Genomic DNA, 57,671 nt, shown 5'->3' with positions numbered 1-57,671 from the left:
TACGATTTTAGGATTTACATTTTGTGAAAGTAAAAATGTCGCATGGGTATGTCTTAGATCATGGAATCTTATTAAAGGTATGTCTAACATTTCATATAAGCTTAGTTTTGCTATTTTACCATTTATCTTAACCTTATGTTTAGTGTCTTTTAAAATACGCCTGTAATTGCGGGATATGTATGTTGGATGGTATGGCAAACCGTTGTTTTGGCACACCACAAAGTCTTTATCGTGGTAATTATCACCTAAGTAATTTTTATTTGCATCCTGTTGTAATTTAAGTTTCTCTAATTCTTTTATGGTATAGTCTAACAGAACAATTTTTCTTTGACTACTAAGTGTTTTAAGTGGTACTAATTTAAGGCTTTTATCTTCTTCCTGTAATTGATGCTTTAGTTCTATAAATCCACTATCAAGATTAACGTTTTGCCATTTAAGGCCGCAGATCTCACCAAGTCTCATTCCAGTTGTAGCTGCTAACATTACAGGTACAAAAATAGTCTTATCTTTAATAGCGTCTAAAAGCTTATTAAGTTGATCGTTATTATATACGTGCATTTCTTTTTTTATTCTTTTAGGTTTTTGGACTAAATTACAGGGGTTTTGAATCACATAACCTCTAGTTATAGCCCAGTTATAGGCAATGTTTAAAACGGTGTAATAATCACTAGCAGTTGTGGAACTTATGTTATCTAGTAAAGTATTTATTTTAAGCTCTATATTTTCGGGCTTCAAACTTTTAGCTTTAATACTGCCTAAATCTTTTTTTATCTTAGATACAAAACATTCATAAAATTTATAAGTTGAATATGTTACAGTAGATTTTTTAGCATTTAACCACAGATCCATTAATTCATGAACTGTAATTTTATTTTTATCTTTATTTATTACATCTTCAATGTTATATCCCTGTTTTGTTTTTTTCTTTAATTTTAACTCTACAGTTTTTCCAGCTTCCCGGGCTTCTGTCTTAGTTAAAAATCCTCTTTTAGATTTGAATATACGTTTATGCTGCAATGTAATATCTACTTCATATCCAAAGATTTTCTTTTTTAACCTTTTAGAGTAGTATTCTCTTACAGTTACGGACATTTAACCACCTTCCTTTTTTGGATGAATATAATATATTTTAACTACCTAAAAATAATAAACTCTGTATTAAGAATTTTTATTATTTGAAATATCCTTCTTTGAACTATAGTGCTCAAATGTTTTGTAAGAAAATACACCTGTTGGGGAAATTTCACGTATTTCTTTGTTAGTATTATGGTAAATAGATGAATAATTTTGTGTTATATAGTCGATTTGAGAGATAAAAGATTCTTTTATCTGTTGAATTATCTTATTTGTATTTTCATCAGTATAATTTACGAAATCATCTTTGCTTGAAGTATCTTTTTCAGAATATTTTAAATTCATGTCTAATGTATAAAATAGAGTTTCTATTAAGTCATACAAAATGTAAATACTCTTTAACATATCATACTTATCATTTCTAATACTATCGCATAAAGTCATATATATAGTTTCAGATAAATATGAAACTATGCCTGTTTGTGATATATTTTTACTTTTACATGAATCATATAAAAGGTTTTTTAATTCTGAGAGTTCCATTTCCTCGAAATTTTTAAAATTAGTTTTACCAAGCATATAATCGGTATCTACGCCAAATAACATACTTAACTCTAGGATAATACAAGAATCAGGTGTTCTTTCCCCTCGTTCATATTTAGTTATTGCAAATCTTGATAGACCTATTTTTTGGGCTAATTGAGATTGAGTTAATTTATTAATTTCTCTTAATTCTTTAATTCTTTTACCTATAATATTCTTTTCCATTTTAGGTTCACCTCAAAACATATTATACATTAAAAGGTGGCAGAATGGGTAATTTTTTTGAAGAAAATATTGACATGTGACGTAATGGGTAATATAATAAAGGTGACAAAACGGGTAAATTGGAGGTGAGGTAGATGTTTAAAATTAATAAAAATAATTTAAAGCTTACCAGAATTAAATTAGGGTTAACTAAAGCAGAAGTTTCAAGGTTAGCAAATATAAGCCATAATACATTAAGTAGAATTGAAAAAGGAGAGCATTCGCCTAATCCTGCGACTATAGGAAAAATTGCAAAAGCTTTAAATATTGAAATAGAAAAACTAATTGATATCCAAGATTAATAAAAACTTATCATATCTTAAATTTCAAAATGACAGCCATGTACAAGCATAAAAAAGCGTCGGTGCTTAAAAAATAATTATAGGAAGAAAAAGGAAGTGATATAGTTGGCAATTGTAAAGGTATATACAGTAGATGAAGTTCATGATTACTTTGAGGGCAAAATTTCCAAAACAGCTATCTATAGGGCAATAGAATTGAAAAGGCTTAAGAGTGTTAGGGTTGGGAAAAGGTACCTTATAAGTGAAAATGCAATAAATGATTTTTTAAGTGGTAATGGAGAAAATGAGGATTAAAGTGTGGTGGTAAATATGCAGCAAGCAAATAATAACTTTAATAATATTCCACAAGAAATAAGAGTATGTCCAAACTGGGTATTATGGAAAAAAAACAAAATTCCATATCAATTGAATGGTAAGGCAGCAAGTAGTACTAATCCTGATACATGGACAACCTTTGAAAAAGCGTTAAAGGTATATAGGAACAGTAGTATTTATTCAGGCATTGGATTTGTTTTCTCTGGTAACGGAATTACAGGTGTTGACATTGATAACTGCATAGAAAATGGAGAAATAAAAGAAGAAGCTCAATATATAATTGATTTGCTCGGTAGCTATACAGAAAAGAGCCAAAGTGGCAAAGGTATTCACATTTTAGTTAAAGGGACTATTCCTAAAACTATTAAAAGGAAAGAAATAGAGATATACAGTGAGAAAAGATATTTTGCTCTAACAGGGGATAAAATTTGTGGAGATACTATAGAACCTAAGCAAAATACTTTGGACCAATTTTATAAGAAGTACCACAAGGGGGAGGATAGTTCAACTAAAAGTAAAGTTCAAGCTAATAGCAATATTATATATAACAAAGATATTGATGATTTACTTAATAAAGCTTTCATGAGTAAAAATGGATTTAAAATTCAGGAGCTTTATAAAGGGAACTGGCAGAATATTTTTAATAGTCAGTCTGAAGCAGATCAGGCACTATGCAATTATTTAGCATTTTGGCTCGACAAAGATTATGACAATATTGATATTGCTTTTAAAAATAGTGTGCTTTATAGGAAAAAGTGGGACAGGTTAGATTATAAAGACAGAACTATAAATAAGGCTATTAGAGATTGTGGAGAAACATATCAAGAATATTTAGCAAGGAAACAAAAAGAAATTAATGATTTTATAAGAAATTATGATTTTACTGATTTAGGTATATCCAAAGATTTTAAAAATCAGTATAAAGACATTTTGAAATATGCAGTAGATACTAAGTATTATTATCATTGGAGTGGCAAAAAATGGGTTAAATATGATGATGAATTACCTATAAAGACTCTTACTATTGAATTTATTGAAAATATAGTAGTTAAAATTAATGAATACATTTCACGTTTGAATGATGAAAAAGAAATTGCAACTATGAGAAAAACACGAAATAAGTTAAAAAGTGCTAGAACGTCAGACGTAATATGTAAACAGTATAAAGCCTTTGCTGATACTCATATCAATTCAAAAATAATGGACAAGGATATTAGGTATATAAATTGCAATAACGGGGTTGTGGACACTATTACAGGGAAGTTATTACCCCACGATAAGGATTTACATATATCTAAAATAGCAGAGGTTAATTATGTACCGGGTAAAGTAAATTCATTGTTTAAGGGTTCTATTGATAGGCTTTTTGGCGGGGATAATGAGGAAATAGAAGCTTTTGAAATACTTTTAGGATATATGTTAAGTGGCAGAGCTAATCAAAAAGTATTTCCTATTATACATGGTGCTAAAAATACAGGTAAAACCCAGATCTTTGAACTTATATTAAATACTTTTGGCAGCGATTACGTTAAATCAATAGATAAAAGTTTATTGATGAAAGTATGGAATAAAAGTTCAGGAGCTAATCCAGAACTTGCAGAGCTTCAAGGTGTAAGGTTAATAATATGTTCTGAAACAAACGATAGCGATTATTTTGATACTGATTTTATAAAGAAAATAGTTGGTGGAGATACAATCAAGGCAAGGCCATTGTACAAGCCCCCAATTGAGTATACACCTATTTTTGTGCCTGTAATATTTACAAATAAGAAACCAAGTTTTGACGGAAATGATGATGCCCTAGTTATAAGAATTATAGTTATAGAATTATTGTATTCTTTAGATAAAAATGAGGTTGATCCTGATTTCAAAGAAAAGGCTTTAAATGATAAGGAAGGTATATTTAGTTATATAGTAAGTTGCATTATGAAATTTACTCAAACAGGCAGACTAAAAGTTCCACAGAGGTGGGAGGATTCAAAAGAAGAGTATACAAAGGAAAATAATCCTTATGGAAAATTTAGAGATATATATTTTAGTGACCTCCCGGGGCATAATTTACCTGCAAAAGAAGTATATCCAATATTTGAGGATTGGTATATTGATGAATATTCAAAAAATGTGCCATCAAGAAGAAAGATTACTCAAGGGTTTAAAACGTTAGGAATTAAAACAGGTATGACTCATGGATGTACGACTTATAAAGATTTAGTTTTAAATGTTGAGGATGGAGATGTTAATTCAGAGATATTTAGATGTTTTAAGGGTGGACATAAGTAGTATTAGGTGTAGTTGGGTAGTAATAACTTTTTAGAAGTACACCCCAAGCAAATTAAGTAGTATCAATAGGCTTAGTCCTATGGGGTGTATAGGGTGTACTTTATTTATAAATTTTAAAATATAAAAAATATATTATATATATAAAAAAATAAAATTTTTAAAAAACTTTTTTCAGAAAGAACTACACCCCTATATAAAAATTAATTGTAAGTATAGGTATATCAATGGTTTAGGTATGGTAGTAGATAAAAATAGAACTACACCCGGGGTGTTTATCTCCCCCCCTGTGGTTATTTAAAAGGAGTTGGTTAAATGTTTGAAATATATGAAGTAATGGGAAGTATGGTAGTAAATACAGATAAGTCAATAATAGATTTGAAGAGGGATTGGGTTAAGTCATTACATGAAGAATTTGAGATAGGGAAACCTCTTAATGAAGAGCAGCAGTTTCAAATGATGATTGTATTTGGTGAGTTTGTAGCAGAAGAGATATATCAGTTAGGAGAAAATTCATTAATAAATAAAAAATTAAAAGGAGAATACTTTAAGGTCTCAAATAGTTTTGGTCATTATATAGATAGGTTTATGTTCTATGCTATCCAGTGCCATGAGAATGGTGAGAAAGTAGAAGTCCCTGAAAATGCAATATCATTGATTGGTGATGCATGTTCAAGAGCAATGGACTTTGTTCCTGATCCTGATAAGGTAATAGATAAGTTCTGTAAAATGCATGGTGTTGAATTTATATAAAGTGTATAGGTGTATACATATTGTAATGGACATATAAGTAGATGTTGATAGTTAGTGTAACACTTGTCATTGTGGTTGCTGTTGGTAGTTGTGTTGGTGCTTTAATGATGAAGGCTGCGGCGAACAGGCACGAACACATCACAGAACACCACAAACAAACTAACTATTATACATAACGTTTGTCTTAAATGCATTAATATACAAGCAAACTACATTAATATACATTACAAATAAATAACAATTTAAACTATATTTAATGTAATAAAAGGTATTAAAAGGTAAAGTAATTTCCAATTTATCGTTATTCTCAATAAAAAGTTAGATAAACAAAAAAACGAAGTTAGAAAGAATATAGGTATATCAAGGGATTGCTAACAGTTTCCTAAATATGTTTATGTATACTAAATGTTCATTTAGCGAAGTTGTAATATTAATTGAAACTGTCTATCATTTAGACAAAATAATAAAAATGTATAAATATTTATATGATAATGTGTAAAATATTAGAGTTCCTGCCCCCGGGTACATTCTAATTTGAGGGAACGAAAATGCCCCGGTGAGCGATACCATATTTTCTGTAATATTTCAGAAAGTCAAAGGTAAATAGAAAGGAGTGTTTAGGTGAAAGCACTTGGTAATGAAACTATAAAAATCGCAGTTGACCAGATGTTTCAAGATAAAATATTAGGTTTTAATGAAATTGACATATATAGAACCACAGCAGGAATTCCGAAGGAAGGATTGAAGCTTTTAAGTTTTACGGATCACCTGATATTGGAATGGATACGCCAGATTATAGACAAGCAGGATGGGCTTGTTACGCCGGAAAGTAAAATCAAAATTATTAAAGAGATATTTAATTCTATGGATAAGTATATGGGAGGGGTTATTGATGAATAAAACATTAAAAACTGTTATTGATGGAGCTATAAGAAATGAATTTAATTATACTCAAGAAGGAAATTTGGAAGGAATGAAAGATATAAATAAATATGACCAATTGAGTGAAAGGTGTAACGAAATACAGCATATTTTAAATGAGCATCTTTCCAAAGAATTTAAAGGTTTATTAGAGGAATTTGATTGTAAGTCTACGGATCTACTGTGTTTAGAAATAAGATATTATTTTAGAAAAGGTGTGATAGCAGGGCTTACTAATTTGAATTTTCTAAAAGAGGTAAAGGACATATATTATATAGATGGTATTGGAGAGTGTGAATATGAAAAATAAAAATATAGCAAAAGTAGTTTTAGGTATTCCAGAAGGAAAAGACATATCTCAAGTTATAAACAAGATACAGAATATTTTTGAAATAAAGAAAATATCTAAAGAATATAAGAATGGCCTATGCAAAAGGCTTTACATAGACCTCAAATAAAATATTGCTTACCAAAGGAAGTAAGCCTAGCACACAACTAAAGTTTACTTCCTAAGTAAGTGATATGTCAATAGGGAGGAATTTAAATGTCAATTCCAATATTTATTGCGTATATGGACTATTGCTTGGAGCACCATAAAGAACCTAATGTTTATGAGTTGCAGCAGTGGAAGAAAAAATATAATCATAGGTAGTTATTAAAATAGAAAAATGGTTATAATTTTGAATAAGTAAAATTAAGGAAGGTGGAAACATGGCTAACGATTTAAAATATGCAAATAATAATATTAAATTACTTCTAAGGTATAAAGATTGGACACAAGGGGATTTATGTAAAAAAACAGGAATAACACATGTAACTATGCAGAGAAAATTAAATAGTAAAATTCCTAAATGGACAATGTTAGAAGGTGTAAGTATAGCGAGAGCTTTTGACATGTCTGTGAATGATATCTTTTTTACACAGATGAAATTAACAAGTTAAAATATCCAATGTAGTAATATTACATAAGGTATTGATATTGCTAGCTTTTCAGACTATTTTGTGGTATAATATAACTAAAGTTAAATATTGAAAGTACCCTACACTTTTAAGTGTGGAAGCCGATATATTCAGGCACGGGAAATTTAGTAAATCCATTATTGGATTAGCTGATTTCTCGTGCTTTTTATTTTTTAGTAAGGGGGGGATGGCCTGTGTTGAGTGTGGTTTTAAATGAGAAACAGGAAAAAATGATTTCAATGCTTATACAGGGTGAAACAATAGCAGGAATAGCAAGGAAAGTAAATGTTACTAGATCCACAATATATTCATGGCTCAGTAAAGACAACATTAAAGCTGAATTAAACAGAAGACGCCAAGACATTGTAAATGAAGGCAATAACTACATCCTAAAAGATGTTAGATCATATATAGATAACATAAAAGAGTTAGCCAATGACAGCTCAGATAAAAGGGTTAAACTTGCAGCTAACCAATATCTCATGAATAGAGTGTATGGAAGTCCGGCGTCAGTAATTGAAACTTACAATGACGAGACTAACACCACTGTGGATGAAAACGAGCTTGAAAGAGAGCTTGAAAAATTTAAAAAAATGAGCCGCTAGGCGTAAAACAGGAGGAAAAAATTATGGAAACAAATTTAAACACTAATGCAGGAATGGAAAATCAAAATAATTTAGGTGGCAGTGATGAAAAAAATAATAGTGCTGCAGAAAGTAATCAAACCGAAAAGACTTTCAATCAGGATGATGTTAATAAAATAATAGGTGATAGGCTTTATAAGGAACGTGCTAAATGGGAAAAGGATTTTGGAGAAAGGCTCAAAGAAGCTGAAAAAACTGCAAAAATGACAGCAGATGAAAAAGCACAGCATGAGCTTGAGAAAAGGGAACAGGAAATATCACGAAAAGAAGCCGAACTATTTAAAAGGGAACTTAGAACAAAGGTGTTTAACGTCCTTAGAGAAAAGAAATTGCCTGAGGATTTAATTGATATTATAGCAGGGGATGATGAAGAAACCTTGCTGCAGAACATAGACAAGGTTGCAGATATATTTTCAAAATATGAAACAAATATAAAAACAGAATTTTTAAAACAAAATTCTTATATTCCACCACATAGCACGGAAAATTTAAATTATGACAGTGATCCATTCCTAGCAGGATTAAATAAAAAATAAAAGGAATGATGGTATATGTCAATAGATTATGCAACAAAATATAGTGGAGCAGTAGACGAGAAATTTAAAGAAGTTAGTAAATCAGATCAATGTGTAAATCAGGATTATGATTTTACTGGAGGAAAAGCAGTAAAAGTATATAATATCTCTACGGCTCCAATGAATGATTATGATAGAGAAGGAGCAGGATCTACGTTTAGTAGATATGGAACTGTTTCAAATTTAGAAGCAACTACGCAGGAATTAATCTTGTCAAAGGACAGGTCGTTTACTTTTGCTATAGATAAAATGGATTCTGACGAAACAAATCTGGCACTTCAAGCAGGAACAGCACTGGACAGGCAGCTTAGAGAAGTTGTGGTACCTGAGATAGATACCTATAGATTTTCAAAGATGTGTACTGGTGCAGGAACTAAAGCTACAGCTGCAGCCTTAACAAAAAGTAATATATATGATGCTATTACGACTGGCACTGAGGCTTTGGATGATGAAGAAGTTCCACAGGATGGAAGATTTATTGTAGTCACTCCGGCAACATATAAACTTATGAAATTAAGTTCTGACATAGTTCTAGATACAGAAATAGGCCAAAATATGAGGATACAAGGTGTTGTGGCTATGTATGATGGTATGATAATTATAAAGGTACCTTCAAGCAGATTGCCTGTAAGTTCAGGATTCTTAATTGGACATCCAATGGCAACCTGCAGTCCTGTAAAACTTGCAGAATATAAAGTAAATGACAGCCCACAGGGGATAAGTGGTTCCCTAGTAGAAGGTAGATTTTATTATGATTGCTTCATATTAAATAATAAGAAAACAGCATTGTATTTTTATCCAATAGCTTAATTATAAGGGGTTAACAGCCCCTTATTTTTATATGATGAAAGAGGGGGATTACTAATGGATAAAAAGAAAGCAGTTGAGGAAATGCTTAAAAATTATACTACGAACGTTGTAATAATAAAGAATATAGACCTTGAAATAGAAACTATAAATTTATGTGATAATCGTGATCCTAAAGAAATAGATAGACTCAATCACATAAAGAAGCAGAAACAATTTGAAGTAAAAAAGGTAAATAATATGCTCGAAGGTTTAAAGGACAGAGAACTGAAAATAATTGAAATGAGGTATTTTCATAGATATAAATTGAAGGATATAGCTGTGGAATTAGATTTAAATTGTAATTACGTTTATTGCTTAAAATTTAAAATTATTAATAAGTTGGCAGATAGTATCATTTGTTTTCCCAGTTTAGAATGATACGGAAGTAAGACTCGTAAAATTAAAATTTTTTTATAATAATTAGAAGGAATATAAAAAGTTATGAAGAAATACTTAAAAATGTAAAGCTTATGAGGAGTTAGACAATGACTGATTTTATTTTAGATGTTATTAAAGAAGGATTAAAAAAATTGAATATTTATAAATTAATATATTTATTATGGATTATTGAGATGTATTATCTTATAGCTAATTCTATAGATTATTTTATCGTAAATATTGCGAATGGATTTGGAATTAATAAAGTTTTTAGTTTACCGCAGGTAGCTATAAATTATAATCAGATGGTGTTAGACAAAATAAATATTTGGAGTATAGTAATATTGTATTTAGGGATTGTTTTGTTTTTTAGTGGTATAATAATGTCTTTATTAAAGGCAGTTCCTATTATTAAAGATATTGATATTTTTATTAAATATTCAGGTTGTGGTTTATCTCTTGGGTTTGGATTTATATTGATTTATATTATATATTGGATCTTCAAATTTAGTCATTTATTATTTATAGCCTTAATACTAATTATTGTAATAGCTCCAAAAATAATCATGAAAATGCATAACAATAGAATTAAATTTTAATTCCTATTATTTTATGTAGCTAAAGGTAAATATAATAAAAAAGTGATGGAAGTTATTTTTCATAGTAAGGATTATTTGAAAAATATGATTTAAATATAGATATAAAAACCAAAATATAAGATCTATAGAATGGCTATTTTAAAGAGATTGTACATGATAAAATAAAAAAAGCATGTGATTAAACTTCACATGTTTTTTTATTTATTTTTTATTAAGTCTGGAGAGATGATAGGCATCTCCCCAGGTCATATATATTATTCTTTATAATTTTTACCTTTATATTTAAAAATTGCTGTTACTTTACCATTAAACTTTTTTATTATGGAAAAAGAGCTATTATTTAAAAGGCAAAATAAAGTATAGAGAAGTATGACCTGAATTATATTCAGTGTATTCATAGTAATTTCTCCTCTATATTGTTATATGTACATATAATATAAATATAACAATTATCACACAAAAATGCAACATTAGTTATAAATATAGAAATTTATGAAGAATTTATTTAGAATAAGATTCTTTTATATAATAATCAAAATCATGTATAAATTTACATTTTATGGTATAGAATTTAAATAGAAAGGTGGTGGCATTTAGTCAAATTTTATGATTAGGAGGTGAGATTAATGTATCCATATTCAAAGATTATTATGAATAGCGGCCAAGAATATATATTACTTAAAACAACAGAAGAAGTTTTTAACATTATAAATAATAACAAAGAACATAGTATTATATCTATTAAAGATAAAAATAAAAGGGAAATTTACATAAACTTGAATGAAATATCATCTATTGAACCATATAAAGAATCAAAATTTAGCATAAGTATTATTTAGAAAAGAGCCTGTGAAATGGCTCTTTTTATGTATCTAAAGATAGTGTCATAATGTTAGTTTAAATCATAATATAAATTAAAATAATGTTGGATATTAAAGTTTTTGGAAAAATTAGCAGGAATATAATGATTAATATAGAAAAAGTAAGGTATACGATTGATATTTAAAGTTTAAAGGAGTAATTCTATGGGAGTTTATAATCCGATTGAAGCAAATACGACAGATATGACAGATACTGAATTTGAAAAATATGTTGCCAGTTTAGTGAAACAAATGAGTGAAAAAGAGGGTATAAAATGTAGTGTTAAACATAATTACATTGCAAGAGTAAATGACGGAAATTATCAGATAGATGTTATAGCTGAGTATACATTTTTAGGTGGACAATTCATAATATTAATAGAATGTAAGAAATATAAAAATCCTGTTCCAAGGGAAAAGGTAGAAATTTTATATAATAGAATTAGATCGATAGGTGCTCATAAAGGCATGTTATTTTCGACTTCAAGATTTCAACAAGGAGCAATTGACTTTGCAAAGAAACATGGTATTGCATTAGTTCAAGTAATAGATGGTGAATTACTATATAATGTAAAATCAGTAAATATAGAAAAAGTTGAAATTCCACCGTGGGTTAACTTGCCCCGATACTGCGGTGTTATGGTAAGAAAAGTAGATAATGGGATTGGATGTTCAGTTATTACTAAAGAATATGATGATGCAATAGTAAATTTCATAATGAATTAACTAGATATAAGTTCCTGTTATGTATAGGTCTGTATTGCTAATATAAGCAGTTTGTGGTAAAATTAGTATTTACTGAAGAGGGGATTATAAAGATGGGTAAGAAAAAATATTATGCAGTAAGAAAAGGATATAACACTGGAATTTTTGAGAGTTGGGTTGAGTGCCAGCAAAGCATTAATGGGTATAGTAATGCTGAATATAAGTCATTTGGAAACATAGAAGATGCTAGAGTATATATTGACAATAAAGATATAAGAGATGTACATAAAAATACAGCTATTAAATTGGATACACCAATTGCATATATTGATGGGAGCTATTCTGATGAGGCAAAGAAGTATTCTTTTGGATGTGTTATATTAATGCCTAACGGTGAGAAAATTAAGGAATCAGGATATGGTAATGAAACAGACGCGCTAAAAACAAAAAATGTAGCAGGCGAATTACAGGGTGCTATGTATGTTATTAAATTTTTAAGTGATAAGGGATATAAAAAAGCTATAATAAGGCATGATTATATAGGAATTTCAAAATGGTTTACAGGAGAATGGAAAGCAAAAAATAATATTGTAAAAAAGTATGTTGAATTTATGTCAAGGTATAAGAATATAATTGATATATCTTTTCAAAAAGTACAAGCTCATTCTGGCGATAAATTTAATGAAGAGGTAGATGCTCTTGCTAAAAATGCGTTAAATGGTAAACAAAAAATAAAAGAAGATGAATATGGGTTGATTGCACAAGATATAGATTTAGATGATTTAGAATCTATTATTGATCTTCTAAAGGAAGATATAAAAGATTTATCTGTGAAAGTCAGCGAAAGGGCTTATTTTAAGATGTATGTATTAACTGTACAGAAGGAACGAGTAGTAGTTAAATATTATTCTGATAATAATGGTAAACTTATAGTTCAAGGAAATCCAGAGAAATTATTTTCATTATTTTCAACATATGTTACAGAACTGGTTGATACAGATAAGATCCCTATTATTTTTAATAAATTTTATGATATAGATATAAAAAAGGATAATATTGAGAAACAATATAAAATATACTTAAGTAAAGCTAGTAATGAATTACCAGAAAAGATTCAAAGAGTACTGCATCAAGCCGTATATAATTTAAATTTTGATGGAGATATGTATGATCCAACGTATTTAGTATTTCCAACATATAGAGCTTTAGAAGGAGTTTTAAAATTTATATTAAAAAAATATGGAATACAATATAATGGTTCTTTTAATATGTTTACAAAACGTATCAATGGTACACACAAACTAATGAGTAAATATGAGCCTAAAATTGGTTCACCAAAAAAAATAGCATATATTAATAAATGCTTTAATTATTATTTTAATAATAGGAATACGTTATTTCATTGGGATGATCCTTGTGGAGAACAAGATACAACGCGTTTAATAAATAGTACAGAACAAGCAAGGAAGAGTATTAGAGATACACTAGATCTTATTGAAAACTTTTTTAATATGAATTAGTATATAAACAGATAAACGTGTAATAATATAGACATAGGCTAATTTACATATATTAGGAAGGAGGGGATTGCATTATGAAGTTATTTAAGATATTTTTATTAGAAGAAGGGAATTATTCTGCATTAATAGTATTAACATCATGTGAATCCCCTTCAAAATTTGTAGATCAAATTGCAGAGGAACTTATTAAAAAAGAAGTAAAAGGAAAAATATTGTTAGATACTTTGATGCATTCAGGAAATAGTGATGAACGTTTTATATCTGTATATTTTGATGGTAAAAGCTTTTTAGATGATACATTTGAATTTGTTCAAATAAAGAAGAATAGTCAAACAAGAAAACAATCTGCTAGTTATTTTAAGGAATGTCCAGAGATAGTAGAGTATTCCATACTTAACAGTTTCCAAAAAAGGTTGTTACTAAAAGGGTGTGGAATATAATAATAAAAATAAACCGGAGAAAAAACCGGAAAATAGACCGGGAAACACTATATTTTTATTATGGATGATTTGAAGCGATAAGAAAGTATATAGAATAAAGTCTTATATATCAATGTTTAAAGAGATTAAGTAAATTTCATAAGATATAATAAAAAATGATAATATGTGATTCGTAATCAGTAGGTCACAGGTTCGAATCCTGCTAGGAGCACCAAGAAGTAAATGTCAAGAATTTGACAGGTTCTAAATGCAGAAACACTCACTTGTTTACTGTAGTGATACTACAGTAGCTTAGTGAGTGTTTTTTGTGATCCGTGATTGGACCTAATACTACGCTGCACTCTATTTTAAAATAATCAACAAAAAAATGTTGTAAGCATTATAAGAGCGAGTGGAAAAGATGAACAGATAGGTTTAGATATTACAGAACATGTAGAAGAAGGCTATGGAGGATTATAAGTTTAATATAAATATAAAAATATAGTTGAAAAGTCTTTATAAAATAGTATAAAATTTAAATACATAATATAAATTTATACATTTTAAGTATCCAGATCAATGCTTGTAGAGTTATGAAAGAAACTAAATATATTTAATAAGGGAGGTAAAACGATGGGTAATAAACTTACAAAGGTGGATATTATTACTCACAAAGTTAAATTAGAGGAATTAAGAGAAGCATTAAATGACATTGGTGTTACGGGTATGACTGTTACAAATGTTTTAGGATGTGGAGTACAAAAAGGTTATAAGGAATATTATCGTGGGTTGACCATGGATATTAATCTACTACCAAAAGTAAAAGTAGAAGTGGTAGTTTGTGAAGTACCTGTAGAGCTTGTTATTGAAACTGCTAAAAAAATACTCCATACAGGAGAAATGGGTGATGGAAAGATATTTGTTTATGATATTGAAAACGTTATACGCATAAGCACTGGTGATGAAGGGAGAGAAGCCCTACAATATAGTAAGCTTTAGATTTAATATTAAATGGAAATACCCACTTGTTTATTGTAGTAATATTGCAGGAGACTAGCGGGTGTTTTCTTATTTGTAGTTTTTTCATAAAATAGATATATGGTAAATTAATCATAAATTTACTTATATACAAACGCAAGGAATATATTTCAATTTATACAAATAAGATGTATAATATATATTGTATTTATAGCAAATTAATTGGAGGCAAAAATATGTTATCACCAATAGTTGAAAATACAATATTTAATTCTTTAAATGATTCACTGCAATACATAGATATACTTTTTGGTCATCATATAACTATTTATATTACTGATACAGAAAAAATTTTAAAAATTCTTTATAGTGACAAGCTAAGTTTATCAAGTAAAGAAGGAGATCCAATACCAAGAAAAGGACCGCCAGGTGAGGCACTAAGAACTGGAAAGCCAGTAATAGATATTGTTTCCAAAGAATTATATGGAGTACCTTTTAAATCATACTCAATCCCAATTAAAGATGACAATAATAATGTAATCGGTCTTTTTTTGGCAGCAACAAGTCTTGAAAGTATGGATAAGATGATGACTTTATCAAAAAATGTAGCAAGTTCTCTTAAACAAATGTCTTTGGCAAGCAATGATATTTCTGAGCAAATCCAAAATATAGTTAACTTAAATGAAGATACTTCTAATGCATTAAATAAAGCTAATAAAAATGCTAAAGACACTAATGAAATCTTAAAATTTATACAAAGTATTTCAAAGCAGACAAATCTTTTGGGATTAAATGCAGCTATTGAAGCTTCAAGAGCAGGAGATAATGGAAAGGGCTTTGGTGTAGTTGCACAAGAAATAAGAAAATTGTCTAAATCAAGTAGTGAATCAGTTAAAGAAATTGATTCTGTGCTAAAAGAAATTACTAGTTCTATGGAACTTGTTACTAATAGTATAAATAAATCAAATTGCAATTTTGAAGCAGCAAGTAGTGCAATAGAGGAGATAACTTCATCTATTCAAGAACTTTCTTCAACTGCTGAAGTATTAGAAGAAGTATCTAAAAAAATTTAATTAGCATAATATAAAAATGCTAATTGATAATCAGTAGGCCTGTAAGGTCAAATGCTGCTAGAAGTGCCAAAAAATAAATTGTTATAGGAATTACAACTGCTTATCTTTTGGCTTTTTAGTCAGCTAAATTTCAATTAATTATAGTACAGATGTTACAGTAACTTAGTAAGTAAAAATAACACATATATAGTAGTTTTAGTAATTTAGCATATAATTTGTGAATATTTTCACTAAATTGGGTTCAAATCGGTGTGTCTTAGTTATTAAACAAATTTCCCATTTGAAAGAAGGATCTTTAAAAGGAATTGGATAAATGTCCTCATAGTTAATATCTTTAGCCATAAAATCAATACTTATTCCAATACCTTTATTAAAATGACTTAGTTTATGAACGGTAATAATTTCTGAGGTAGTAAAGACTATATTTGGTTCAAAACCTGATTCTCTGCATTTATTAATAAAGTTGTGATAAAAATGAAATTTTTCATTAAGAATAATAAATTTTTCGTTTTTTAATTCTTTAAAATCCACTGATGTTTTTTTAGACAATGGATTTTTTTTATTTACTAAAATACAAGGATACTGAGATTTAATGGTGGTAGAATTAAAAGTTTTTTCATTAATTGGGCCAATTGAAACAGCTAAATCTGCTTTTTCATTCATAACAACTTCTTCACAAATTGAATCAGGATAAGTTTTTATAATTAACTTAATGTTAGGATAAGTTTTTTGAAAGTCAGATATAATATCTGGTGACAGAGCATTAAGGACTCCGAAGCTAAAACATACTGTTAGAGTTCCCTCATTGATATTAGCCATTTTATTCATGCCATCTAAAATCAAATCAAACTCCTGTACAATATGTTCTGATTGTTTTTGTAAGTATTGCCCATATTTTGTTATTTTGATTCCGTTAGGTGTAGTATGAAGTAAAGGATATTGAAGTTCTTCTTCCAAATTACTAATTGCCTTGCTTAAGCCCTGTTGAGTAATATAAATTTCTTTAGCAGCCTTTGAAAAACTCTTATGTTTGCAAACTTCTAGAAAATATTTTAATTGTTTGATCTCCAATTCATCACACCTGCCTTTTTATAATATCTCAAGGAATTTTAAAAGTATAATATGCTAATTCTTATACCTTTATCTATTATGATATAATAATATAAAATATTGGTTGATACCGTTTTATGTTGATAAAATAAGAAATTAATATAACTTTATTGTAAAACACTAGGGTTATATGTAAAAGTGCCAGATTTAGAAAAAAGAATGAGGCCAACTATAGAAAAGCGTATGATTAAAGAATCATGATTTTGGGTTAAAAGGATGTGAACGTATGTTTGTTTTAAAGGATAAAAGTGATGTTCCATTATATATTCAGTTGTACCAGCAGTTTAGAGAGCAAATTTTAAGTGGTGATTTAAAGCCAGGTAGTAAACTGCCATCGACCCGAAAATTATGCAGTGATTTACATATAAGTAGAAATACTGTAGATGTAGCTTATCATCAACTATATTCGGAAGGATATTTAATTAGTAAACCTCGCAGCGGATATTATGTTGAAAAGTTAGATCTTTCCTATGTTCATGGTACAAAAGAAGCTTCTTATAATAAACCTATGCTGCCAGATGATTCGGATTCATTAATTCAATATGATTTTAAATATGGAAAATTAAATGAGAGTGAACTTCCTATGATGCAGTGGAGAAAACTTACAAATAAGTGTATAAAAAATTTTTCTAGTGAGATGACAAGTTATGGTCCAACTTTTGGAGAAATCAATCTTCGAGAAGAGATATTAAAATATCTTCATTATTATCGTGGGGTAGAATGTACATTAGATCAAGTTTTTATTGGAGCTGGTGTAAATTACTGTTTAGGTATGCTATGTCAACTTATTAAGGATATTACTACCACAATTGCAATGGAAGAACCAGGACATCATATAACCCGCCGTACCTTAGAAAATCATGGATTTAATGTGAAGCCTATTTCTCTTGATTCATCGGGACTGAATGTAATAGAACTAAATTGTACAAATACCAAAGCTGTGCATGTTACCCCATCACATCAGTATCCTTTAGGAATTATAATGCCTATTTCTAGAAGACTTGAGCTTATAGAATGGGCAATTAAAAACAATTCAATAATTATTGAAGATGATTATAGCTGCCACCTTAGATATAATACAAAACCTGTGCAGTCCCTTCAATCTCTTTGTAGTGATAGGGTTGTATATATCGGCAGTTTTTCAAAATTTCTATTTCCAACATTACGTTTATCATACATGATCATTCCTAAATGTATGTTAAATAAGTTTACTGCAATGTTTGATGGGTATCCACCTTCTGTTCCTTTTATTATCCAAAAAACTTTAGAACTTTTTATGAAAGAAGGGCATTGGGAAAGCTATCTTAGAAAAACCAATAGGATGCAGAAGAAAAAACATGATGCACTAGTTGAAAGTTTGAAAAGAATATTTGAAAACAAAATTTCTATTTATGGCATGAATGCTGGCCTTCATATTTTAGTACAAGTAAAAGCAAATATGTCGGAAAAGGAGTTAATTGACAGAGCACATGAAGTTGGTGTAAAAGTATATCCTACGTCGAAGTTTTGGAAATATCCTGAGAACAGTTTAAAAGGTACTGTTATGTTGGGATTTGGAGGAATAAAATTAGATGAAATTAATCCTGCTGTTAAACTTCTATATAAGGCGTGGACCGATAATAATGTAGATTAAAATAAATTGTTTTTGGCCTTCTTTTAAATTTTAAAGTTATAACTTTTAGTTGTATAAGTGTAAATTTAAGTTGTTTATCAAATGTAAATATGTGTCGTATAATTTAAACATAAACACAAATATGTTAGGGGTAATCTCATTATTAGTATAATAGTGAGAAAAATTATATTAAATACAATATATCCTTCTTATATAAAATAGCAAAAGTATCTTATAAAGATACATTGTATAATCTTAAAAATACCTAAAACCCTATTTAGTTAAAAAAAGATTAATAATTTTTACCCCTTCCATGTTAACCTTTACAAATTTGGTAGACAATTAAATTTTAACTATAATTAAAAAATAAAATCTGGGTATAAATTTATTATATTTTAAGGAGGTATTTTATTAATGGAAGACAGAAGGTCAGAAATAGTAGCAGCTGAGGAAGAGCTTATTGAAAAAGCAAAAAAAGATGGTGTAGAAACTGTATGGGATAGAAAAGCTAAAATGAAAGTACAATGTGGTTTTGGTTTAGCTGGTGTGTGCTGCAGAAATTGTGCTATGGGACCTTGTAGGGTAAGTCCAGTTCCAGGAAAAGGAGTATCAAGAGGTATTTGTGGAGCTACAGCAGATGTTATAGTTGCAAGAAACTTTGCAAGAATGTGTGCAGCTGGAGCGGCAGCACATTCAGATCATGGTAGGTCAATATGCCTTTATCTTGAAAACGCATCAAGAGATGGACAAATAAATATAAGAGATGAGAAAAAGCTTGCAGCTGTTGCAAAGAGATTTGAAATTGAAACTGAGGGAAGAGATATTTATGATGTAGCACATGATTTGGCCGCAGCTACATTGAATGAATATGGAAAACCTCATGGGAATTTGACTTTGCCTACAGCTTTGCCTAAAAAAAGAAGAGAAGTATGGGACAGGCTTGGTGTAACTCCAAGGGCAATTGATAAAGATATAGTTAGTATAATGCACTCAACTCACATTGGATGTTCAGGAGATGCAGAAAATATTCTTAAAATGTCAATGAGAGCATCCCTTGGAGATGGATGGGGTGGTTCTTATATTGCAACTGAACTTAGTGATATTCTATTTACAACTCCATCAGAAGTAGGAACTACAGCTAATTTAGGTGTATTAGAGGAAAATTCAGTTAACGTTATACTGCATGGACATGAGCCAGTACTTTCAGAAGCAGTTGTTGCAGCTGCTGAAGATCCTGAACTCATTGCTCTTGCAAAAGCTCAGGGCGCAGATGGAATAAATCTTTGTGGTATGTGTTGTACAGGAAATGAAATAGCACTAAGACATGGTATTAAGATGGCAGGAAACTTCCTTCAACAGGAACTTGCTGTAGTAACAGGTGCAGTTGAAGCATTGATAGTTGATGTTCAGTGCATAATGCCATCACTTGCAAAACTATCTCAATCTTATCATACTAAATTTATAACAACATCACCAAAAGCTAAGATAACAGATTCGTTATATATTGAGTTTGATGAAGACAATGCCTATGAATGTGGAAAACAGATATTGAAAGAAGCTATATTAAATTATAAGAATAGAGATAGAGAAAAGGTTCTAATTCCTAATGAAAAATGTGATGCAGTGGTTGGATTTAGTACTGAAGCTATAGTTGACACCCTTGACAAGGTTGTCAATTCAAATATAGATCACCTTCAAACAGTTAAACCTCTTGCAGATGTTATATTATCGGGTGTTATAAGAGGTGCAGCTGCTTTTGTAGGTTGTAATAACCCGAAAGTTGAACATGATGGACCTATAGTAAAAATGATCAAGTATTTAATCGCACATGATGTAATAGTAGTTGTTACGGGCTGTGCAGCTCATGCAGCAGCAAAGGCAGGATTGCTTTTAAAAGAAGCTAAAGAGATAGCTGGTCCTGGACTTAAAAAAGTATGTGATTTATTGAATATTCCACCGGTTCTTCACCAGGGTTCATGTGTTGATATCAGTCGTAATTTACAACTTGTTGGTGAGCTAGCAAACTATTTAAAATTGGATATTAGTGATTTGCCAGTAGTTGGAGCTGCTCCTGAATGGATGTCAGAAAAAGCAGTGGCTATAGGAATGTATGTAGTAGGTAGCGGTATAGATACATGGCTTGGTGTTGTTCCACCTGTAACTGGAGGTCCATTTGTTGCAGATTATCTGTTAAATAAGATGGAAGATGACTATGGTTCAAAATTCTTTGTAGAACCTGATCCAGATAAGGCAGCAGAACAAATGCTCCAAAGGATAGAGTCAAAACGTAAAAAATTAAATATTTAAAGATAAAAAACAAAGCAGGCATTTATCTAAAATGTCTGCTTTATTTTATGAGATTTATACGTTAGTCGTGAGAGAAAGTTTTAGGATAACTAGTAATTTCATAAAGTTTATTTGAAAAGTCTTTTTTACCAGGTATTCCACATGCATCTGCACGGCAGTGTTTAATATGTTAAGGAAAGATAGAATACTATAATGGTTTCATTATTTTAATACAACTCCAGCCATGTCACATCTTATATTAGGTGCAGATATAGCAATTGAAGAGTAGTACGGGATATAAAAAATTGAGTTCTATGGGATTATGTAGTTTTTAAGGAGCTATAAATACAAAAGTTTATTTGGATGGGGATGAACATAGATTTATATAAAAATTAAATCTATGTTCATCCCCCAAATATACGGAGTAAGAATTTAGAAGATAAGTTCTATATTGTGTTTATGTAAAAAATCTATCCAATCTTGAGAAGGACTATTATCTGTAACTATATAGTCTATATTATTAAAATCAAACAAGTGGATAAAAGCTACTTTGGTAAATTTTGAACTGTCTACTAATAGAAATACTTTACTAGATTGACTAGCCATAGCTCTTTTGAGCTCAACTTCAGATTCATTAGAATCAGTAATACCTTTATTTTTATCAAGTCCCTTACAACTTATAAAAGCTAAGTCGACATTATACTTTTTTATAACATCTTTGGAGATAGAACCTGTTAATGACATTGAATTGTAATTAAAAATTCCTCCAGTTGAAATAACATGTACAGAAGATCTTGATAAACTATTTAATATTTCAATGGAATTGGTCATAACAGTAATATCTTTAATTCCTTTGCATAGTTTCAATAATTCTAGAACAGTAGAACTTGAATCTGCCATAATTGTAGATTTTTCTTTTATAAATGGAAGTGCCTTCAGGGCAAGTTTTTGTTTTGCATCTAAATTTCTTGTTGCTCTTTTCAAGAATGGTTGATCATCATTAGTCTGTTCTCTATTTAATATAGCCCCTCCATAAGTTCTTGTTACGATGCCTTCCTGTTCTAATTTTTCTAAATCTCGACGAATGGTTTCTTCTGTAACTTCAAATAGTTTACTTAAATTATTTACATAAATTTTTTTTTCGTTCATAATAATTTCTTTTATCTTTTGTTTTCTTTCTATTGCTAACATAGGACAAAATACCTCCCATTAGTATATAAAACTATAATATATTATTTATTGTAACAGAATATAGTCCTTAAATCTATAGAAAGCAATACAAAATGTTGTTTTGCGTTGCTTTAGAAGCTAAATAAAGATAATTTTAAGATAGATATTACTAATCTTTTTGTCTACATATTAGTTATATAATTTTAGTAACAAATGATAATAAGGTTTTAGTGAATACTGTAAGTATAGTCTACCCAAATAAAGCTAGTATCTATTAAGATATTTATAAAGTAGTAAAAAATATAATTTTCATATTTCGAAAGGTTTTAAAATAGCAAATAAATTTTGAAATAAGAGGTTGATTTAATAACGGATGTAGATAAAATACAACAAAATAAAAGATAAAAGCAATAAATAACAACAAAATATGTTGACAACAAACACTAGCAAATATATAATATGTATGTAAACGAGTACAAAATATTTAATGATCGGGAGTTCTAAAAAGAGGTGTTAAATAAGATGAAATTTCACATAGCAGTAGATATAGGGGCATCTAGTGGACGTTTAGTATTAGGAAAAATGCTAAATAGTAAAATAGTCATTGAAGAGATCCACAGGTTTAAAAATAAAATTATAAGAAAAGACGGAGAGTATTTTTGGAATATAGATAATTTATATAACAATATAATAATAGGACTTCAAAAAGCTGCTAAGTTAGGAATAGATAAATGTACATTAGGAATAGATACCTGGGCAGTTGATTATGTTTTACTTGACAAGCATGGAAATAGAATATCAAAAGTTTATTCTTATAGGGATGAAAGAACAAAAAATGCTATAGAGGAATTTTCAAAACTCATATCACTTAAAGAAATATATAAAAAAACGGGGATTCAATTTTTAAATTTTAATACGCTGTATCAACTTTATGTACATAATAAAGATGAACTCAAACAGGCGGAAAAAATATTATTAATTCCAGACTATTTATATTATTTACTTACGGGAAATTATATAAATGAGATTACAAATGCCTCAACAACACAATTATTGAATTTGGAAACCAAAGAATATGATAGGGATTTGTTGAATATTTTAGACCTTAAAAGAAGCCAGTTTGCAAAACTAATTCAGCCTGGACAAAATGTTGGCAGTATAAAACAAAGTTTAAAAGAGAAGTATAACCTTCCAGAATGTACACTTATATCGGTTGCAACGCATGATACAGGATCGGCAGTCCTTGGAGTACCAGGATGTGACGAAAATTTTGCTTATTTAAGTAGTGGAACCTGGTCTTTGCTTGGCATAGAAATGAATAAGCCCATAAATAATAAAGTTGCATTTGAAAATAATTATACAAATGAAAGAGGAGCCTTTAACACTTACAGATTTTTAAAAAATATAATTGGGTTGTGGTTAATACAGGAGGTGCGTAGAAATTATAATAACAAATACAGTTTTTCGGAATTGGTTAACGAAGCTCTTAAAGTTCAAGCTTTTAAATATATTATAAATTGTAATGATTGTAGATTTCTAAAACCTGAAAACATGATAGAGGAAATTCAGAGGTATTGTAAAGAAAGTGGACAAAATGTTCCTCATACTGCAGGTGAGATATCAAGGTGTGTTTTCGACAGCTTAGCTCTTACTTATAGAAGATCTATTGAAGAACTGGAAGAAGTAACTGGAAATAGAATTAATACTTTGAATATAGTTGGTGGTGGAGTGCAAAATAAGCTTTTGTGTCAGACAACCTCAGATGTTATAGAGAGAGAGGTAATAGCAGGTCCGGTGGAATCAACGGCACTTGGAAATATAATGGTCCAAATGATATCAAGTTTTGAAATTGAAAATATTATTCAAGCGAGAAAATTAATTAGACAATCTTTTAAGATAGATGAATATAATCCTTGTAAAGTTAAAGATTTAAATGGTATATATGAAAGATTTTTAAAATTGTGTATTTTAAAATGATTTATGGAGGTAAGAATATGAATCAGAGTACATTAACGAGATATAACGAGGCTATAAAGTTATATGGCAAGTATGGAATTGATGTGGATAGGGTTTTGAACAAGCTATCTAAGGTAAAAATATCGCTGCATTGTTGGCAAGGGGATGATGTCAGAGGATTTTTAAACAAAGACCAAGAATTAACTGGAGGAATATCAGTTACAGGAAGTTATCCTGGAGCAGCTAGAAATATATCAGAACTTAGAAATGATATAGAAAAGGCACTTGCATTAATTCCTGGAAAGCATAAGGTAAATTTGCATGCAATATATGCAGACACTCATGAAAGAGTTGAACTAGATGAATTAGGACCCGAGCATTTTGAAAGCTGGGTTAAATGGGCTAAAGAAAATGGACTGGGACTTGATTTTAATCCTACATGTTTTTCTCATCCAAAATCTGAAGATGGATTTACACTAAGTAATCCTGATAAAAAAATTCGAGATTTTTGGATAAAACATTGTATGGCATGCAGGAAAATAGGAGAATATTTTGGAAAAGAACTTGGACAAAAATGTGTAACTAATATTTGGGTGCCAGATGGATATAAGGACACTCCAATAGATAGGTTGGAACCGAGAAAGAGATTGAAGGATTCTTTAGATGAAATATTTTCTCAGAACATAGATGAAAAATACAATTTGGATGCAGTTGAAAGTAAAGTATTTGGGATAGGCTCAGAAAGTTATGTAGTTGGTTCTCATGAATTTTATATGGGATACGCAATTAAAAATAACAAGGCAATATGCCTGGATACTGGACATTTTCACCCAACAGAAACTATCTCAAATAAAATATCATCAGTTTTGATGTTTACTGATGAACTGTTATTACATATAAGCAGACCAGTTAGATGGGATAGTGACCATATAGTTATAATGAGTGATGAACTTGAAGAAATTGCCCATGAACTTGTTAGAAATGATTTAATAAAGAGAACTCATATAGGATTGGATTTCTTTGATGGAAGCGTAAATCGTATAGCAGCATGGGTTATTGGAGCAAGAAATGTGATAAAGGCACTGCTTAAGGCTATGCTGGAGCCTACAGAATTATTAAAGAAATTGGAATTAGAAAAAGATTATACTTCAAGAATTGTGTTATTAGAGGAATTTAAATCATATCCATTTTCTGATGTATGGGATTATTACTGTGAAAAAATGAATGTCCCTGTACGTGAAGAATGGTTTGATGAAGTAAAACAATATGAAAAGGATGTATTAGTTAAGAGGAAATAGTTGAAAGGAATGATTACATTGGATAACAAATGCTGTAATAATAAAATATTAGAAGCCCCATTTTTAAAAGAAATGATGAAAGTTACTTATAATATGTGGAGAATGGGATGGGATGAACGAAATGGAGGAAATATAAGTTATTTGCTTTATGATGATGAAGTAAGTAAATATATTGATATAAATAAATTCACAAGGGAAATCAAATTATCTTTCCCGGTAAAAGAATTGGCAAATAAGATATTTTTAGTTACAGGAACAGGTAAGTATTTTAAAAATGTGATTGATTCTCCAGAAACAAATTTGGGAATAGTAAAGGTTTCAGAGAATGGAAATAGTATATACGTTCTTTGGGGATATGAGGATGGATCAAGTCCTACAAGTGAGCTGCCAGCTCATTTTATGAGTCATATAGAAAGGTTGAAAATTGACAAAAATCATAGAGTAGTTATGCATACACATGCTACAAATGTTATAACTATGACATTTGTTCATGAATTGGATGAAGCAGCTTTTACTAAAACATTATGGAAAATGTGTACGGAGTGTCTTGTTGTATTCCCAGATGGTGTTGGTATATTACCGTGGATGGTACCCGGAAGTGATGAAATAGGAAGAAAAACTGCTGAAAAAATGAAAGAATATCGTCTAGTTATATGGCCTTATCATGGCATATTTGGGACAGGTTCTACTGTGGATGAAGTTTTTGGACTAATTGAAACTGTAGAAAAGGCAGCAGAAGTTTACGTTAAAGTTTATTCATGTGGTCAGATTAAACAAGAATTAACTGACGAACAGTTAAAAGAACTTGCAAGGGGATTTAAAGTTAATGTGAGAGATGGAATATTAAAATAAAAGTGTTTTTTAGAAAAATTATTTCATAAGAACATATTTTATTTTGGAAGATGTTCTCATGAAAGTGTAATAATCAATAATTTTAATAAATGGGGAGGATGTTACATAATGGAAGTTTCTGAAAAAAGAAAACACTGGAAATGGACCATATCAGCAGCTTTGGCTAATTATTTGGATTCAGGATCTATTGTATCTGGTGCAAGTGCATTGACTCTTTGGACAGCTCAATTTCACTTGAGCAATACAACTGTTGGACTATTAGGAGCTATAAGTTCTAATGCAATATCTGCTGGGGTAGGAGCACTTATAGGAGGAAGAATTTGTGATAAGTTTGGAAGAAAAAAAATATATGCTTACGATCTTTTAGTATATATAATAGGTATGTTTATATTGGTTTGTGCTGTAAAACCGTGGATGTTGTTTTTAGGATATATAGTGGCTGGATTGGCTGTTGGAGCAGATATACCAGCATCATGGACACTAATTGCAGAGCAGGCACCCGCAGATTCAAGAGGAAAACATGGAGGTTTGGCACAAGCTTTGTGGTCGCTTGGACCTGTTTGCACATTAGCTTTATCATTTATATTAACTCCTTTGGGTATATGGGGAGCTAGAATAGTATTCTTACATCTTATAGTAATAGCATTTATAACATGGTTAATGCGTCATGATATGTCAGAATCTGAGACATGGGAAGAAGAACAAAAAAAGTTAAAGAACATAGATAAAAGTGAAAAAGTTAGTGTATCTAGCTTATTTAAAGGCCAAAATTTAAAGTCAATTATTTTTCTTGTAGCTATGTATGGATTGTGGAATTTGGTAGCAGGAACTGGAGGATTTTTCTTACCATATATTCTTCAAAATTTTGGGTCCCAATCACAAGCAACTAGCGTGGGTCTTCAATGTCTGGAATTTGCAATATCTGTATTTACAACAGTAACTATATTTATGCGTTTTAGCGATAGTTCCAAAGGTAGAAAGTGGACATTTTTTATAGGGGCTATAGTAAACGTTACCTCTATGGCGTTGTTTGCATTCTTCAAATTAAATTTTGTTATTTCTCTATCATACGTTATACTTTGGGGGATTGGACAGGGTATGGCACAGCAGCCATTTTTCCAATTATGGTCAAGTGAACTTTTCCCTACAAGATTTAGATCTACAGCACAGGGAATTATGTTCTCAATTGTACGTATTGGGCTTGGATTTTGGAGTTTCTTCGTACCAACATTAGCAACATTGGGATTTCAGGGATTAGCTTTAACCATGACTGCTTTCTTATTAGTAAGTATGATAGTTGGCATAGTATTTGCCCCTAAGACATCTGGTAAGAGTTTAAAACAAATTGAAAAAGAAATGAATATGTCTATATAGTATAATGTAAATATTATAGATGGAGGATTGTTATATGATTAGAAAAGCTTGTAAAATGAAGGTATATAAGAATTGTTATGATGAATATAAAAAAAGGCATGATGAAATATGGTCTGAAATGAAAGAAGAATTAAAAAAACATGGATATGATAATTATTCTATATTTTTAGATGAGGAAACAGGATATTTGTTTTCATATGTTGAAGCTAGAGATGAAAAATCATACAATGAAATGGCAAATACTGAGATTTGTCAAAAGTGGTGGAAGTATATGAAAGATATAATGGAAACTAATGAAGATAGCAGCCCTAAAAGTGTAGATTTGAAGAAAATATTTTATTTACCTTAAATGTCATATTTTGAGCCTAGGTAGCGTAAAAGTTATTCTAGGCTTTATTTTTGTATAGTGGAATTATTTACAAGCAGCATTTTAGCTTGGAATAGATTTTATTGTTATGTCAAATAAACTTGCGTACAATTTCTAATATATAAAAAATGTATGTCATTTTGAAATATAGGAACTGATTTAAATACAGTAAATTTTTGTGACACATCCCAAATTGAAATAAGTTATTTAATATTTCAAGTATGGTATTTCAGTAAAATAGCCATTTCCTTATGATTAATTTTTGGCATGGATATTGCTAAATAGTTATGTGAGAAAACTTTTACAAGTAGTAATAAAAAATTCATAACAAAATATTAATTTTTAGGAGGAAGAAAAAAATGGCAGTAAAGGATTTTATAGATACAAATGATTTTACAAAGGAAGAATTAATGGATATCATAAACTTATCCTTAAAGTTGAAAAAGTGTATTAAGAATGGATATTATCCACAATTGCTTAAACATAAAACATTAGGAATGATTTTTCAACAGAGTTCAACTAGAACAAGAGTATCTTTTGAAACAGCAATGGAGCAACTTGGTGGACATGCACAGTATTTAGCTCCAGGTCAGATTCAGTTAGGAGGACATGAAACTATCGAGGATACAAGCCGTGTTTTATCTAGATTAGTAGATATCCTTATGGCACGTGTAGACAGACATAAGAGCGTAGTTGATCTTGCAAAAAATGCTACAGTACCAGTAATTAACGGTATGTCTGATTACAATCATCCAACTCAGGAAATGGGAGACATTTGTACTATGACAGAACATTTACCAGAAGGAAAGAAACTGGAAGATTGTAAAGTTGTATTTGTAGGAGATGCTACTCAGGTATGTGCTTCCTTAATGTTTATTACAACTAAATTAGGAATGCATTTCGTTCAATATGGCCCAAAAGGTTATCAATTAAAGAAAGAACTTACTAAGATTGGAGAAGAGAATTGTAAAGTATCTGGTGGCTCATTATTGATTACAGATAACGAAGATGAAGCATTAAAGGATGCAGATTTCGTTTATACTGATGTTTGGTATGGTTTATATGATGCTGAACTTTCTAAAGAAGACAGAATGGCAATATTCTATCCTAAATATCAAGTAACTAAAGAAATGATGGCAAAAGCAAGCCCTAATGTAAAATTCATGCATTGCCTACCTGCAACAAGAGGAGAAGAGGTAGTAGATGAAGTAATAGATGCTGATTATTCTATCGTGTTTGATGAAGGTGAAAACAGATTGACAGCTATGAGAGGATTACTTGTATATTTCTTAAATCAAAATGCAAAAAAAGAAGATAAAGTTGCACAAATGAAGGCTAGAGCTGAATTGGAAGTAGTCCTAAATTCTATTGGCTAGTAGGAATAATTATCTATAGAAATTTGTACAAATAAAGGAGAAAAATATGTCAAGAATTGTGATTGCTCTTGGGGGAAACGCTTTAGGAAAAACTCCGATAGAACAACAAAAAATGATAGATAATGCAGCCCCATCTTTAATTGGATTAATCAAACAGGGGCATGAAATAATTATAAGTCATGGCAACGGTCCTCAAGTAGGAATGATTAGTCTGGCACTTGATATTGCTTCAGCTAACAATGATAAAGTTGCAAAGTTTGAACTACCAGAGTGTACGGCTATGAGTCAGGGATATATAGGATATCATTTGCAAAAGGGCTTAAAAAAAGAACTAAAGAAGCAGGGGATGCCATGGCATGTGGCAACTGTAGTAACACAAATGTTAGTAGATAAGAATGATAAGGCTTTTAAATGTCCTACAAAACCAATTGGGGGATTTTATTCAAAAGAAGAAGCATTAAAGATGATGGAAGAAGACCCTAAATTAGTAATGAAAGAAGATGCAGGAAGGGGTTACAGGCAGATGGTTGCATCCCCTAAGCCAGTTGATATTGTAGAAAAAGATTCTATATTAAACCTGCTTGACCATGAATTTATAGTAATTGCCTGCGGCGGTGGTGGTATTCCTGTTGTCTTAAATGAAGATGGTGATTATGAAGGAATTCCAGCAGTTGTTGATAAAGACTTTGGTTCTGCCAAATTGGCAGAACTTGTAGATGCAGATTATCTGTTTATTTTAACAGCAGTTGATCGTGTTGCTATCAATTATGGAAAGCCAAACCAGAAGGAGCTAAAAGAAATATCCGTAGAAGAGGCAAAAAATTTAGCTAGTGAAGGCCATTTTGCACCAGGAAGTATGCTTCCTAAAGTAGAGGCTGCAGTTCAGTTTGCGACTAGCAAAGCTGGAAGAAAATCAGTAATTGCTTCTTTAGAAAAGGCACCACTTGCTATGAAAGGTCTTAGTGGTACAGTAATTACTTTGTAATAATATCTGAGCCTGTGATAAAAAGTCTGTAAATCAAATAAAAACATAAAGCTTTCTATGATAAAATAAAAATTATAGGAGGCTTTTTTTATGGCAAGGAAAAAAGATGTTTATAAGGTAAAACCAATGACAGATGGTAAGAGAAATATTATAACTTCTCTTATAAGTGAGTATGATATCAAATCTGCAGAGGACATTCAAGATGCACTGAAAGATCTACTGGGAGGAACTCTTCAGGAGATGCTGGAAGGTGAGATGGACAACCATCTTGGCTATGAAAAGTATGGACGCTCAGATGAAGCTAACTACAGGAATGGTAAGAAAAGCAAGAAAGTACGAAGTAAATATGGTGAAGTAGAGATTGATGTACCTCAAGATAGGAACAGTACATTTCAGCCGCAGGCTGTAGCAAAGCGCCAGAAGGACATATCAAGCATAGAAGACAAAATAATATCGATGTATGCAAAAGGTATGACTACAAGACAAATATCTGAAATTATTGAAGACATATATGGTTTTGAAGCAAGTGAAAGTATGATATCTAACATAACAGACCGCATATTACCAGAGATTGAACAGTGGCAGCAGCGTCCATTGTCTACAGTTTATCCAATTGTTTTCATAGATGCAGTACATTTTTCTGTTAGAGATAATGGTATAGTAAAAAAACTTGCGGCCTATATAATCATGGGAATAAATGATGCCGGAATAAAAGATGTGCTTTCCATAAATATAGGTGAGAACGAGAGCAGCAAATACTGGCTTGGTGTTTTAAATGAGCTTAAAAACAGAGGAGTTAAAGATATCCTCATACTTTGTGCAGATGGTCTTTCTGGCATAAAAGAATCTATAAATGCGTCCTTTCCGGACACAGAATACCAAAGATGCATCGTACATCAGATAAGAAATACACTTAAATATGTATCTTATAAACACAAGAAAGATTTTGCAAAGGATCTTAAGAGTATATATCAGGCTCCATCTGAGGAAACTGCTCATAAAAATCTGGAAATTGTAACTAAGAAGTGGAATGATAAATATCCAGGATCTATGCGAAGCTGGTTGAAAAATTGGGATGCTATAACCCCTATATTCAAATTTTCACCAGAAGTCAGAAAAGTAATATATACAACGAATGCCATAGAAAGCCTTAATAGCACATACCGCAGATTAAACAGTCAAAGAAGCGTATTTCCAAGTGATACTGCACTTCTAAAGGCACTTTATCTTGCAACATTTGAGGCAACTAAGAAATGGACGTCAGTCCTCAGAAACTGGGGTAAGGTTTATGGTGAACTATCCATAATGTATGATGGCAGACTTCCCGAATAAAATTTTTATAAAAATAACGCCTTTTTTCTTAGGCGTTATTGACATACTCATTTTTAAATTATATATTTGAAATTAAGACAGAAATAATTTTTTACATAGCTGTCTTTCTAAAATATCATAGAAAGCTAATTTACAGAAAAAATCTAACACTCTCTAATATCTATTAAAATATTTGCTAGATTAAAAGTACCATATAAAATTCCAGGTTGGAAATTTATATGGTACTTTTTAGTACTGTCTAAATATAATATTAGCTTTTCTTATAGTAGTTAATTTTTTTAAGGTTCTTATTTAAATTATTTGAAATCTCTTTTAAATTTACTATTTCTTCGAGAATTCCTTCAATTGCTTTTGCCTGATCGTTTATGCCATCAGATATGTAAACATTAGCACTATTGACTTTGTCAAACTTTTCAATTATTTTATTGTTATAATTAAATAGTTCGTTTTCCGATAATTTATTATTTCTTATATCATTGGCATTTAGTTCATGTAAAATATCTAATGACAGATTAAACATGTTATTTATCTCTTCTAATTCGTTATCAAGATTATCCATATACTTTTTAATAAGTTTGGTGTCAGGGCTTTTTGTATTATTTAAGCATACAAGTTTCAACTTATTAAAGTTGTCAGTAACTTTTTTAACTTCTTCATTGAAATTGTCAACTAAGTTTTTAAAACCAGTATAAGTTTTTTCAAGGTTTGTTGTATAATTATTTTTATTTTTTCTTATAGTTTCTATAGTAAAATTTCTTATATTTTCGTAGGTATAAACCATTTCCTCAACTATTGATGTAATTACTTGAGCAGATAAATTTACTTTATCTACTAAAGAGTTCAATTTTTCTGCTTTTAATTCAATTTCTCTGGAATTTTGAGAAATTATTTTTATTAAAAAGCTTATGTTTTTATTCATAGTGTTAATAGTATGAGTAAAATCTTTTATCTCCTTGATTTTAATAATAGATTCATCAAAGTCTGAGGAGAAATCACCCTGTGAAACTTTTAATACAAGCCCATTTAATGATTTTATAACCTTATTTATAGGTTTAACAGAGAAATAACTAATAAGTATTCCAATTAAACAGGTGAGTAAAAACAATAAAATAAATGTTATAAATACTTTATGTTTTAAATTTATTATTTCCTGTGCTGATATATCTACTCCAATTAAAGCTACTACTTTTCCCCTGGAATTATAAAGAGGAGCATATGCTGAATAAAATGTACCTTCAAGGTCAGTAATAGGAGTATCTAAAACTGTAACTTTCCCATTATAGTATGCTGACTTCATTTTATCATTAAACATATAATCTTTCATAAAGGTTGATTGTGCATCATAGGAAGCAAGTACAAACTTTGTATGTGAGTTATCTGATTTTATCATAGTATATACATCAGATACATTACTTTTACGTCTGAATTCTGTAAGGATATTACACATTTCTTTATATTGCTTTGAAGTATAAGTAGTTATTTTTTCGTGTTCGTCTCCATTTATAATATATTGGGATGCTACTGCAACTTTTTTTAGGGCATCTTTTGTATCATTTATCATTATATTTGTACAATATACATAATAAATTACTGATGTTAATGCTACACATAAAATTATTATAAATAAGAATCTTTTTATTATGTATTCATAAAATGTTATTACTTTGTCAGATTTAAGTTTCAATTTTTTCATTCTATCCCTCCGGATTATCTAGTGTAGTTAATATTGTGATACTCTTATAATAATGTTAAATGTAGTTATTTTCAATAAGAATATAGTCCCATTGAGAATAGAATAGGTAAATGTTATGAGTTAAATACTCATAACATTTACCTAAAAAAGTTATTCAATTTAGGAAATACTTTTAAAGCATTTTTATAAAAGATATAATCATAAAATTTTTCATCAAAAAGGGACTTTATAAGTTCAACATAATTTTTTATAGGTACCAATGGCCAGTCTGTTCCAAATAGAAATTTTTCGTACCAATTTGGAATAACTTTAATAAATGTAATTCCTCTTTGAATATGCTGGATAAAATACTGGTCATTTTTAAATGCCTCGATATCATTTTGATTTCCTACTAAAAGTCCTGAAAGATCAGTGTAAACATTGGAATTTTTATATATCACTTCAGCAGCACTCATTATCCATGGGTTTCCAAAGTGAGCAATAACAAAATTTATATCTCTATGGTTTACTGCAAGTTCATCTATGTGTATTGGATGAGAATATTTTACAAGGGCTTTGCTTGAATATGGATCACCGCCATGGATGACAACTGGTATTTTATAAGATGAAGCTAATTTATATATAGGGTCGTATATTTTGTCCCAAACATAATAAGGATAATATCCCGGATAAATTTTTAATCCTACTACTTTACTATTTTTAATTCTTTTTTCAATTTTTGATAGTTCTTCATCATTTAATTTTTGTGGATTAATTCCTAAACAGTAAACTAGATTATCAGGTATTTTTTCTTCAAGATCTAAATCCATAGGATTATTAGAATTTAAATCTGGAAATCCTCCAATTTCTTTTTCTGTTAATCCCATACCTATGCCCATGATTACGTGGCTTTTTTCAAATTCCTCCTTTAATCCTGTACTGGAGTAGTTTACTTTTGATAAGTTTAAGGCTGCTTCTTTAAAACTATTAATATTTGAAAAATGTAAATGTGAATCAATTATTTTCATTTAAATCACTCCTTCAAATTAAATAATGAAGCATAAACTATACCAAATGATTAAGTAAAATATAATTAAAAGTGAATTTTAATATTTGTAGAAATTTGTAGAAAATTATGATATTATAAAGTGAATTAGAAGAAAAGAGTGATTGTATATGTTCATTTTGAAGTATTATGATGAAAAAAATGCTTTCAATAACAGTATTCTTGATAAATATATCAATATTATGAATATGTATGATAAAGGCGTAATATTTTTTGATTTAATTAAAAATACAGCTTACTTCAATGAAAAATGTAAGAATATTTTTAATACTGATAGTGGTATGAGCGAAATTGAAAAGTTTATAAATGGTATAGAAAAAGATTTTTATGAAGATGATAGAGAAAATAAAGAAGTAAATTTGACAGGCTTAGAAACTGATATTACATATACAATTAAACATTTAATAGAAGGAAAAAAAATAAAGTATATTTTATGTACTATTGAAAGGAAGTCCAATAAAAGAAATATCGAAAAAAGTTCATATATTTCTAAAATCATTGGTGAAAGCGATGTCATGTTAAATCTCAAGGCAAAGGTTAAAATAGTTGGAAGATACGATTCTACCATTCTTTTATTGGGACAGACAGGTACAGGAAAAGAACTGTTTGCAAAAGCTATTCATGATATTTCACCAAGGAGGAATAAAAAGTTTATAGTAGTCAACTGTGGTGCTATACCTGATTCACTTCTGGAGAGTGAACTCTTTGGTTATGAAAAGGGAGCCTTTACAGGTGCAAACTCCAATGGAAAAGTTGGAAAGTTCGAAGAAGCTGATGGAGGAACAATTTTTTTAGATGAAATAGAAAATATGAGCCAGTTTATGCAAAATAAAATATTAAGAGTTATAGAAGATAGAAAAATATGCAGAATAGGTTCAAATAAAGAAGTTGGTGTAAACGTTAGAATAATAGGGGCAACAAATATAGAACTTAAAAAGATGGTAGAGGAAGGTAAATTTAGAAAAGATCTATATTATAGACTAAATGTAATATGTTTTAAAATTCCCAGCTTGATAGAAAGAAAAGATGACATTTTTCTCATAAGTGATTATTTGATTAAAAAGTATTGTAAGATATTTAAAAAAAATATAATTGATTTAAGTGCTGAAGTTAAAAAGTTATTTAAGATTCATAAGTGGGATGGTAATGTAAGAGAACTTAGGAATGTAATTGAATATGCAATGAATTTTGAAAACAGCAATTATATAACTGAGACAAGTTTGCCAAATGAATTTATAGGAGAAGATGAAGTAAAAATAGAGCCAAAAGATATTATATCAATTGAGGAAATGGAAAAGGAAATACTTAGAAAGACGTTAGACTGGTTTGGGTGGGATGAAGCTGGAAAAATTAAAGCCGCAGAAGCTCTTGGAATAAGCAGGTCATCAGTTTACAGAAAAGTTATAAAGTATGGACTTGAATATAGTGTAAACAATATTTCAAATTGAGATGTCAAATTGAGATGAATTTATAATTTAATATAATGAAAAACCCTTTAAATCATATGTTTATAGGGTTTTTTTATTTGGTATAAATGTTGCTTGTAAAAAGTACTATAAGTTTATAAATTAAAAAATTAAGCTAAAAAGGGATGTTGTATATGTTTACTTTAAAATATTATGATAAAAAAAATACTTTTGATAACAGTATTCTTGATAAGTATATTAATATCATGGATATGTATGATAGAGGCGTAATATTTTTTGATCTAATTAAAAATATAGCTTACTTCAATGAAAAATGCGGAAATATTTTTAATACTTATAGTGATATGAGCAAAATTGAAAAATTTATAGATGGTATAGAAAAGGATTTTTATAAAGATGATGAAAAAAATAAAGAAGTAAAGTTAATTGATATAGAAGACAGTATTACATATGCAATTAAACATCTAATAGAAGAAAAAAGAATAAAGTATATTTTATGCACTGTTGAAAAGAAAGCAAATGCAGGAAATAGTAAAGAAAGAGAGTACCTTTCTAGAATTATTGGCGAAAGTAGTGTTATGCTAAATCTCAAGGAAAAAGTTAAAATAGTTGGAAGATACGATTCTACCATTCTTTTATTAGGACAGACAGGCACAGGAAAAGAACTGTTTGCAAAAGCTATTCATGATATTTCACCAAGGAGGAATAAAAAGTTTATAGTAGTCAACTGTGGTGCTATACCTGATTCACTTCTGGAGAGTGAACTCTTTGGTTATGAAAAGGGAGCCTTTACAGGTGCAAACTCCAATGGAAAAGTTGGAAAGTTCGAAGAAGCTGATGGAGGAACAATTTTTTTAGATGAAATAGAAAATATGAGCCAGTTTATGCAAAATAAAATATTAAGAGTTATAGAAGATAGAAAAATATGCAGAATAGGTTCAAATAAAGAAGTTGGTGTAAACGTTAGAATAATAGGGGCAACAAATATAGAACTTAAAAAGATGGTAGAGGAAGGTAAATTTAGAAAAGATCTATATTATAGACTAAATGTAATATGTTTTAAAATTCCCAGCTTGATAGAAAGAAAAGATGATATTTTTCTCATAAGTGATTATTTAATTGAAAAGTATTGTAAGGTGTTTAGAAAAAATATAATTGGCTTAAGTCCTAAAGTTAAAAAATTATTTAAGATTCATAAGTGGGAGGGGAATGTAAGGGAACTTAGAAATGTAATTGAATATGCAATGAATTTTGAAAACAGCAATTATATAACTGAGGCAAGTTTGCCAAATGAGTTTATAGGAGAAAATGAAGTAAAAATAAAGCCAGAGGGTATTGTGCCAATTGAGGAAATGGAGAAGGAGGTGCTTAGAAAAACACTAGATTGGTTTGGATGGGATGAAGCTGGAAAGATTAGAGTTGCAGAGGTTCTTGGAATAAGCAGGTCATCAGTTTACAGAAAAATTGCTAAATATCACCTCGACCCCCCCGACATGATTAATATTTCTTGATAAAGATTAGTATGTTATTATATTTAAAATTAGCATGAAAAATATAATAACATACTAATTTTAATTTTTTGTACAGTAAAATACAATTAGATGATATTGTATTTTATATTTAAAGTATATAGTTTTATCATATATTTCAATATGAAATGCATTTTTAAATCCAGAAACCTAGATATAATACGGTGTTTATATATTTTTATGTCACTTTGACATAATTTTTTAAATTAGTATAAAAAAAAGCCTTGAATTCGCGCGATTCAAGGCTTTTTTTTATTGGCACGAGGATTGCTTAATAAAAATATTGTAAACATTTAAATGTAGTAATATGAAAAATAAAATTTAGGCCCTAAAAATAATCCAAATTATGCTATTTCCGGAATGTAGTGTAATGAATAAAGGTTATATAAAACAATATGTAAACAATTTATAAGAACAAGAAGCGAAGAGAAAATTAAAGTAGGAAAGGAGAAATTTAAAATGGATAATGATAAAAAAAAGTTTAGGATGTTTGATGTCATTTTAACAGTTATATGTGTAGTATTTGTAGCAGAAGCAGCTGCTCCTGTAGCTGCAATTGGAAATCAGCAGTTCTTTTGGTGGATATTACTTATAGTGGCATTTTTATTACCTTATGGATTAATAGCAGTAGAACTTGGTACGACTTATGAGGGACAAGGAGGTATGTATGATTGGGTAAAGAGAGCTTTTGGAAATAGAATGGCATCTAGGACAGCTTGGTATTACTGGCTTAATTTTCCACTATGGATGGCTTCTCTGGCCGTTATGATACCTCAGATTTTACAAATAATTACAGGCGCCGCAATACCAACATTGCCAACAATTATAATAGAACTTGCATTTATTTGGATTGTTGTATTTATTAGCTTTTATCCAGTAAGTGATAGTGTATGGATTCTTAATGGAGCAGCAGTTCTAAAAATGCTTTTGGCACTCACACTTGGAGGTCTAGGAATTTATGGCGCTATGACACATGGTGTGGCTAATCCATTTACCCTAAGGTCCTTTTTACCAACTTTGGATATGAAGAGTATATCACTTATTTCAGTAATAATATTCAATATGTTGGGATTTGAAGTTGTATGTACTTTTACAGATAGCATGGAAAACCCAAAAAAGCAAATTCCACAGGCAATTATTATCGGTGGTATTGTTATAGCTGCAATTTATATATTTTCAAGTTTTGGTATTAGTGCTGCAATACCTACATCTCAAATTAGCACAAGCAGTGGAATGATTGATGCTCTTCAGATATTGACAGGCCAAAAAACTGGAATGTTTATTGGAGTTATGGCTTTTATATTTATGCTTACATTGTTTGGAAATATGATTTCATGGTCATTAGGTGTTAATAATGTAGTTCAATATGCGGCAGAAGATGGAAATATGCCAAAAGTATTTATTGGAAAGAGTAAAAAAAATGGTATGCCTATAGGAGTATCTATAATGAATGGTATTGTTGCAACTGTTGTTGTTGTAATTGCACCATTTATACCTAATCAAGATTTATTTTGGAGCTTTTTTGCTTTAAATTTAGTTATGTTTTTGTCAAGCTATATACCAATGTTTCCAGCTTTCTTAAAGCTTCGTAAAATTGATTCTGATAAGGAAAGACCATTTAAGGTTGGTGGAAGTAATTTTGTTATTAAGCTAGCAGCATATGCTCCAATGATAATAGCTATAATAGCTATCATTTTGACTGCTGTACCATTATCTGCAGATGATGTTGGAGCAAAATTGCCGATTACAATAGGAGCTATTATAGGTTATGGATTTGAAGAAATTTTTATAAGAGTGAAAAAAATTAGAAATGAAGAACTAGTAAAGCAAAATCAATAATTAACATAAAATATTGATCTAAAATTAGGAGGGTTATAATTATGACAAAAAGAATTGAAGGAACAACACCAAAACAGGATGGATACAGAATGCCTGGAGAATTTGAAAAACATACAAGGACTTGGATGTTATGGCCAGAAAGACCAGATAACTGGAGAGATGGAGCAAAACCTGCACAGAAAGCATACGCTGAAGTAGCAAAAGCTATCAATAAGTTTGAACCAGTTACTATGTGTGTTTCTAAAGAACAATATGCAAATTGCCGTGAGCAGTTACCATCAGAAATTAGAGTAGTTGAAATAGCAAGTAATGATTCTTGGATTCGTGATTGTGGTCCTTCTTTTGTAATTAATGATAAGGGCGAAATTAGAGGATGTGACTGGGAATTCAATGCATGGGGTGGCCTTGTAGATGGACTTTATTTCCCTTGGGACCAAGATGATTTAGTAGCACGTAAGGTATGTGAAATTGAGGGAATTGATACATACAGAACTACAGGTTTTGTATTAGAAGGAGGGTCAATTCATATAGATGGAGAAGGTACAGTAATAACAACTGAAATGTGTTTATTAAGTGAAGGTCGTAACCCTCACATGAGTAAAGAAGAAATAGAGAAAAAGCTTTGCGATTATTTGAATTGTGAAAAAGTAATTTGGGTTAAAGATGGTATTGATCCAGAAGAAACTAATGGACACATTGATGATGTAGCTTGTTTCATACGTCCTGGAGAAGTAGCTTGTATTTATACAGACGATAAGAAAAATCCATTCTACGAAGAGGCACAGGCAGCATACAAGACTTTATGTGAAGCAACAGATGCAAAGGGACGTAAATTAAAGGTTCACAAATTGTGTTTACCAGAAAAACCAGTTACAATTTCAGGTGACTTTGCTATAGATGCCATTGAAGGAACTATGCCAAGAGAAGACGGAGACATTTGTATTGCTTCATATATGAATTTCTTAATTGTAAATGGTGGGGTTATTGTTCCTCAGTATGGAGATGAAAATGATGCATTAGCATTGAAACAGGTTCAAGCTATGTTCCCAGAACGTAAGGCAGTTGGAGTTAATACTCGAGAAGTAGTATATGGTGGAGGAAATATTCACTGCATTACACAACAACAACCAGCAGTTTAAAATGTATTGAGAGTTTATGATACTACAATCACAAATGTAGAAAAAATGTAAAATAGAATATAGCCTTTTCAAATTGACCCAGTGGAATGATTTAAATTTAAAGTTTCACTGGGTATTAATTTAAAAAAGTACATGAAATGAACTTAGTCCGTTAAGGAGGAAGGTTTCGAGTTGAAGAATAAAATCATAACAAAAATAGTTTCTACTATAGTAGTTTGTTTTATTTTAGTTGCTATTATAGTAGGTGGTGTTAGCATTATAAAATCAACACAGGTAATTAAATCGGAAGCAATTGACAAGTTGTTGAATATAGCATCCAGTAAAGGAAATGAATATTCTATACAACCTATTAAAATGGAAAGTACGGTAGATGAACTGTCAAAAGCAATTCTTCAGAGTATTGACGTTTCAAAGATTAATGATACAAATTATATGAATGAATATGAAAATAATATAGGGCTACTAATGAAAAGCCTAGGTGAAAATAATAAAAATATTGTAGATTTATATATAAATTTTGATCCAGAATTTACAGGAGGACATGAAACTTATGATATAGGGTATGAATATGACAATGTGAAAAACCAAGGTAATATTAAATTTAATTTATACACACTTGCAGACTATAAAAAAGGCGATAGTAAAATGTCCTGGTATTATGATCCTATTAAGTCAAGGAAAGGACTATGGTCTAAACCCTATGTTGATTCTTTAAGAAATATAAATGTAATATCATATACTGTGCCTATATATCTTAACAATGTACTAGTAGGGGTAGTAGGAGCAGATATGTCTTTTGAGGGTTTAAAAAGCTTGATATTAAATACAAGAGTGTATGATACTGGTAGGGCATTTTTGTTAAGCAGCGACTATACTTTTATAGTTGATAAAAGCATAACATATAAATATAATTTAGGTACTATGAATGGCGGAAAATATAAAAATGTAATAAGTAAAATAAAAAATAATAAGTCATCGGTTATTGAAATAAACTTTGAAGGGCAAAAAATGTTATTTGCATATTATACCGCATATAATGGACAAATTGTAGGGATTATTGTTCCTAGTAAAGAAGTACTTAAGAGTTTAAATAACACGATATATACAATTTTAGGAGCTATTATAATAGGAATAATATTTTCAACAGTTGCTGCATTATGTATGGGAAAAAGAATATCTAAACCAATAGAAGTGGCAACTGACTTTATTACTAAAATGGCCAAGTTAGACTTAACAAAAAATGATTGTTCTAATTTAAATATTATAATATCTAATAAAAATGAAATAGGTATTATGGGAAACAGTTTGGAGTTACTTAGGAAGGAACTATTAGAAACAGTCCAAACGATAGAGCAACATTCTACAGAAATTGTACAATATTTGGATTGTATGACTGTGTCTTCATCACAGACAACATCTTCTATTGCTGTTATTACGAAAACTATTAATGAACTGGCCAAAGGAACTAGAGAACAAGTAGATAAAATACAAAATAGCTTTTACAAATTAAATTTACTTGCTAGTGATATAGAAAAATCTGTTTTAAGTATTTCTAATCTTGGAAAGTACTCAAAGGAAATGAAAAAAATGCAGGGGCAAGGTTGTGAATCTATTGAAGCACTTAATGAAAATTTGAACAAAAATGATAAGATCTCAAAAAATTTAGGTAATAATATAGATAATTTATGCAAAAAATCAAATTTGATAGGTGAAATTATGTCTACAATTAATTCTATTGCAGAGCAAACAAATCTTTTAGCTTTAAATGCGTCTATTGAGGCGTCTAGGGCTGGAGAAAGTGGTAAGGGGTTTGCGGTTGTTGCAGATGAAATTAAAAAACTTGCAGATAGTTCTCTTGATGAAACTCGTAAAATAGGTAAGATATTGAACGAAATACAAGAAGAAATAGCTTTAAATAAGGATAATATGGATGAAGCTAAAATTACCGGTATGGAAGTGAATAAGTCAATGGTGTTATGCATGAAATCATTTCAATTTATCGGTAAATCAATTTCTAATACTATGCTTCAAATTGAAGACTTAGAATGTAATATTAATGAGGTTAATGAAAGCAAAGATCATTTGATTAGGTCGAATGAAGAAATATCTACAATAATAGAAAAATCATCATCATCAACAGAAGAAGTTGCAGCAATAATGGAGGAGCAAGAATCAGCTGTTGAGAATATAGTTGAATCTATAGAGAAAATAAATACCCTGGCAGTAACGTTAGATGGAATAGTTCAGAGGTTTAAAATTGTTTAAAAGATTAAATGTGTAGCTTTATAAGACTTTCAATGTAAAGTTAGGTGGTAATTTGACAGAGTAAAATTACAGGTTTTAAATATAGAAACATCCACTTGCCTATTGTAGCAATATTTACAGCAGGTTAGGGATGCTTTTTTTGTCACAAAAAGTAATAAGAAGAAATTAAATAGAACAAACTAGTATATGGACTTATACATGAGAGGTGTTTTGTTTGAAATATAAAAAGAACAAGATAATCCATTTTTTCATATTTGGAAGTATTTATTTAAATGTAGAGATAATTTCTAGAGCATGCTGTGGTGCATTAACAGGCTTTAGTGGTATTTGTAAATGGAGTTTGTGCGGGTGGACGTCCCTTTGGATGTTTCCTATAGGAGGATTGTGTGCTGCATTAATTGGAAGCTTAAATGATAGACCTGAATATTATAATTTGAAAATGTGGCAGCAGGTTATAATGGGAGGTTCTTTAATTTGTATAGTAGAACTACTTACAGGAGTATTTTTTAACTTATATTTGCATTTTAATTTATGGGACTATTCACAAGAAAAATTTAACTTTATGGGACAAATATGTTTAAAAAACAGTATTTACTGGTATGTATTAAGTATTGTAGTAATATGGTTTGATGATGTTTTATCTTACTATTTTTATGAAGGAGAAAAACCATCAAGTTTATTAAGCTATTTTGTAAAGTTAGTTAAGCTGCAATAAAAAATACTTATATATGATTTTTAACTTAGTGTATACAGTAGTAGAAAAGAATTTTTACTTTGTATATAATTAGAATTTCAAATTTTTGAATATATTTTTAGCATTTCTTAGACATTTTTTAAATTGTGTAAGTTTAATTACTTTTTTAAGAATTTCTATTATTTCAGAGGAATATATCGGTTTAACAATGTAATATTCAATTCCAAGAGAATATGATTTGGCAATAACTTCTTTATCCCTTATTTGTGAAACTATGATGATTTCCCCGCTAAATAAATTAGTTAATTTGTGCAATCTTTCAAGGCTGCGATTAGCAGGTTTTGCTAGTTCCATAATAAGTATATCTGCTTTTTCGTAATCCAACAAATGATTGCTTTGAATAATTTTACCTAAGCCATTATTCTCAATAATTTCAGCTAATGGACAATAAGTCGCTTTATCATTACTTATAATAAGAAAATTCATAGCATCACCTTCTATGGTACCATACTATAAAGTAGTTTAACCGCTATAGTTAGAGACATAGTAACAAAAATAGGTTTTATGAGTTTAGAACCTTTCATTAAAGCGATTCTTGTCCCAAGATTTGCACCTATTATCATGCATAATGCGATGGGGATACCTATCTTATAATTAATTTCTCCCCTTATTGCAAATACGAGTACAGAAGCAATATTACCTACAAAGTTCATTACTTTACAATTTCCGCTGGCTCTTACAAAATCAAATTTGTATATGCTTACAAGTCCAAAAATTAGGAAAGTACCTACACCAGCACCTAGAAAACCATCATAAAATCCTAAAGATAAAGCAAGAATAATGCCTAAACATATATTCTTTGATGATATATGATTAAATTTATCTTCAAGTCCTATATTTTTAGAAAATAAGCTATACAACCCTACAAATAGTAATAATATAGGCACTATTACATTGAGGTAACTTGATTTTATGCTAAGTACAACATTTACCCCTAAAGTAGCCCCGATAAAACTGAAAGGAAGTAAATACTTTAGTATTTTAAAGTCTACCTTTTTAGATCGAGCAAATTTAATTGAGCTAGAAAGTGTTGAGCAGCAAGAAGTAAATTTATTTGTCCCTAATGCTAGGTGAGGGGGAATACCTATTAGTAAGAAGGCAGGCAAACTTATTATTCCACCTCCGCCAGATATAGAATCTACAATAGCTGAAAAAAAGCAGGCTATACATAAAAAGGTTAAGTTGTTAGTCATAGATACCCTCCTTAGAATGAATAAATGGTAGTTTAGTTTTAGATTTTTTACAAAGTAATATGGTTAAATTTTCATGTATAATTATAACAAAGAAAATTACATACAAAAAATATATAAAAAGTATTACAATTATATTAATAAAATATAACTGTAATTTGGGAAGTGATTATTTATATGGACATCAAACAGCTAAAATATTTTCTTGCAATTGCAAAAGAGAAAAATATAACGAAAGCTGCTGAAAAGCTATATATGGCTCAACCTCCACTTAGCTATCAATTGAAATTACTTGAGGAGGAGTTGGGTGTTAAGCTTATAGAGAGAAATACTCATAAAATACAGTTAACAGATGTAGGTAAGAGATTACAATACCGTGCTGAGCAAATGTTAAAATTAATGGAAACTACTGAAAAAGAATTAAAAGATATAAATGAAGGTCTCCAAGGAACATTATCAATTGGTACAGTACCATCTTCAGGAGCAGCGCTTTTACCAGATAGAATTCAAAAGTTTTATAAAAAATATCCAGATATTGATTTTCAAATATGGGATGGAAATACTCATAGAGTATTAGAATTACTAAAGAGTGGAATAATAGAAATTGGAATTATACGAACACCATTTAATGGAGAAATTTTTGAATCTATATGTTTACCAAAGGAGTCAATGGTAGCTGCTAGTAGCAATTTAAATTGGAATGAAAAACAGAATTATATAGGGATGACTGAACTTGCAAACAAATCTCTAGTAATAGATAGGAGATTTGAAGATGTCATAGTTAAGGCATGCCGCAAGGAAGGATTTGAACCTAAGATTATTTGCAGAGGAGATGACGTCAGGTCAATATTATTATGGGCAAGTACTGGAATAGGAACAGCTATTGTACCTGAGGCTGCTATTGGACTTATTCCCAATTCAAATTTGAATTATAAGAAAATTAAACTAGTTTCTGTGGAAACACAGACAGCTATAATATGGATGAAAAATCAATATTTGTCCTCAGCAGCCAGACACTTTTTAAAAACTTTTAAGGTGTAAAGTGAGTTAATGTTTTACTACAGTTAAAAGCATTTTGAATCTTTCTACAGCTTTTAGTCCATGAGGGATGTCAGAAGGCATTATTATAGTTTCACCTGATTTTAAAATAAAAACATTACCACCTATTGTAATTTCAGCTGTGCCATCTAGTATTTGAACCATAGCGTCACCAGAAGTCACATGCGTACTTATACCTTCACCTTTGTCTAGTGAAAATAAAGTAATATTTGAAGTAGGTATTTGAGCTATAGTTTTACTTATGACTTGACCTTCTTGGTAAGAGATAAGATCTTTCAAATCAAGTACCTTTGAAAATTCTATATTCTTCATTTAAAGTTAAGAATTTAGTTCAAAATCAAACTGTTATAGTGGATAAAACTATAATTCTTTTGAAGAAATGACTTCTTCTATAGAGACAATAAGACCACTAGTTAAAGATGTGAATGAATCTTTAGAGTCTACCAATAATTCCAAGAATGATATTGTTGGAAAAGTTGAAGCTGTAACTGCTGTATTTGAAGAAACATCAGCTTCATCGGAAGAAATAGCAGCATCTTCAGAGGAAATGTTAGCCTCATCTGAAAGTGTTGCAAAACTTTCAGAACAGCTAGAAGAAATGGTAGATAAATTTAATGAGCAGATAAGTAAATTTAAATGTTAAAATAAACAGAGTTCTAAGCATCAGATGGAGTTTTGACTCCACCTGATGCTTAGAAATCGTTATCTAGGGACGTAGCTGCTCTTTACTACAACTTGGAGAAAAGTAGATGTCCCAAATTCTTAGATTTGGTGATAGTTGCTTTACAGAGTGCGTGGGAGTATTAGAGCAGGTAGTCATCGGATAAATTATATAAAATATTATAGATCGTAAAATTTATTGAAAGATTCTAAGGCATACACATAATCTTTTATGCCACCTAATTCTCTTACAGAATGCATGGATAATATGGCTAAGCCCATGTCTAAGGATGTCATGTTTATATGGCTTGAAGATATTGGACCTATAGTTGAACCTCCTCTTTCGTCAGACCTATTCACAAATACTTGAACAGGAACTCCAGCTTTGCAGCATATATTTTTGTATATGGCACTGGATACGGCGTCTGTAGTATAACTTTGACTGGCACTTATTTTTATAATAGGGCCTTTATTTATAATAGGTCTGTTTACAGGGTCAGATTTCTCTTCATAGTTTGGATGTAGTGCATGACCTAAATCACAGGATATTATAAATGATTTTGATATAGCTCTGTAAAAATCATCTTTGCTTTTGCCGAGATTGAAAGCTATTCTTTCTAATATAGACAAGAGCATAGGTGAATTTGCTCCCTGTTTTGTGGTGCTTCCAACTTCTTCATTATCAAAGCATACCATTACATTTGTAGTATTTTTAATCTTACTATTTGAAATTGCTTTTATTCCTGAATAAACCATGCTTAAATCATCCAGTCTTCCCGAGGATATAAATTCCTGGTCAGCTCCTATTATGCTGCCTTTTTCAAATTCGTATAGGAATAAGTCAAAATCCAATATATCTTCTTCGGGTACTGAAAGTTCCTCACTTATAATTTGAGTAAGGTAATGCCCATGTTTGAATTTGTTATTTACTAGTGATAAAAGAGGGAGCATATGCTTTTGCCTATTTAATTCAACACCTGAATTTATATTCCTATTCATATGTATTGCTAAGTTTGGTATTATCATGAGAGGTCTTTTTATGTTTAAAAGTTTTATCTCAGGATGAAATGAGTCTTTACCTTTTAGAACAATCCTTCCTGCTAATGAAAGAGGTCTGTCCATCCACGTATTTAATATTGGGCCTCCGTATACTTCTGTATTTAGCTTTACATAAGCACCTTCTACTTCTATGTCTGAATTTGGTTTTACTCTAAAGCTGGGTGAATCAGTATGAGCTCCTATTATTCTAAACCCCTCATTTTCAAGTTCGCCTTTTCCAACTGTAAAAGCAATAAGGGCAGATTGATTTTTAGTTACAAAATATTTACCTCCCTTTTTTATTTTTAAGGCGTCCCCCTCTTCAATTTCTACAAATCCAAATTTTTTAAGTTCAGATACAGCATTTTTTACTGCGTGAAAGGAAGTTGGACTTTCGTAAATATAATTTATAAGTTCTTTAGCCTGTTCAATTTCATGATTTTTCATAATGTCCTCCTTTTAAAATTCAATAGATAATGAATCTATGTTAATTTGCCATTTTAAAATTTTTATTTAAATCAGAAAATTTATCTTTAAATTTTGATGATGTGTAAATCTTATTATCTTTAGTGGTAACTTCGCAAGATATACCAGGTGTTTTGTTTACCAAATTTACGCCTTCTTTAGGGCCTAATTCAAATATAAGTAGAGACATGATGTCGGCTATGGTATTATTATCAGAGATATTGTTGTCAACTATAACAGTTACACTCATAACTCCAGTATCTACAGGATATCCTGTTGAGGGATCAAGTATATGGTGATATCTTTTACCATTTTTTATAAAATATCTTTCATAATCACCTGAGGTAGACAGTGCTTGATTTGATATTTTAACTGTCCCTAGCATATCATCACCTCTAGGGTTTTTAATTCCTATTCCCCAAGGGGAGTTACTTTCATTTTTACCAACTGCATATATAGAACTTGAGCCTAAATCTATAAGTCCGTTTTTTATATTATATTTTTTGTAAATTTTTAATACTTCATCAGCAGCAAAACCTTTAGCAATTCCACCTAAATCTAAAGCCATGCCAGGCTGAGCCAGCATAACACTGTTACTTTTTTCATCAATTTTGATCTTATTATATCCCACCAGTGGCAATTTAGATTTAATTTCTGAATCAGATGGCAATCTTGCTTTGTCAGTGCCTATTCCCCATAGGTTTACTATAGGACCTACTGTAATATCCCACTTACCATTACTTATTTTTGAATATTTTTGTGAGAGTTTTATCATTTTAATTATTTCAGGATTAACCTTTACATAATTTTTGCCTGAAGCATTGTTGATTTTCATAATATCACTGCTATTTACAGTAGTACTTGCCATATCATTTAGTTGATACAATTTTTTAACACTTTCATCTACTGCTTTCTGGGCATTAGGGCCATAGGCCTTTAAATCCATTGGCGTATCCATCGTTATTATGTTTTTTTCATAGAGCTGATTATTAGAAGTATTATTGTAAGAACATGAACTAAGTAGTAAAATGAATGACAGACAAACTATTAGTTTTAAAACATGGAATTTTATCTGTGAACTGCATTTTTCACCATTTCGTAACATTTTACATCACCTCATATGTTATATTATATATGACTCATGTTTGTACAGCAACTAAAGCAAAAGCTGTATAATTTATGTACATATAAAAATAGGAGAACAAAATATGAAAAAGAAAAATAAGTTTCTATTGATATTAAGCATAATTGGTCCTGGATTAATCACTGTAAATGCAGGAAATGATGCAGGTGGTATTACTACTTATGCGACTATTGGAGCATCCTATGGTTACAATATGCTTTGGGGACTGTTATTAATAACATTTAGCTTATCTGTTATACAGGAAATGAATGCTAGAATGGCTGTTGTGACAGGAAAGGGGCTTTCTGATTTAATCAGAGAAAATTTTAGCGTTAAGCTTGCTTTTTTTGCAATGCTAATTTTATTTGTTGCTAATTTTGGTGTTTGTGTAGGTGATTTTGCCGGTATAGCTGCTAGCATGGATATGTTTGGAATAAATAAATATATTTCTGTTCCTGTAATGGCGTTTGTTGTTTGGTTTCTTATTACAAAAGGTTCCTATTCAAATATAGAAAAGATATTTTTAGCTTTTACACTTGTGTTTTTTTCTTATATAATAACTTGTTTTATAGAAAAACCAGATTGGAATCATGTAATAAGAGCAACTTTTACCCCTACTTTAAAATTTGACAGTGGATTTATTTTGGCATTTATAGGAATGATAGGTACTACAATTACTCCATATATGCAGTTTTATCTTCAATCTTCTGTAGTAGATAAGGGATTGCAAATAAAAGACTATAAATATGAAAAATTGGACGTATATTTAGGCTCTATTTGGGGAAATTTGGTTGCATTTTTTATAATAATATGTACTGCTGTGACTTTATACAAAGCAGGAATAAAAATAGATAGTGCCAGCCAAGCTGCACAGGCACTTAAGCCGCTAGCAGGAAACTATGCGTCAATTCTATTTGGAGTTGGACTTTTCGGAGCATCTGTGCTTGCATGTATGGTTATTCCTTTATCTACTTCATATGCGATATGTGAATGTTTTGGACTTGAAAGCGGATTAGATCATAAGTATAAGGAATCACCTGCTTTTTATGGTATTTTTACTTTTATGATAATATTTAGTTCAATAATAGTATTGATACCTAATGTATCATTAGTAGGAGTTATGCTTGTTACCCAACAGCTTGCAGGAATTTTATGTCCTATTATATTAGTATTTATGGTATTACTTACTAATAATAAAGAACTTATGGGAGAATATGTTAACAATGGATTACAAAATATTATCATATGGGTAACTGTAATATTTATAATTGTTCTTTCATTAATTCTTTTTGTTTCACCCTTTATTAAAATTTAGTATATAAAAAAATTGGCAAGAAAAAATCAGCGGGAAAATTGCAGCCGCTGATTTTTTTAGGTCAATTTTCATCATCCCATGCCATTTTAGCTAGTGGAAATGGTTTTAAAGCTCTATCTAGTATACCCTGGACATATGCAATGAGTATGCCATAGTTTACAATAGGGACATTAAGTTCTTTTGCAGTATTTATTCTATAAAGCATTGCAGCTCTATTTAACATGCAAGCACCGCAGTGAACTACTAAGGCATATTTTTTTATTTCTTCTGTAAAGGAAACGCCAGATGAAAATTCAAAATCTATTTTTTTACCGGTAATTTGTCGTATCCATCTAGGGATTTTTACTTTACCTATATCATCAGATTGTCTGTGGTGAGTGCAGCCTTCTGCAATAAGTACTTTGTCCCCATCCTTTAATTTCTTTACAGCTTTTACTCCTTTTATAAGTTCTACTAGGTCTCCTTTGCATCTTGCAAATAGTATAGAAAAGGAAGTCATCAATATATCTTTTGGAGTATCTGCTGCTACTTTTAAAAATACCTGAGAATCTGTAACTACTATTTTAGGCTTTTTGCCTAAATTTTGTAAGGTTTCTCTAAGTTCGAATTCTTTAGTTACCACCGCAGTAGCATCACTTTCCAGCACATCTCTTATGGTTTGCTGCTGAGGGAGAATAAGTCTTCCTTTAGGAGCTGCTTTATCTATTGGAGTTACAAGGACCACAAAATCTCCAGGGTTTATTAAATCACCAATTACTTTAAATTTATCTTCACTTTGAGGTTGTGCAGCTATTATTTGATTTTTTAACTCAAGTATACCTTTTCCTTTAAGTGCAGATACCTTTACAATTGGTATTTTGAGTTCTTTTCTCATATGTTCTACATCTAAATCTTTTATATCAACAGCATCGATTTTGTTTAAGACTCCTATAAGGGGAATTTTTTTATTTTTTATTTGATTTATTATAGACTCGTCATAATCTGTAATTCCAACAGTTGAATCTATTACAATTATTGATATGTCAGTTTTATTTAAAATACTTAATGTTTTTTCTTTTCTAAGTTCGCCAAGCTCGCCCTCATCATCAAGGCCTGCGGTATCTATTATTACACAGGGTCCTATAGGAAGTATTTCCATAGATTTATAAACTGGATCTGTAGTAGTACCCCTTACATCAGATACGATGGCTATATCTTGTCCTGTTAAGGCGTTTATAATACTTGATTTGCCAGCATTCCTTTTGCCAAAGAGTGCTATATGTGTTCTTACTGAACGAGGTGTTTCGTTTAAACTCATGAGTAATCTCCTCCTATGTTTATTTACCAGGTATACCTGGTTTTGTTAGCTGATATGGGTTTATTATTTCATCTATTTTTTCCTTAGGCAGTATTTTTTCTTCATATAGAATTTCTTTTATAGTTTTATGATTTTTCAAGGATTTCTTTGCAAGTTCACTAGCCTTATCATAACCTATGTAATGTACTAATGCAGTTACTAGTGCTGTGGAATTTTCAAGATTTTTTTTACAATTTTCTTCATTTACTTTGATTTCGCTGATGCACTTTTCTCTAAATAGTGTAACTGTTTTTTCTAAAAGTTCTAGAGATTCAAGTAGACATTCTGCAATGAGTGGAGTAAATGCATTTAACTCCAATTGACCTGAACTGCTGGCCATAGTAATTGCTGTGTCGTTTGATATTACTCGCATACTTACCTGTGCTACCATTTCAGCTATGACTGGGTTGACTTTTCCTGGCATGATAGTTGAACCTGCTTGCACCTTTGGAAGAATGATTTCTCCGATTCCTCCCCGGGGTCCCGAATTTAAAAGCCTTAAATCATTTGAGATTTTTAAAAGATTGCAGGCTAGGGATTTTAAAAGTCCTGAGACCTCAACAAATACGTCGCAATTTTGAGTAACATCCATAGGATAATCGGAACGGGCAATTCCGAGGCCGGTTAAGTCTTGAAGTACATCGGTTATCTTATATATAAATTTATTAGTCGCATTAAGGCCTGTACCTATAGCGGTACCGCCTATGTTGATTTCCCTGAGTCTTTCTTCTACTTTATATATTCTCCATCTATCTCGTGCGATTGCTTTGGCGTAAGCCCCAAAACCTTGTCCTACCATCATGGGAAGCGCATCCATTAGCTGAGTTCTACCTAATTTCAATATATCTGAAAAATCGTTTTCTTTAACTTGAAGTTCTTCCTGAAGATCGGACAAACAACTGCTTAATTTTCTTATGCGTCGTATAGCTGCAATCCTAAGAGCAGTAGGATAAACATCATTTGTAGATTGAGACATATTTACGTCATTTAAAGGATGTACTAATGAGTAATCTCCCTTTTCACCGCCTAGTAACTCTATAGCTCTATTTGCTATGACTTCATTTACATTCATATTTGTGGATGTGCCGGCTCCACCTTGAAATGAACTTAACTTAAATTGATTGTCAAATTTGCCACCGATAACTTCTTCACTAGCTTTAATTATAGCATCAGCTTTTTCAATTTTAAGTTCTCCTAAATCTTTATTGACTAGAGCAGCTGCTTTTTTTATGAGCGCAATTTCTTTAACTAAATTTAAATTAATGGTTTTACCCTGTAAATTAAAATTTTCTAAAGCTCTTTCAGTATTAATACCGAAATAGGAAGAGGCTTCAACTTCCTTTTCTCCAAGTAAATCTTTTTCTATTCTAAAGTTCACATTTTATCCCCCTTAAGTTAATAACTAAAATTTAACTTATTAATATTTTATAACAAAAAAGCTAAAAATAAAATAGAATGCAGTTTTGAAGAGAAATATAAAAATAAGCACTTAAATTTAATTAAGTACTTATTTTTAAGAGGTATAGAAGTATTAAGATTTACCAATCCCAGTCGTCAAAATCAATTGGGAATATAATTGGGAATATGAATGGAGAATATGGCATTCTGCGTCTACGTCTGCGTCTTCTTCTTCTCCTTCTTCCACGTTGTCTGTATAAATCATCTCCTGATTCAGCAAAATTGTCCTCTTCATCAATCATTTCTGGATTGTAGGGGCAGTTATATACAGGGCAGTAATAAGTAGGGGAAGAAGCATAAGTATCTTTATCAGCATGATCATAATATTGGATGTTTTCTTCTTTATCATTTGAGTTATTTTGACTGGTATTCATTTAATGCCTCCATAAGATTTACTATATTATCATAGTATGATGAAAGGGAAAACTTGTTACAAAAAATTTAACTATGGAGTTTTACGAATTTTATTATTATATTAATAAAAATTATTCGTGCTTTTCTGTTGACTGTAACATACAATTTTGATACCATATTGTAGGAGGGATGCTACTTGAAAGAAAAATATGATGTAATAATAGTTGGAGCTGGTCCTGCGGGAATATTTACTGCTTTAGAAATTACAAAGCTTAACAAAAATCTGAGTGTACTTATAATTGATAAAGGCAGAAATATAGAAGATAGAAAGTGTCCGGCTAGGATAAATGGAAAGTGTGTAAATTGCAATCCATGTGGTATTACTTCTGGCTGGTCAGGTGCAGGAGCTTTTTCTGATGGAAAGCTTTCTTTAAGCCCAGAAGTCGGGGGTAGAATTTTAGAGTATTTTTCAGAAGATGAATGTAAAAAATTAATAAAATATTGTGATGATATATATTTAAATTTTGGAGCTAACAAGGTTGTATATGGATTAAACAATGAAAATATAGATAAGATAAAGTATGAAGCAAGCAAATATAATATTCGTCTTATACAGTGTCCTGTTAGGCACCTGGGAACAGAGTTAGCCTATGAAGTACTGAAAAAAATGTATTACCATCTTTTAGATAACACAAACACTGAATTTAGTGAACTTACTACAGTAGATGAGATATTAGTAGAAGATGATAGTGTGATTGGAGTTTGTGTGGAAAACAAGGATGGTAGGAAAAAGGTTTTAGCAGATCATGTAGTAGTTGCTCCAGGCAGGGGCGGTGCAGAATGGTTTTCAAATCAATCTAAAAAGTTAGAGTTAAAAACTACAAATAATGCTGTAGATATAGGTGTTCGAGTTGAAGTACCAAATTCAATAATGGATCACTTGACTAAAGACTTATATGAAGCGAAACTTGTATATTATTCTGATACTTTTGATAATAAGGTTAGAACTTTTTGCATGAACCCAGGTGGTGTAGTATCAGAAGAGCACTATGATGGTACCATAGCAGTTGTAAATGGGCATAGTTATGAAGAAAAAGAGTTGAGAACAGAAAATACAAACTTTGCAATGCTCGTTTCTACATCTTTTACGGAACCTTTCAATCAACCTATAACTTATGGTAAGTATATTGCAAAGCTTGGAAATATGCTTACTGGAAATGGCATAATGGTGCAAAGACTGGGTGATTTATTAAATGGAAGAAGAACTGATTATTCAAGACTTAAAAAATCTACTACTATTCCAACTTTGAAATCAGCAGTGCCTGGAGATTTAAGTTATGTTTTACCTCAGAGATATCTTACATCCATAGTTGAGGCACTAAAAGCTTTTAACAATGTAGCACCAGGACTTTATAGTAAAAATACACTTTTATATGGTGTGGAGGTAAAATTCTATTCTAGTAAATGTGACACAAATGATAAGTTTGAAACTTCTATAAAGAATCTATATGCCATAGGAGACGGTGCAGGTATTACAAGAGGACTTATGCAGGCATCAGTAACAGGTGTAGTAGTTGGAAGAGACATAGTTAGCAAGTAATTGTAAATTATTATATATTATTTTGAAAGATTTGGGTTATACAAAAAAAGGGGAGGAAATTCTCATGTCAGCATTTATTGTTTTAGGATCCCAATGGGGTGATGAAGGAAAAGGAAAGATGACAGATTATCTTGCAAAAGGGGCAGATGTTGTTGTTAGGTTTCAAGGCGGAAATAATGCAGGTCATACAGTTGAAGTAGGTGATAAGCAATACAAACTTCATCTTGTACCATCTGGAATATTGTATAAAGATAAGGTGAATGTAATAGGAAATGGAGTAGTACTTGATCCAAAAGCATTATTTGAAGAAATGGATTATTTAAAAGACCTAGGAGTAGACATATCACCTGACAATTTAATAATAAGTGATAGAGCCCAGCTTATTATGCCTTACCATAAGGTATTAGACGGTATAAAAGAGAGGGCAAGGGGTAAAAAAGATATAGGAACTACAGGAAAAGGAATTGGACCGTGCTATACGGATAAGATGGAAAGAAGCGGCATAAGAGTTTGTGACCTTATGCACCAGAATATATTTGAAGAAAATCTAAGAGAAAATTTAAAAATAAAGAATGACATAATAACTAAGGTTTATGGAGAAAAGGCTCTTGACTTTGATACTATATACAATGAATATATTGATTATGCAAAGAGATTAGCTCCTTATGTTAAAGATATATCTGTAGAAGTATATAATAGTATAAAAGCTGAAAAAAAAGTATTATTTGAAGGGGCACAGGGTAGTTTACTTGATATAGACTATGGAACTTATCCTTATGTTACATCTTCAAGCACTATTGCTGGCGGAGTATGTATTGGTTCAGGAATAGGCCCTACTATGATAACAGGAGCAGTAGGTATTGCAAAGGCGTATACTACAAGAGTAGGAAAAGGACCTTTCCCTACAGAGCTTTTTGACAAAACAGGAGAATGGATTAGGGAAAATGGTCATGAATATGGAGTTACTACAGGAAGAGCTAGAAGATGTGGATGGCTAGATCTAGTAATACTTAAGACTAGCAGTAGAGTTTCTGGACTTACAAGCTTTGCTATTACAAAGATAGATACTTTAGCAGGGCTTGAAAAGGTAAAAGCATGTGTAGGATATAAATTTAATGGAAAAGTTATAGATTATATACCTGCAAGTTTAGAAGATTTAGCTAAATGTGAACCTGTATATGAAGAATTTGAAGGTTGGGGCAGGGAAATAGAAAATGCCAAAACTTATGACGAGCTACCAGAGAATGCTAAAAAGTATTTAAGTAGAATAGAAGAATCTACGGGAACAAAGGTATCTATAGTATCTGTTGGACCAAGAAGAGATCAGACAATAGATGTAAGCGAAATATAAATTAAACTTATCACCCTTAAATAAATTTATTAAATTAAGTTTATTTAAGGGTGAATTTTTGATTTCTAGCAATTTTATTCTACAGAAAAAATGGAAATTATATTATAATATAGATATGATAAAAATTTCTAAGATAAGGAGGGTAAATAAAATTGGAAAATGTAGTTACTGAAAAAGAATATGAAGTCCAATACTATGAAATAGATTTTAGAAAGAAATTGCTTGTAACAAGCCTTATGAATTATTTTGAAGATGTATCTACAAAACAATCAGAAGACATAGGAGGAGGACTAGATTACTTAAAACAGACTGGAGTAGCCTGGGTACTATATAAATGGGATATACATATTAATAGGCATCCTAATTATGGTGAAAAAATAGCAGTTCAAACTAAAGCATATTCCTTTAGAAAGTTCTATGGATATAGGACCTTTAAGGTTTTAGATGATAAGGGAAATGTCATTGCATCAGCCAATTCAATATGGCTTCTTATAGATAAGGAAAAACGTAAAGTAATCAGGATAACTGAAGATATGTATAAAATGTATGGTGTAGCTGAAAATGATATAAAACGGTTGATTATTAAAAAGATAAAGTTACCAGAACAGTTTGACATAGAAAAAAGTTTTGATGTAAGGTACAGTGACATAGATACCAACAGGCATGTCAATAATGTTAAGTATGTAGATTGGATTGTGGAAACTATACCTCTTGATATAGTACTTAATTTTAATATAAAAAATCTAAATATAACTTATGAAAAAGAGGCATTATATGGAGAAAAAATAAAAATATATACTGAACTGAAAAAGAAAGAAAATAGTTATATATCTCTGCATAAGATAGTGGATGAAGAGGAAAAAGAATTATCAGCGATAGAAGCGGTTTGGGAGAAGAATGAAGAATAAAAAGCAGAGAAAAAGGCTGATGAATTATGTTTCAGCAGCACTTTTCCCTGCAGTAAATCCCGAACTCCAGGCCCATTGTAAATTAAAACCACCACAGTCACCATCCACATCCAAAATTTCTCCTGCTAAATATAAATTTTTTACTTTTTTTGATTCCAAAGTAATGCTGTTTACTTGAGCGGTGTCTACTCCGCCACAGGTAACTTGAGAATTTTTAAAGGAATTAGTGTCATATACTGTAAATTCCCAGGATTTGAGTAAGTGACATATATTCTTTTTTTCCTGCCAGTTTAATTCACTACATGGTTTGTGAATATCTTCAATGGACGATTCTCTTAAAAGTATAGGTATGATTTTTTTATTTATTACTCCTATGAATGAGTCGAATATACTTCT

At 30.4% G+C, this 57,671-nt stretch carries 57 protein-coding genes (2 of these 57 running past the window's edge); 41 read left to right on the top strand and 16 right to left on the bottom strand.

Features of this window, described 5'->3' with window-relative positions:
* On the bottom strand, positions 1-1,092 hold the 5' portion of the coding sequence (locus DMR38_RS21490; protein ID WP_127723784.1) for a site-specific integrase. Its footprint begins 120 nt before the window's first position; the window shows 1,092 of its 1,212 coding nt (coding positions 1-1,092); it begins with the start codon at positions 1,090-1,092; its stop codon lies beyond the left edge, outside the window.
* A 66-nt stretch (positions 1,093-1,158) separates the two neighbouring features.
* A complete protein-coding gene (locus DMR38_RS21485; protein WP_127723782.1) occupies positions 1,159-1,842 on the bottom strand; it encodes a helix-turn-helix transcriptional regulator in 684 nt (227 codons plus the stop codon).
* Positions 1,843-1,976: 134 nt separating this feature from the next.
* Here DMR38_RS21485 and DMR38_RS21480 point away from each other — a divergent pair, with 134 nt between their 5' ends.
* The 13 genes from DMR38_RS21480 (at position 1,977) to DMR38_RS21425 (ending at position 10,454) form a co-directional block, all read left to right on the top strand.
* Positions 1,977-2,183: a helix-turn-helix transcriptional regulator gene (locus tag DMR38_RS21480; protein ID WP_127723780.1), complete on the top strand. Its 207-nt coding sequence runs from the start codon at positions 1,977-1,979 to the stop codon at positions 2,181-2,183.
* Between the two features lie 105 nt (positions 2,184-2,288).
* Positions 2,289-2,477: a helix-turn-helix domain-containing protein gene (locus DMR38_RS21475; RefSeq protein ID WP_127723778.1), complete on the top strand. Its 189-nt coding sequence runs from the start codon at positions 2,289-2,291 to the stop codon at positions 2,475-2,477.
* Positions 2,478-2,492: 15 nt separating this feature from the next.
* Positions 2,493-4,778: a phage/plasmid primase, P4 family gene (locus tag DMR38_RS21470; protein WP_127723776.1), complete on the top strand. Its 2,286-nt coding sequence runs from the start codon at positions 2,493-2,495 to the stop codon at positions 4,776-4,778.
* Positions 4,779-5,090: 312 nt separating this feature from the next.
* Positions 5,091-5,528, top strand: a complete 438-nt coding sequence (locus DMR38_RS21465; protein WP_127723774.1) for a hypothetical protein — start codon at positions 5,091-5,093, stop codon at positions 5,526-5,528.
* Between the two features lie 621 nt (positions 5,529-6,149).
* The gene (locus tag DMR38_RS21460; protein ID WP_243124391.1) at positions 6,150-6,428 is read left to right on the top strand and encodes a hypothetical protein; all 279 of its coding nucleotides are present in this window, start codon (positions 6,150-6,152) and stop codon (positions 6,426-6,428) included.
* Entirely contained in the window at positions 6,421-6,759 is a 339-nt protein-coding gene (locus DMR38_RS21455) for a hypothetical protein (RefSeq protein ID WP_127723772.1), read from the top strand. Before DMR38_RS21460 ends, DMR38_RS21455 begins: the two co-directional genes overlap by 8 nt.
* Positions 6,749-6,907: a hypothetical protein gene (locus DMR38_RS22105; protein WP_175413093.1), complete on the top strand. Its 159-nt coding sequence runs from the start codon at positions 6,749-6,751 to the stop codon at positions 6,905-6,907. Before DMR38_RS21455 ends, DMR38_RS22105 begins: the two co-directional genes overlap by 11 nt.
* A 253-nt stretch (positions 6,908-7,160) precedes the next feature.
* Complete coding sequence (locus tag DMR38_RS21450; protein ID WP_127723770.1) at positions 7,161-7,391, top strand: helix-turn-helix transcriptional regulator; 231 nt, start codon at positions 7,161-7,163, stop codon at positions 7,389-7,391.
* Between the two features lie 212 nt (positions 7,392-7,603).
* Positions 7,604-8,014, top strand: coding sequence for a helix-turn-helix domain-containing protein (locus DMR38_RS21445; RefSeq protein ID WP_127723768.1), 411 nt, complete (start codon positions 7,604-7,606; stop codon positions 8,012-8,014).
* A 23-nt stretch (positions 8,015-8,037) separates the two neighbouring features.
* The gene (locus DMR38_RS21440; RefSeq protein ID WP_127723766.1) at positions 8,038-8,589 is read left to right on the top strand and encodes a DUF4355 domain-containing protein; all 552 of its coding nucleotides are present in this window, start codon (positions 8,038-8,040) and stop codon (positions 8,587-8,589) included.
* Positions 8,590-8,604: 15 nt separating this feature from the next.
* Positions 8,605-9,438 carry a hypothetical protein gene (locus tag DMR38_RS21435; protein WP_127723764.1) on the top strand — a complete coding sequence of 278 codons (834 nt, stop codon included), beginning with the start codon at positions 8,605-8,607 and terminating at the stop codon, positions 9,436-9,438.
* A 54-nt stretch (positions 9,439-9,492) separates the two neighbouring features.
* A complete protein-coding gene (locus DMR38_RS21430) occupies positions 9,493-9,855 on the top strand; it encodes a sigma factor-like helix-turn-helix DNA-binding protein (protein ID WP_127723762.1) in 363 nt (120 codons plus the stop codon).
* Positions 9,856-9,962: 107 nt separating this feature from the next.
* The gene (locus DMR38_RS21425) at positions 9,963-10,454 is read left to right on the top strand and encodes a hypothetical protein (RefSeq protein ID WP_127723760.1); all 492 of its coding nucleotides are present in this window, start codon (positions 9,963-9,965) and stop codon (positions 10,452-10,454) included.
* A 254-nt stretch (positions 10,455-10,708) separates the two neighbouring features.
* Here the strand turns inward: DMR38_RS21425 and DMR38_RS22100 are convergent, their stop codons facing one another.
* Positions 10,709-10,852 (bottom strand): hypothetical protein, encoded by a 144-nt coding sequence (locus tag DMR38_RS22100; RefSeq protein WP_175413092.1) that lies wholly within the window; start codon positions 10,850-10,852, stop codon positions 10,709-10,711.
* Positions 10,853-11,080: 228 nt separating this feature from the next.
* Between DMR38_RS22100 and DMR38_RS21420 the strand changes: the two genes are divergently transcribed.
* The 6 genes from DMR38_RS21420 to DMR38_RS21390 all read left to right on the top strand — a co-directional run bounded on the left by DMR38_RS21420 (position 11,081) and on the right by DMR38_RS21390 (position 16,009).
* Positions 11,081-11,293: a hypothetical protein gene (locus DMR38_RS21420; protein ID WP_127723758.1), complete on the top strand. Its 213-nt coding sequence runs from the start codon at positions 11,081-11,083 to the stop codon at positions 11,291-11,293.
* A gap of 186 nt (positions 11,294-11,479) precedes the next feature.
* The gene (locus DMR38_RS21415; RefSeq protein WP_127723756.1) at positions 11,480-12,040 is read left to right on the top strand and encodes a restriction endonuclease; all 561 of its coding nucleotides are present in this window, start codon (positions 11,480-11,482) and stop codon (positions 12,038-12,040) included.
* A gap of 92 nt (positions 12,041-12,132) precedes the next feature.
* Positions 12,133-13,539: a viroplasmin family protein gene (locus DMR38_RS21410; protein WP_127723754.1), complete on the top strand. Its 1,407-nt coding sequence runs from the start codon at positions 12,133-12,135 to the stop codon at positions 13,537-13,539.
* A 74-nt stretch (positions 13,540-13,613) separates the two neighbouring features.
* The gene (locus tag DMR38_RS21405) at positions 13,614-13,979 is read left to right on the top strand and encodes a type II toxin-antitoxin system RnlB family antitoxin (RefSeq protein WP_127723752.1); all 366 of its coding nucleotides are present in this window, start codon (positions 13,614-13,616) and stop codon (positions 13,977-13,979) included.
* A gap of 612 nt (positions 13,980-14,591) precedes the next feature.
* Entirely contained in the window at positions 14,592-14,957 is a 366-nt protein-coding gene (locus DMR38_RS21395; RefSeq protein WP_127723750.1) for a P-II family nitrogen regulator, read from the top strand.
* 215 nt (positions 14,958-15,172) lie between these two features.
* A complete protein-coding gene (locus tag DMR38_RS21390; protein ID WP_127723748.1) occupies positions 15,173-16,009 on the top strand; it encodes a methyl-accepting chemotaxis protein in 837 nt (278 codons plus the stop codon).
* Between the two features lie 195 nt (positions 16,010-16,204).
* Here DMR38_RS21390 and DMR38_RS21385 read toward each other — a convergent pair whose 3' ends face one another.
* Entirely contained in the window at positions 16,205-17,080 is an 876-nt protein-coding gene (locus DMR38_RS21385) for a LysR family transcriptional regulator (RefSeq protein WP_127723746.1), read from the bottom strand.
* A 265-nt stretch (positions 17,081-17,345) separates the two neighbouring features.
* Between DMR38_RS21385 and DMR38_RS21380 the strand changes: the two genes are divergently transcribed.
* Together DMR38_RS21380 and cooS are read left to right on the top strand one after the other, a co-directional pair.
* Positions 17,346-18,752 carry a PLP-dependent aminotransferase family protein gene (locus DMR38_RS21380; protein ID WP_127723744.1) on the top strand — a complete coding sequence of 469 codons (1,407 nt, stop codon included), beginning with the start codon at positions 17,346-17,348 and terminating at the stop codon, positions 18,750-18,752.
* A 393-nt stretch (positions 18,753-19,145) separates the two neighbouring features.
* Positions 19,146-21,038 (top strand): anaerobic carbon-monoxide dehydrogenase catalytic subunit, encoded by a 1,893-nt coding sequence (gene cooS, locus DMR38_RS21375; RefSeq protein WP_127723742.1) that lies wholly within the window; start codon positions 19,146-19,148, stop codon positions 21,036-21,038.
* 411 nt (positions 21,039-21,449) lie between these two features.
* Here the strand turns inward: cooS and DMR38_RS21370 are convergent, their stop codons facing one another.
* Positions 21,450-22,208, bottom strand: coding sequence for a DeoR/GlpR family DNA-binding transcription regulator (locus DMR38_RS21370; protein ID WP_127723740.1), 759 nt, complete (start codon positions 22,206-22,208; stop codon positions 21,450-21,452).
* Between the two features lie 501 nt (positions 22,209-22,709).
* Between DMR38_RS21370 and rhaB the strand changes: the two genes are divergently transcribed.
* The 8 genes from rhaB to DMR38_RS21330 all read left to right on the top strand — a co-directional run bounded on the left by rhaB (position 22,710) and on the right by DMR38_RS21330 (position 31,727).
* Positions 22,710-24,164 carry a rhamnulokinase gene (rhaB, locus tag DMR38_RS21365; protein WP_127723738.1) on the top strand — a complete coding sequence of 485 codons (1,455 nt, stop codon included), beginning with the start codon at positions 22,710-22,712 and terminating at the stop codon, positions 24,162-24,164.
* 17 nt (positions 24,165-24,181) lie between these two features.
* Positions 24,182-25,441 carry an L-rhamnose isomerase gene (gene rhaA, locus DMR38_RS21360; RefSeq protein WP_127723736.1) on the top strand — a complete coding sequence of 420 codons (1,260 nt, stop codon included), beginning with the start codon at positions 24,182-24,184 and terminating at the stop codon, positions 25,439-25,441.
* Positions 25,442-25,450: 9 nt separating this feature from the next.
* Positions 25,451-26,293 carry a rhamnulose-1-phosphate aldolase gene (rhaD, locus tag DMR38_RS21355; protein WP_127724195.1) on the top strand — a complete coding sequence of 281 codons (843 nt, stop codon included), beginning with the start codon at positions 25,451-25,453 and terminating at the stop codon, positions 26,291-26,293.
* A gap of 108 nt (positions 26,294-26,401) precedes the next feature.
* Positions 26,402-27,667 (top strand): MFS transporter, encoded by a 1,266-nt coding sequence (locus tag DMR38_RS21350; RefSeq protein ID WP_127723734.1) that lies wholly within the window; start codon positions 26,402-26,404, stop codon positions 27,665-27,667.
* 34 nt (positions 27,668-27,701) lie between these two features.
* The gene (rhaM, locus tag DMR38_RS21345; RefSeq protein WP_127723732.1) at positions 27,702-28,016 is read left to right on the top strand and encodes an L-rhamnose mutarotase; all 315 of its coding nucleotides are present in this window, start codon (positions 27,702-27,704) and stop codon (positions 28,014-28,016) included.
* A 377-nt stretch (positions 28,017-28,393) separates the two neighbouring features.
* On the top strand, positions 28,394-29,410 hold the full coding sequence (gene ptcA / locus DMR38_RS21340; RefSeq protein WP_127723730.1) for a putrescine carbamoyltransferase: 1,017 nt from the start codon (positions 28,394-28,396) through the stop codon (positions 29,408-29,410).
* 46 nt (positions 29,411-29,456) lie between these two features.
* Positions 29,457-30,395 (top strand): carbamate kinase, encoded by a 939-nt coding sequence (gene arcC / locus DMR38_RS21335; protein WP_127723728.1) that lies wholly within the window; start codon positions 29,457-29,459, stop codon positions 30,393-30,395.
* A 126-nt stretch (positions 30,396-30,521) separates the two neighbouring features.
* A complete protein-coding gene (locus tag DMR38_RS21330; RefSeq protein ID WP_175413103.1) occupies positions 30,522-31,727 on the top strand; it encodes an IS256 family transposase in 1,206 nt (401 codons plus the stop codon).
* A 250-nt stretch (positions 31,728-31,977) separates the two neighbouring features.
* Here DMR38_RS21330 and DMR38_RS21325 read toward each other — a convergent pair whose 3' ends face one another.
* Positions 31,978-33,420, bottom strand: a complete 1,443-nt coding sequence (locus tag DMR38_RS21325; RefSeq protein ID WP_127723726.1) for a hypothetical protein — start codon at positions 33,418-33,420, stop codon at positions 31,978-31,980.
* A gap of 137 nt (positions 33,421-33,557) precedes the next feature.
* Positions 33,558-34,427 carry an amidohydrolase family protein gene (locus tag DMR38_RS21320; protein WP_127723724.1) on the bottom strand — a complete coding sequence of 290 codons (870 nt, stop codon included), beginning with the start codon at positions 34,425-34,427 and terminating at the stop codon, positions 33,558-33,560.
* Between the two features lie 148 nt (positions 34,428-34,575).
* On the opposite strand from DMR38_RS21320, the gene DMR38_RS21315 reads away from it, so the two are divergent.
* From DMR38_RS21315 to DMR38_RS21290, 6 genes are all read left to right on the top strand, one after another.
* Complete coding sequence (locus DMR38_RS21315) at positions 34,576-35,913, top strand: sigma 54-interacting transcriptional regulator (RefSeq protein WP_127723722.1); 1,338 nt, start codon at positions 34,576-34,578, stop codon at positions 35,911-35,913.
* Positions 35,914-36,065: 152 nt separating this feature from the next.
* On the top strand, positions 36,066-37,403 hold the full coding sequence (locus tag DMR38_RS21310) for a sigma 54-interacting transcriptional regulator (protein ID WP_127723720.1): 1,338 nt from the start codon (positions 36,066-36,068) through the stop codon (positions 37,401-37,403).
* A gap of 477 nt (positions 37,404-37,880) precedes the next feature.
* Entirely contained in the window at positions 37,881-39,260 is a 1,380-nt protein-coding gene (locus DMR38_RS21305) for an APC family permease (RefSeq protein WP_127723718.1), read from the top strand.
* 41 nt (positions 39,261-39,301) lie between these two features.
* Complete coding sequence (gene aguA / locus DMR38_RS21300) at positions 39,302-40,399, top strand: agmatine deiminase (RefSeq protein WP_127723716.1); 1,098 nt, start codon at positions 39,302-39,304, stop codon at positions 40,397-40,399.
* A 171-nt stretch (positions 40,400-40,570) separates the two neighbouring features.
* Complete coding sequence (locus tag DMR38_RS21295; protein WP_127723714.1) at positions 40,571-42,664, top strand: methyl-accepting chemotaxis protein; 2,094 nt, start codon at positions 40,571-40,573, stop codon at positions 42,662-42,664.
* A gap of 214 nt (positions 42,665-42,878) precedes the next feature.
* A complete protein-coding gene (locus tag DMR38_RS21290; protein ID WP_127723712.1) occupies positions 42,879-43,379 on the top strand; it encodes a hypothetical protein in 501 nt (166 codons plus the stop codon).
* Positions 43,380-43,448: 69 nt separating this feature from the next.
* On the opposite strand, the gene DMR38_RS21285 is transcribed toward DMR38_RS21290, so the two are convergent.
* Entirely contained in the window at positions 43,449-43,844 is a 396-nt protein-coding gene (locus DMR38_RS21285) for a response regulator (protein WP_127723710.1), read from the bottom strand.
* A gap of 11 nt (positions 43,845-43,855) precedes the next feature.
* Positions 43,856-44,611, bottom strand: coding sequence for a TSUP family transporter (locus DMR38_RS21280; RefSeq protein ID WP_127723708.1), 756 nt, complete (start codon positions 44,609-44,611; stop codon positions 43,856-43,858).
* Positions 44,612-44,785: 174 nt separating this feature from the next.
* On the opposite strand from DMR38_RS21280, the gene DMR38_RS21275 reads away from it, so the two are divergent.
* A complete protein-coding gene (locus DMR38_RS21275; RefSeq protein ID WP_127723706.1) occupies positions 44,786-45,649 on the top strand; it encodes a LysR family transcriptional regulator in 864 nt (287 codons plus the stop codon).
* Positions 45,650-45,655: 6 nt separating this feature from the next.
* Here DMR38_RS21275 and DMR38_RS21270 read toward each other — a convergent pair whose 3' ends face one another.
* On the bottom strand, positions 45,656-45,979 hold the full coding sequence (locus DMR38_RS21270) for a cupin domain-containing protein (RefSeq protein WP_127723704.1): 324 nt from the start codon (positions 45,977-45,979) through the stop codon (positions 45,656-45,658).
* A 67-nt stretch (positions 45,980-46,046) separates the two neighbouring features.
* Between DMR38_RS21270 and DMR38_RS21265 the strand changes: the two genes are divergently transcribed.
* On the top strand, positions 46,047-46,310 hold the full coding sequence (locus DMR38_RS21265) for a hypothetical protein (RefSeq protein WP_127723702.1): 264 nt from the start codon (positions 46,047-46,049) through the stop codon (positions 46,308-46,310).
* Positions 46,311-46,507: 197 nt separating this feature from the next.
* Here the strand turns inward: DMR38_RS21265 and DMR38_RS21260 are convergent, their stop codons facing one another.
* Positions 46,508-47,812, bottom strand: a complete 1,305-nt coding sequence (locus DMR38_RS21260; RefSeq protein ID WP_127723700.1) for a M18 family aminopeptidase — start codon at positions 47,810-47,812, stop codon at positions 46,508-46,510.
* 40 nt (positions 47,813-47,852) lie between these two features.
* The gene (locus DMR38_RS21255) at positions 47,853-48,935 is read right to left on the bottom strand and encodes an FAD:protein FMN transferase (RefSeq protein ID WP_127723698.1); all 1,083 of its coding nucleotides are present in this window, start codon (positions 48,933-48,935) and stop codon (positions 47,853-47,855) included.
* 103 nt (positions 48,936-49,038) lie between these two features.
* On the opposite strand from DMR38_RS21255, the gene DMR38_RS21250 reads away from it, so the two are divergent.
* A complete protein-coding gene (locus DMR38_RS21250; protein WP_127723696.1) occupies positions 49,039-50,268 on the top strand; it encodes an Nramp family divalent metal transporter in 1,230 nt (409 codons plus the stop codon).
* Between the two features lie 61 nt (positions 50,269-50,329).
* Here the strand turns inward: DMR38_RS21250 and hydF are convergent, their stop codons facing one another.
* From hydF to DMR38_RS21235, 3 genes are all read right to left on the bottom strand, one after another.
* A complete protein-coding gene (gene hydF / locus DMR38_RS21245) occupies positions 50,330-51,565 on the bottom strand; it encodes a [FeFe] hydrogenase H-cluster maturation GTPase HydF (RefSeq protein WP_127723694.1) in 1,236 nt (411 codons plus the stop codon).
* Positions 51,566-51,584: 19 nt separating this feature from the next.
* Positions 51,585-52,982, bottom strand: coding sequence for an aspartate ammonia-lyase (locus DMR38_RS21240; RefSeq protein WP_127723692.1), 1,398 nt, complete (start codon positions 52,980-52,982; stop codon positions 51,585-51,587).
* 160 nt (positions 52,983-53,142) lie between these two features.
* Positions 53,143-53,436, bottom strand: a complete 294-nt coding sequence (locus DMR38_RS21235) for a hypothetical protein (protein WP_127723690.1) — start codon at positions 53,434-53,436, stop codon at positions 53,143-53,145.
* 176 nt (positions 53,437-53,612) lie between these two features.
* Here DMR38_RS21235 and DMR38_RS21230 point away from each other — a divergent pair, with 176 nt between their 5' ends.
* The 3 genes from DMR38_RS21230 to DMR38_RS21220 all read left to right on the top strand — a co-directional run bounded on the left by DMR38_RS21230 (position 53,613) and on the right by DMR38_RS21220 (position 57,275).
* On the top strand, positions 53,613-55,016 hold the full coding sequence (locus DMR38_RS21230) for an FAD-dependent protein (protein ID WP_127723688.1): 1,404 nt from the start codon (positions 53,613-53,615) through the stop codon (positions 55,014-55,016).
* A gap of 64 nt (positions 55,017-55,080) precedes the next feature.
* Complete coding sequence (locus DMR38_RS21225) at positions 55,081-56,367, top strand: adenylosuccinate synthase (RefSeq protein ID WP_127723686.1); 1,287 nt, start codon at positions 55,081-55,083, stop codon at positions 56,365-56,367.
* A gap of 152 nt (positions 56,368-56,519) precedes the next feature.
* Positions 56,520-57,275 carry an acyl-ACP thioesterase domain-containing protein gene (locus tag DMR38_RS21220; RefSeq protein WP_127723684.1) on the top strand — a complete coding sequence of 252 codons (756 nt, stop codon included), beginning with the start codon at positions 56,520-56,522 and terminating at the stop codon, positions 57,273-57,275.
* 24 nt (positions 57,276-57,299) lie between these two features.
* Here DMR38_RS21220 and DMR38_RS21215 read toward each other — a convergent pair whose 3' ends face one another.
* Positions 57,300-57,671, bottom strand: partial view of an NAD(P)/FAD-dependent oxidoreductase gene (locus tag DMR38_RS21215; protein WP_127723682.1) — the final stretch only. Its footprint extends 858 nt past the window's final position; the window shows 372 of its 1,230 coding nt (coding positions 859-1,230); its start codon lies off the right edge, out of view; its stop codon occupies positions 57,300-57,302.

The organism is Clostridium sp. AWRP, assembly GCF_004006395.2.
In the GTDB taxonomy this organism is placed as follows: domain Bacteria; phylum Bacillota; class Clostridia; order Clostridiales; family Clostridiaceae; genus Clostridium_B.
The sequence above is the reverse complement of the archived record's forward strand: the minus strand, read 5'-3'. Positions and strand labels throughout refer to the sequence as shown.

Coding starts and splice junctions, on each gene's coding strand:
- DMR38_RS21485 (WP_127723782.1), bottom strand. CDS start 1,842: ATGGAAAAGAATATTATAGGTAAAAGAATTAAAGAATTAAGAGAAATT.
- DMR38_RS21480 (WP_127723780.1), top strand. CDS start 1,977: ATGTTTAAAATTAATAAAAATAATTTAAAGCTTACCAGAATTAAATTA.
- DMR38_RS21470 (WP_127723776.1), top strand. CDS start 2,493: ATGCAGCAAGCAAATAATAACTTTAATAATATTCCACAAGAAATAAGA.
- DMR38_RS21465 (WP_127723774.1), top strand. CDS start 5,091: ATGTTTGAAATATATGAAGTAATGGGAAGTATGGTAGTAAATACAGAT.
- DMR38_RS21455 (WP_127723772.1), top strand. CDS start 6,421: ATGAATAAAACATTAAAAACTGTTATTGATGGAGCTATAAGAAATGAA.
- DMR38_RS22105 (WP_175413093.1), top strand. CDS start 6,749: ATGAAAAATAAAAATATAGCAAAAGTAGTTTTAGGTATTCCAGAAGGA.
- DMR38_RS21450 (WP_127723770.1), top strand. CDS start 7,161: ATGGCTAACGATTTAAAATATGCAAATAATAATATTAAATTACTTCTA.
- DMR38_RS21440 (WP_127723766.1), top strand. CDS start 8,038: ATGGAAACAAATTTAAACACTAATGCAGGAATGGAAAATCAAAATAAT.
- DMR38_RS21435 (WP_127723764.1), top strand. CDS start 8,605: ATGTCAATAGATTATGCAACAAAATATAGTGGAGCAGTAGACGAGAAA.
- DMR38_RS21430 (WP_127723762.1), top strand. CDS start 9,493: ATGGATAAAAAGAAAGCAGTTGAGGAAATGCTTAAAAATTATACTACG.
- DMR38_RS21425 (WP_127723760.1), top strand. CDS start 9,963: ATGACTGATTTTATTTTAGATGTTATTAAAGAAGGATTAAAAAAATTG.
- DMR38_RS22100 (WP_175413092.1), bottom strand. CDS start 10,852: ATGAATACACTGAATATAATTCAGGTCATACTTCTCTATACTTTATTT.
- DMR38_RS21420 (WP_127723758.1), top strand. CDS start 11,081: ATGTATCCATATTCAAAGATTATTATGAATAGCGGCCAAGAATATATA.
- DMR38_RS21415 (WP_127723756.1), top strand. CDS start 11,480: ATGGGAGTTTATAATCCGATTGAAGCAAATACGACAGATATGACAGAT.
- DMR38_RS21410 (WP_127723754.1), top strand. CDS start 12,133: ATGGGTAAGAAAAAATATTATGCAGTAAGAAAAGGATATAACACTGGA.
- DMR38_RS21405 (WP_127723752.1), top strand. CDS start 13,614: ATGAAGTTATTTAAGATATTTTTATTAGAAGAAGGGAATTATTCTGCA.
- DMR38_RS21395 (WP_127723750.1), top strand. CDS start 14,592: ATGGGTAATAAACTTACAAAGGTGGATATTATTACTCACAAAGTTAAA.
- DMR38_RS21390 (WP_127723748.1), top strand. CDS start 15,173: ATGTTATCACCAATAGTTGAAAATACAATATTTAATTCTTTAAATGAT.
- DMR38_RS21380 (WP_127723744.1), top strand. CDS start 17,346: ATGTTTGTTTTAAAGGATAAAAGTGATGTTCCATTATATATTCAGTTG.
- cooS (WP_127723742.1), top strand. CDS start 19,146: ATGGAAGACAGAAGGTCAGAAATAGTAGCAGCTGAGGAAGAGCTTATT.
- DMR38_RS21370 (WP_127723740.1), bottom strand. CDS start 22,208: ATGTTAGCAATAGAAAGAAAACAAAAGATAAAAGAAATTATTATGAAC.
- rhaB (WP_127723738.1), top strand. CDS start 22,710: ATGAAATTTCACATAGCAGTAGATATAGGGGCATCTAGTGGACGTTTA.
- rhaA (WP_127723736.1), top strand. CDS start 24,182: ATGAATCAGAGTACATTAACGAGATATAACGAGGCTATAAAGTTATAT.
- rhaD (WP_127724195.1), top strand. CDS start 25,451: ATGATTACATTGGATAACAAATGCTGTAATAATAAAATATTAGAAGCC.
- DMR38_RS21350 (WP_127723734.1), top strand. CDS start 26,402: ATGGAAGTTTCTGAAAAAAGAAAACACTGGAAATGGACCATATCAGCA.
- rhaM (WP_127723732.1), top strand. CDS start 27,702: ATGATTAGAAAAGCTTGTAAAATGAAGGTATATAAGAATTGTTATGAT.
- ptcA (WP_127723730.1), top strand. CDS start 28,394: ATGGCAGTAAAGGATTTTATAGATACAAATGATTTTACAAAGGAAGAA.
- arcC (WP_127723728.1), top strand. CDS start 29,457: ATGTCAAGAATTGTGATTGCTCTTGGGGGAAACGCTTTAGGAAAAACT.
- DMR38_RS21330 (WP_175413103.1), top strand. CDS start 30,522: ATGACAGATGGTAAGAGAAATATTATAACTTCTCTTATAAGTGAGTAT.
- DMR38_RS21325 (WP_127723726.1), bottom strand. CDS start 33,420: ATGAAAAAATTGAAACTTAAATCTGACAAAGTAATAACATTTTATGAA.
- DMR38_RS21320 (WP_127723724.1), bottom strand. CDS start 34,427: ATGAAAATAATTGATTCACATTTACATTTTTCAAATATTAATAGTTTT.
- DMR38_RS21315 (WP_127723722.1), top strand. CDS start 34,576: ATGTTCATTTTGAAGTATTATGATGAAAAAAATGCTTTCAATAACAGT.
- DMR38_RS21310 (WP_127723720.1), top strand. CDS start 36,066: ATGTTTACTTTAAAATATTATGATAAAAAAAATACTTTTGATAACAGT.
- DMR38_RS21305 (WP_127723718.1), top strand. CDS start 37,881: ATGGATAATGATAAAAAAAAGTTTAGGATGTTTGATGTCATTTTAACA.
- aguA (WP_127723716.1), top strand. CDS start 39,302: ATGACAAAAAGAATTGAAGGAACAACACCAAAACAGGATGGATACAGA.
- DMR38_RS21285 (WP_127723710.1), bottom strand. CDS start 43,844: ATGAATTTTCTTATTATAAGTAATGATAAAGCGACTTATTGTCCATTA.
- DMR38_RS21280 (WP_127723708.1), bottom strand. CDS start 44,611: ATGACTAACAACTTAACCTTTTTATGTATAGCCTGCTTTTTTTCAGCT.
- DMR38_RS21275 (WP_127723706.1), top strand. CDS start 44,786: ATGGACATCAAACAGCTAAAATATTTTCTTGCAATTGCAAAAGAGAAA.
- DMR38_RS21270 (WP_127723704.1), bottom strand. CDS start 45,979: ATGAAGAATATAGAATTTTCAAAGGTACTTGATTTGAAAGATCTTATC.
- DMR38_RS21265 (WP_127723702.1), top strand. CDS start 46,047: ATGACTTCTTCTATAGAGACAATAAGACCACTAGTTAAAGATGTGAAT.
- DMR38_RS21260 (WP_127723700.1), bottom strand. CDS start 47,812: ATGAAAAATCATGAAATTGAACAGGCTAAAGAACTTATAAATTATATT.
- DMR38_RS21255 (WP_127723698.1), bottom strand. CDS start 48,935: ATGTTACGAAATGGTGAAAAATGCAGTTCACAGATAAAATTCCATGTT.
- DMR38_RS21250 (WP_127723696.1), top strand. CDS start 49,039: ATGAAAAAGAAAAATAAGTTTCTATTGATATTAAGCATAATTGGTCCT.
- hydF (WP_127723694.1), bottom strand. CDS start 51,565: ATGAGTTTAAACGAAACACCTCGTTCAGTAAGAACACATATAGCACTC.
- DMR38_RS21235 (WP_127723690.1), bottom strand. CDS start 53,436: ATGAATACCAGTCAAAATAACTCAAATGATAAAGAAGAAAACATCCAA.
- DMR38_RS21225 (WP_127723686.1), top strand. CDS start 55,081: ATGTCAGCATTTATTGTTTTAGGATCCCAATGGGGTGATGAAGGAAAA.